54 protein-coding genes (1 of these 54 running past the window's edge) are annotated in these 57671 nt (G+C 54.9%); 32 read left to right on the top strand and 22 right to left on the bottom strand.

Annotated elements, in window-relative coordinates; genetic code table 11:
* From F3I20_RS14120 to proY, 4 genes are all read left to right on the top strand, one after another.
* Positions 1-390, top strand: partial view of a PstS family phosphate ABC transporter substrate-binding protein gene (locus F3I20_RS14120; protein WP_150037829.1) — the 3' end only. Its footprint begins 531 nt before the window's first position; 390 of the gene's 921 nt are visible here — the last part of the coding sequence; its start codon lies off the left edge, out of view; the stop codon is at positions 388-390.
* 164 nt (positions 391-554) lie between these two features.
* Positions 555-1661: a cobalamin-independent methionine synthase II family protein gene (locus F3I20_RS14115; RefSeq protein ID WP_150037828.1), complete on the top strand. Its 1107-nt coding sequence runs from the start codon at positions 555-557 to the stop codon at positions 1659-1661.
* Positions 1662-2052: 391 nt separating this feature from the next.
* The gene (gene brnQ, locus F3I20_RS14110; RefSeq protein WP_013356963.1) at positions 2053-3372 is read left to right on the top strand and encodes a branched-chain amino acid transporter carrier protein BrnQ; all 1320 of its coding nucleotides are present in this window, start codon (positions 2053-2055) and stop codon (positions 3370-3372) included.
* 70 nt (positions 3373-3442) lie between these two features.
* Positions 3443-4795: a proline-specific permease ProY gene (proY, locus tag F3I20_RS14105; protein ID WP_150013111.1), complete on the top strand. Its 1353-nt coding sequence runs from the start codon at positions 3443-3445 to the stop codon at positions 4793-4795.
* 521 nt (positions 4796-5316) lie between these two features.
* Here the strand turns inward: proY and F3I20_RS14100 are convergent.
* From F3I20_RS14100 to F3I20_RS14090, 3 genes are all read right to left on the bottom strand, one after another.
* Positions 5317-6573, bottom strand: a complete 1257-nt coding sequence (locus tag F3I20_RS14100) for a histidine-type phosphatase (RefSeq protein ID WP_150037827.1) — start codon at positions 6571-6573, stop codon at positions 5317-5319.
* Positions 6574-7386 carry an inositol monophosphatase family protein gene (locus tag F3I20_RS14095; RefSeq protein WP_150019477.1) on the bottom strand — a complete coding sequence of 271 codons (813 nt, stop codon included), beginning with the start codon at positions 7384-7386 and terminating at the stop codon, positions 6574-6576. It abuts the gene before it with no gap.
* Between the two features lie 208 nt (positions 7387-7594).
* Entirely contained in the window at positions 7595-8176 is a 582-nt protein-coding gene (locus tag F3I20_RS14090; protein ID WP_150037826.1) for an ACP phosphodiesterase, read from the bottom strand.
* Positions 8177-8279: 103 nt separating this feature from the next.
* On the opposite strand from F3I20_RS14090, the gene queA reads away from it, so the two are divergent.
* From queA to secF, 5 genes are all read left to right on the top strand, one after another.
* The gene (queA, locus tag F3I20_RS14085; protein ID WP_033731738.1) at positions 8280-9350 is read left to right on the top strand and encodes a tRNA preQ1(34) S-adenosylmethionine ribosyltransferase-isomerase QueA; all 1071 of its coding nucleotides are present in this window, start codon (positions 8280-8282) and stop codon (positions 9348-9350) included.
* A 79-nt stretch (positions 9351-9429) separates the two neighbouring features.
* A complete protein-coding gene (gene tgt, locus F3I20_RS14080) occupies positions 9430-10578 on the top strand; it encodes a tRNA guanosine(34) transglycosylase Tgt (RefSeq protein ID WP_033731739.1) in 1149 nt (382 codons plus the stop codon).
* Positions 10578-10910 (top strand): preprotein translocase subunit YajC, encoded by a 333-nt coding sequence (gene yajC / locus F3I20_RS14075; RefSeq protein WP_009091760.1) that lies wholly within the window; start codon positions 10578-10580, stop codon positions 10908-10910. The genes tgt and yajC overlap by 1 nt, the downstream gene beginning before the upstream one ends.
* Before the next feature lie 25 nt (positions 10911-10935).
* The gene (secD, locus tag F3I20_RS14070) at positions 10936-12783 is read left to right on the top strand and encodes a protein translocase subunit SecD (RefSeq protein ID WP_150053203.1); all 1848 of its coding nucleotides are present in this window, start codon (positions 10936-10938) and stop codon (positions 12781-12783) included.
* Positions 12784-12793: 10 nt separating this feature from the next.
* Positions 12794-13762, top strand: coding sequence for a protein translocase subunit SecF (gene secF / locus F3I20_RS14065; RefSeq protein WP_150037825.1), 969 nt, complete (start codon positions 12794-12796; stop codon positions 13760-13762).
* A 59-nt stretch (positions 13763-13821) separates the two neighbouring features.
* Here secF and F3I20_RS14060 read toward each other — a convergent pair whose 3' ends face one another.
* Positions 13822-14400: a SadB/YajI family lipoprotein gene (locus tag F3I20_RS14060; RefSeq protein WP_150037824.1), complete on the bottom strand. Its 579-nt coding sequence runs from the start codon at positions 14398-14400 to the stop codon at positions 13822-13824.
* A gap of 16 nt (positions 14401-14416) precedes the next feature.
* Positions 14417-14854 (bottom strand): peptidoglycan-binding protein LysM, encoded by a 438-nt coding sequence (gene lysM, locus F3I20_RS14055; protein WP_150013125.1) that lies wholly within the window; start codon positions 14852-14854, stop codon positions 14417-14419.
* Between the two features lie 185 nt (positions 14855-15039).
* Here lysM and nrdR point away from each other — a divergent pair, with 185 nt between their 5' ends.
* From nrdR to pgpA, 6 genes are all read left to right on the top strand, one after another.
* The gene (nrdR, locus tag F3I20_RS14050; RefSeq protein ID WP_009091750.1) at positions 15040-15489 is read left to right on the top strand and encodes a transcriptional regulator NrdR; all 450 of its coding nucleotides are present in this window, start codon (positions 15040-15042) and stop codon (positions 15487-15489) included.
* 3 nt (positions 15490-15492) lie between these two features.
* Positions 15493-16593, top strand: a complete 1101-nt coding sequence (gene ribD, locus F3I20_RS14045) for a bifunctional diaminohydroxyphosphoribosylaminopyrimidine deaminase/5-amino-6-(5-phosphoribosylamino)uracil reductase RibD (RefSeq protein ID WP_150037823.1) — start codon at positions 15493-15495, stop codon at positions 16591-16593.
* Between the two features lie 90 nt (positions 16594-16683).
* Positions 16684-17154 carry a 6,7-dimethyl-8-ribityllumazine synthase gene (gene ribH, locus F3I20_RS14040; RefSeq protein ID WP_013356975.1) on the top strand — a complete coding sequence of 157 codons (471 nt, stop codon included), beginning with the start codon at positions 16684-16686 and terminating at the stop codon, positions 17152-17154.
* A gap of 19 nt (positions 17155-17173) precedes the next feature.
* On the top strand, positions 17174-17593 hold the full coding sequence (gene nusB / locus F3I20_RS14035; RefSeq protein WP_009091744.1) for a transcription antitermination factor NusB: 420 nt from the start codon (positions 17174-17176) through the stop codon (positions 17591-17593).
* A gap of 55 nt (positions 17594-17648) precedes the next feature.
* Entirely contained in the window at positions 17649-18626 is a 978-nt protein-coding gene (gene thiL, locus F3I20_RS14030) for a thiamine-phosphate kinase (protein ID WP_150019476.1), read from the top strand.
* Positions 18571-19110: a phosphatidylglycerophosphatase A gene (pgpA, locus tag F3I20_RS14025; protein WP_013356978.1), complete on the top strand. Its 540-nt coding sequence runs from the start codon at positions 18571-18573 to the stop codon at positions 19108-19110. Before thiL ends, pgpA begins: the two co-directional genes overlap by 56 nt.
* 58 nt (positions 19111-19168) lie before the next feature.
* On the opposite strand, the gene F3I20_RS14020 is transcribed toward pgpA, so the two are convergent.
* The 4 genes from F3I20_RS14020 to xseB all read right to left on the bottom strand — a co-directional run bounded on the left by F3I20_RS14020 (position 19169) and on the right by xseB (position 23251).
* A complete protein-coding gene (locus F3I20_RS14020) occupies positions 19169-20143 on the bottom strand; it encodes an aldo/keto reductase (protein WP_150037822.1) in 975 nt (324 codons plus the stop codon).
* Positions 20144-20224: 81 nt separating this feature from the next.
* Positions 20225-22090 (bottom strand): 1-deoxy-D-xylulose-5-phosphate synthase, encoded by a 1866-nt coding sequence (gene dxs / locus F3I20_RS14015; RefSeq protein WP_150013133.1) that lies wholly within the window; start codon positions 22088-22090, stop codon positions 20225-20227.
* 19 nt (positions 22091-22109) lie between these two features.
* Positions 22110-23009: a (2E,6E)-farnesyl diphosphate synthase gene (gene ispA, locus F3I20_RS14010; RefSeq protein ID WP_150037821.1), complete on the bottom strand. Its 900-nt coding sequence runs from the start codon at positions 23007-23009 to the stop codon at positions 22110-22112.
* Complete coding sequence (xseB, locus tag F3I20_RS14005) at positions 23009-23251, bottom strand: exodeoxyribonuclease VII small subunit (RefSeq protein ID WP_013356982.1); 243 nt, start codon at positions 23249-23251, stop codon at positions 23009-23011. The genes ispA and xseB overlap by 1 nt, the downstream gene beginning before the upstream one ends.
* A 232-nt stretch (positions 23252-23483) precedes the next feature.
* Between xseB and thiI the strand changes: the two genes are divergently transcribed.
* Positions 23484-24932, top strand: a complete 1449-nt coding sequence (thiI, locus tag F3I20_RS14000) for a tRNA uracil 4-sulfurtransferase ThiI (RefSeq protein WP_150013137.1) — start codon at positions 23484-23486, stop codon at positions 24930-24932.
* Between the two features lie 51 nt (positions 24933-24983).
* Here the strand turns inward: thiI and yajL are convergent, their stop codons facing one another.
* The gene (gene yajL, locus F3I20_RS13995; protein WP_150013139.1) at positions 24984-25580 is read right to left on the bottom strand and encodes a protein deglycase YajL; all 597 of its coding nucleotides are present in this window, start codon (positions 25578-25580) and stop codon (positions 24984-24986) included.
* A complete protein-coding gene (panE, locus tag F3I20_RS13990) occupies positions 25534-26454 on the bottom strand; it encodes a 2-dehydropantoate 2-reductase (protein WP_150013141.1) in 921 nt (306 codons plus the stop codon). Before panE ends, yajL begins: the two co-directional genes overlap by 47 nt.
* Positions 26455-26589: 135 nt before the next feature.
* Here panE and F3I20_RS13985 point away from each other — a divergent pair, with 135 nt between their 5' ends.
* Positions 26590-27081, top strand: a complete 492-nt coding sequence (locus tag F3I20_RS13985) for a YajQ family cyclic di-GMP-binding protein (RefSeq protein WP_009091726.1) — start codon at positions 26590-26592, stop codon at positions 27079-27081.
* A gap of 370 nt (positions 27082-27451) precedes the next feature.
* On the opposite strand, the gene F3I20_RS13980 is transcribed toward F3I20_RS13985, so the two are convergent.
* From F3I20_RS13980 to F3I20_RS13945, 8 genes are all read right to left on the bottom strand, one after another.
* The gene (locus tag F3I20_RS13980) at positions 27452-28816 is read right to left on the bottom strand and encodes an MFS transporter (protein WP_150013143.1); all 1365 of its coding nucleotides are present in this window, start codon (positions 28814-28816) and stop codon (positions 27452-27454) included.
* Between the two features lie 132 nt (positions 28817-28948).
* A complete protein-coding gene (gene cyoE / locus F3I20_RS13975; RefSeq protein WP_061061826.1) occupies positions 28949-29836 on the bottom strand; it encodes a heme o synthase in 888 nt (295 codons plus the stop codon).
* A 13-nt stretch (positions 29837-29849) separates the two neighbouring features.
* Positions 29850-30179, bottom strand: coding sequence for a cytochrome o ubiquinol oxidase subunit IV (locus F3I20_RS13970; protein ID WP_008924889.1), 330 nt, complete (start codon positions 30177-30179; stop codon positions 29850-29852).
* Entirely contained in the window at positions 30179-30796 is a 618-nt protein-coding gene (locus F3I20_RS13965) for a cytochrome o ubiquinol oxidase subunit III (RefSeq protein ID WP_009091720.1), read from the bottom strand. Before F3I20_RS13965 ends, F3I20_RS13970 begins: the two co-directional genes overlap by 1 nt.
* Complete coding sequence (cyoB, locus tag F3I20_RS13960; protein WP_150013145.1) at positions 30796-32778, bottom strand: cytochrome o ubiquinol oxidase subunit I; 1983 nt, start codon at positions 32776-32778, stop codon at positions 30796-30798. The genes F3I20_RS13965 and cyoB overlap by 1 nt, the downstream gene beginning before the upstream one ends.
* A 4-nt stretch (positions 32779-32782) precedes the next feature.
* A complete protein-coding gene (gene cyoA / locus F3I20_RS13955; protein WP_150037820.1) occupies positions 32783-33709 on the bottom strand; it encodes a cytochrome o ubiquinol oxidase subunit II in 927 nt (308 codons plus the stop codon).
* Between the two features lie 444 nt (positions 33710-34153).
* Complete coding sequence (gene ampG / locus F3I20_RS13950; protein WP_150037819.1) at positions 34154-35644, bottom strand: muropeptide MFS transporter AmpG; 1491 nt, start codon at positions 35642-35644, stop codon at positions 34154-34156.
* Between the two features lie 57 nt (positions 35645-35701).
* Positions 35702-36280, bottom strand: coding sequence for a lipoprotein (locus F3I20_RS13945; protein WP_150013151.1), 579 nt, complete (start codon positions 36278-36280; stop codon positions 35702-35704).
* Positions 36281-36566: 286 nt separating this feature from the next.
* Between F3I20_RS13945 and bolA the strand changes: the two genes are divergently transcribed.
* From bolA to F3I20_RS13900, 9 genes are all read left to right on the top strand, one after another.
* Positions 36567-36881, top strand: coding sequence for a transcriptional regulator BolA (gene bolA / locus F3I20_RS13940; RefSeq protein ID WP_150037818.1), 315 nt, complete (start codon positions 36567-36569; stop codon positions 36879-36881).
* 293 nt (positions 36882-37174) lie between these two features.
* Positions 37175-38479 (top strand): trigger factor, encoded by a 1305-nt coding sequence (gene tig, locus F3I20_RS13935; RefSeq protein ID WP_150037817.1) that lies wholly within the window; start codon positions 37175-37177, stop codon positions 38477-38479.
* A gap of 335 nt (positions 38480-38814) precedes the next feature.
* Positions 38815-39438: an ATP-dependent Clp endopeptidase proteolytic subunit ClpP gene (gene clpP / locus F3I20_RS13930; RefSeq protein WP_010255410.1), complete on the top strand. Its 624-nt coding sequence runs from the start codon at positions 38815-38817 to the stop codon at positions 39436-39438.
* Positions 39439-39573: 135 nt separating this feature from the next.
* Positions 39574-40845 (top strand): ATP-dependent protease ATP-binding subunit ClpX, encoded by a 1272-nt coding sequence (gene clpX / locus F3I20_RS13925; RefSeq protein ID WP_003850494.1) that lies wholly within the window; start codon positions 39574-39576, stop codon positions 40843-40845.
* 186 nt (positions 40846-41031) lie between these two features.
* Positions 41032-43386: an endopeptidase La gene (lon, locus tag F3I20_RS13920; protein WP_150013155.1), complete on the top strand. Its 2355-nt coding sequence runs from the start codon at positions 41032-41034 to the stop codon at positions 43384-43386.
* 214 nt (positions 43387-43600) lie between these two features.
* Positions 43601-43873, top strand: a complete 273-nt coding sequence (gene hupB / locus F3I20_RS13915) for a nucleoid-associated protein HU-beta (protein WP_033731763.1) — start codon at positions 43601-43603, stop codon at positions 43871-43873.
* 247 nt (positions 43874-44120) lie between these two features.
* Entirely contained in the window at positions 44121-45989 is a 1869-nt protein-coding gene (gene ppiD, locus F3I20_RS13910) for a peptidylprolyl isomerase (RefSeq protein ID WP_150013157.1), read from the top strand.
* Between the two features lie 140 nt (positions 45990-46129).
* Positions 46130-46483, top strand: a complete 354-nt coding sequence (locus tag F3I20_RS13905; RefSeq protein ID WP_150013159.1) for a helix-hairpin-helix domain-containing protein — start codon at positions 46130-46132, stop codon at positions 46481-46483.
* Positions 46484-46583: 100 nt separating this feature from the next.
* Positions 46584-46982: a YbgC/FadM family acyl-CoA thioesterase gene (locus F3I20_RS13900; protein WP_150013161.1), complete on the top strand. Its 399-nt coding sequence runs from the start codon at positions 46584-46586 to the stop codon at positions 46980-46982.
* A gap of 51 nt (positions 46983-47033) precedes the next feature.
* Here the strand turns inward: F3I20_RS13900 and queC are convergent, their stop codons facing one another.
* Both queC and F3I20_RS13890 read right to left on the bottom strand, forming a co-directional pair.
* Positions 47034-47729, bottom strand: a complete 696-nt coding sequence (gene queC, locus F3I20_RS13895; RefSeq protein ID WP_150013163.1) for a 7-cyano-7-deazaguanine synthase QueC — start codon at positions 47727-47729, stop codon at positions 47034-47036.
* 41 nt (positions 47730-47770) lie between these two features.
* Entirely contained in the window at positions 47771-49489 is a 1719-nt protein-coding gene (locus F3I20_RS13890; RefSeq protein ID WP_150013165.1) for an SgrR family transcriptional regulator, read from the bottom strand.
* A gap of 92 nt (positions 49490-49581) precedes the next feature.
* Between F3I20_RS13890 and cof the strand changes: the two genes are divergently transcribed.
* The gene (gene cof, locus F3I20_RS13885; RefSeq protein WP_150013167.1) at positions 49582-50403 is read left to right on the top strand and encodes an HMP-PP phosphatase; all 822 of its coding nucleotides are present in this window, start codon (positions 49582-49584) and stop codon (positions 50401-50403) included.
* Positions 50404-50437: 34 nt separating this feature from the next.
* Here cof and F3I20_RS13880 read toward each other — a convergent pair whose 3' ends face one another.
* Positions 50438-51472: a PLP-dependent cysteine synthase family protein gene (locus F3I20_RS13880; RefSeq protein WP_150013169.1), complete on the bottom strand. Its 1035-nt coding sequence runs from the start codon at positions 51470-51472 to the stop codon at positions 50438-50440.
* A 117-nt stretch (positions 51473-51589) separates the two neighbouring features.
* On the opposite strand from F3I20_RS13880, the gene F3I20_RS13875 reads away from it, so the two are divergent.
* The 5 genes from F3I20_RS13875 to amtB all read left to right on the top strand — a co-directional run bounded on the left by F3I20_RS13875 (position 51590) and on the right by amtB (position 57529).
* The gene (locus F3I20_RS13875; RefSeq protein ID WP_150013171.1) at positions 51590-52051 is read left to right on the top strand and encodes an Lrp/AsnC family transcriptional regulator; all 462 of its coding nucleotides are present in this window, start codon (positions 51590-51592) and stop codon (positions 52049-52051) included.
* Between the two features lie 24 nt (positions 52052-52075).
* On the top strand, positions 52076-53845 hold the full coding sequence (locus F3I20_RS13870) for a SmdA family multidrug ABC transporter permease/ATP-binding protein (RefSeq protein WP_150037816.1): 1770 nt from the start codon (positions 52076-52078) through the stop codon (positions 53843-53845).
* Positions 53838-55613: a SmdB family multidrug efflux ABC transporter permease/ATP-binding protein gene (locus F3I20_RS13865; protein WP_150037815.1), complete on the top strand. Its 1776-nt coding sequence runs from the start codon at positions 53838-53840 to the stop codon at positions 55611-55613. Before F3I20_RS13870 ends, F3I20_RS13865 begins: the two co-directional genes overlap by 8 nt.
* 256 nt (positions 55614-55869) lie before the next feature.
* The gene (glnK, locus tag F3I20_RS13860; protein WP_003850469.1) at positions 55870-56208 is read left to right on the top strand and encodes a P-II family nitrogen regulator; all 339 of its coding nucleotides are present in this window, start codon (positions 55870-55872) and stop codon (positions 56206-56208) included.
* A gap of 34 nt (positions 56209-56242) precedes the next feature.
* Entirely contained in the window at positions 56243-57529 is a 1287-nt protein-coding gene (gene amtB / locus F3I20_RS13855) for an ammonium transporter AmtB (protein ID WP_150037814.1), read from the top strand.
* Positions 57530-57671: the final 142 nt, after the last annotated feature.

The raw sequence follows: 57671 nt of genomic DNA, 5'->3' as shown, positions 1-57671 counted from the left end.
CAGCAGGTGCTGTGCAAAGGCGATTTCCGCAGCGACGTAGCGGAGTTTCCCGGCTCGGCCGCGGTAGTGCAGGCGGTGGCCGGTAATGCGCGCAGCATCGGCTACGCGAGTTTTGGCTTTCACCTCAGTGGCGTAAAAATGCTGGCGGTGATGAATGACCAGGGGCAGGCGATTGTTCCGGATGCCGATGCTATCCGCAGTGGCCGCTATCCCTGGGCGCGTCCGCTCTATCTCTACGTCAACAAAGCGCCGGGTAAACCGCTGCCGCCGCTGGTGGCCGCGTTTCTGCAGCAGGTGCTTTCTCCTCAAGGCCAGCGACGGGTCAGCGAAGCGGGCTACCTGCCGCTGTCTGAAAGCCAGATGGCGCAGGCGCGCGCAGCGCTGCAATAATCTTCCAACCTGAATTTTTTTCACCATCGCTGAATTTTCTTCAGTTGCAGACAAAGGTGACTCGTGTCACTCTGCATTCAGACATATAGCCATCCAGATGGCTATTTATATCAGAATGTAATTATTTCCTGCCGTAATCATTTGCAGGAGAGACAGGAGTGATCATGCAAAGAGAAACCGCCCCGTTCCGCGCCGACACCGTTGGCAGCTTCCTGCGTCCCGCTGCGATTAAGCAGGCACGCGAACAGTTTGCAGCCGGAGAGATTGATGCCGCCGCCCTGCGTCAGGTTGAAGATGCGGCAATCCGCGACGTGGTCGCGAAACAGCGTGAAAATGGTCTGAAAGTGGTGACAGACGGCGAGTTCCGCCGTGGCTGGTGGCACTTCGACTTCTTCTATGGTCTTGACGGCGTTGAGAGCTATGAAGCAGAGCAGGGCATTCAGTTTAATGGCGTGCAGACCAAAGCGCATGGCGTGAAAGTGGTGAGCAAACTCGGTTTCCCGGCGGATCACCCGATGCTCGACCATTTCCGCTTCCTGCAGAGTATTGCCGGTGATGCGGTGCCGAAGATGACCATTCCCAGCCCCAGCGTGCTGCACTTCCGTGGTGGCCGCAAAGTGATTGATTCGGCGGTCTATCCGGATCTGGCGGACTACTTCGACGATCTGGCGCAGACTTACAAACAGGTGATCAAGGCGTTTTACGACGCGGGCTGCCGCTATCTGCAACTGGATGACACCGTCTGGGCGTATCTCTGTTCCGAAGATCAGAAGCGCGATATCCGCGCACGTGGCGACGATCCGGATCAGCTGGCCCAGACCTATGCGCAGGTGCTGAATAAAGCGCTGGAAGATAAACCTGCCGATCTGACCGTGGGTCTGCATGTCTGTCGCGGTAATTTCCGCTCAACCTGGATCTCAGAGGGCGGCTACGGACCTGTGGCAGAAATCCTGTTCGGCAGCGTCAACGTGGATGCATTCTTCCTGGAGTATGACAACGCCCGTTCCGGCGGCTTTGAGCCACTGCGTTACGTTAAGCCGGGCCATCAGCAGGTCGTTCTGGGCCTGATTACCACCAAAGTGGGTGAGCTGGAAGATCCGGCGCAGGTGAAAGCCCGGCTGGAAGAGGCGACGCAGTATGTCAGCCTGGACCAGATCTGCCTCAGCCCGCAGTGCGGCTTTGCCTCTACCGAAGAGGGCAATAGCCTGAGCGAAGCGGAGCAGTGGCAGAAGATTCGTTTAGTGGTCGATATCGCTAATCAGGTCTGGTAATGCTGTAACGTTGTGCAGACAGGCGCGTAAAACGCGCCTTTTGTGTATCTTCCGGGCCATTTATGCGGGGTTTTCTCACGCTCTGTCTGTTATTTAAGCACATCATCTTGTGTGCCTGCGGCAAAAATTAACGCTATCCACTGCCTTTTGAAAAAATGGCGGCATAACCTTCTGGTTTTCCGATCCTGTATTGCCTTTCACCGCTATAAACGTTTTACTTAGCGCCGTTGTCGATCCATCCCTCTGTGAACAGAATAAAAGCAGCTTAAATCACCTGCGCTTTACCCTGCGACGAGCATAATGCGCTGACATTGTCAGCCTGGTCGCGGTTTGCACGCAGCGAGGGGACAACACTAACCCAACTTCCACCGCAACATCAGTGACAGGCCGTATGACACATCGTTTAACTTCGAAGGACATTCTCGCGCTGGGCTTTATGACATTCGCCCTGTTTGTTGGCGCGGGCAACATCATTTTCCCGCCCATGGTCGGTATTCAGTCTGGCGAACACGTCTGGACAGCCGCGATTGGTTTTCTGATTACCGCAGTCGGTCTGCCTGTGATGACTGTGATCGCGCTGGCCCGCGTCGGCGGCGGCGTGGATGCGCTCAGCACCCCCATTGGCAAGGTCGCTGGCATCGTGCTGGCCACCGTGTGCTATCTGGCTGTCGGGCCGCTGTTTGCCACCCCGCGCACGGCAACCGTCTCGTTTGAGATGGGCATTGCACCGCTGACCGGCGATGGCGCGCTGCCGCTATTCATCTATAGCCTGATCTACTTCGCGCTGGTGATTGGCGTGTCGCTCTATCCGGGCAAGCTGCTCGACACGGTAGGGCACTTCCTGGCACCACTAAAAATTATCGCGCTGACCGTGCTGGGTGTGGCTGCACTGGTCTGGCCTGCGGGCGGTACCATTCCGGCGACCGCGGATTATCAGCGTGCGGCGTTCTCCAGCGGTTTTGTTAATGGCTATCTGACCATGGATACGCTGGGCGCGCTGGTGTTCGGCATCGTGATCGTTAATGCCGCCCGTTCACGCGGCGTTGATAATGCCGCACTGCTGACCCGTTATACCGTGCTGGCAGGACTGATTGCCGGTCTGGGGCTGACGCTGGTCTACCTCTGCCTGTTTAAACTGGGCGCGGGCAGCGGCGCGCTGGTGGATCAAAATGCCAATGGTGCCGCGATTCTGCACGCGTATGTTCAGCATACCTTTGGCAGCATGGGCAGCTTCTTCCTGGCCGCGCTGATCTTCGTCGCCTGTATGGTGACCGCCGTCGGCCTGACCTGTGCCTGTGCGGAATTTTTTGCGCAATACCTGCCGTTGTCGTATAAAACGCTGGTGTTTATTCTGGGTCTGTTCTCGATGGTGGTGTCGAATCTCGGCCTGAGCCACCTGATTCAGATCTCCATCCCGGTACTGACGGCGATCTATCCGCCCTGTATCGTGCTGGTCGTACTGAGTTTCACCCTTAACTGGTGGAATAAGAGCAGCCGGATTATCGCGCCAGCGATGCTGGTAAGCCTGCTGTTTGGCATTGTTGATGCGATTAAAACCACCGGGTTTAAAGATTTGCTACCGGCATTCAGTCAGCATCTGCCGCTGGCTGACCAGGGTCTCGCCTGGTTGCCACCGTCGCTGGTAATGCTGCTGATTGCCGCTGTTGTGGATCGGGTGAAAGGACCGGAACAGGTGACGGTTCACTCGTAACAGAGCGCACTGATTCTTCTTTAACCACGGGCTTGCCCGTGGTTTTTTCATTTCACAGGTACAGGTTGTTATGCAAGAAACCAACAAGCTCAAACGCGGACTGAGCACGCGCCACATCCGTTTTATGGCGCTGGGATCGGCGATTGGCACCGGGCTGTTTTACGGTTCCGCCGACGCGATAAAAATGGCCGGACCGAGCGTGCTGCTCGCCTATATCATCGGCGGAGCAGTAGCCTACATCATCATGCGCGCGCTGGGTGAGATGTCCGTTAACAATCCTCAGGCCAGCTCATTCTCACGCTACGCGCAGGACTATCTTGGGCCGATGGCGGGCTATATCACCGGCTGGACCTACTGTTTTGAAATCCTGATTGTGGCGATTGCGGACGTCACCGCATTCGGCATCTACATGGGCGTCTGGTTCCCCGAGGTGCCGCACTGGATTTGGGTGCTGAGCGTGGTGCTGATCATCGGTGCCGTCAACCTGATGAGCGTGAAGGTGTTCGGCGAAGTGGAGTTCTGGTTCTCCTTCTTCAAAGTCGCCACCATCATCGTAATGATTCTGGCCGGTTTCGGCATGATTATCTGGGGGATTGGCAATGGCGGTCAGCCGACCGGTATCCATAACCTGTGGACCAACGGCGGCTTCTTCGCCCACGGCGTCGTCGGCATGCTGCTGTCGCTGCAGATGGTGATGTTCGCCTATGGCGGCATCGAAATCATCGGTATCACCGCCGGTGAAGCGAAAGATCCGGAGAAGTCGATTCCGCGCGCGATTAACTCGGTACCGTGGCGCATTCTGGTCTTTTATGTCGGCACGCTGTTTGTGATTATGTCGATCTACCCGTGGAACCAGGTGGGGACGTCGGGCAGCCCGTTTGTGCTGACCTTCCAGCATCTGGGGATCGCCGCAGCCGCCTCGATTCTCAACTTCGTGGTGCTGACCGCGTCACTTTCGGCGATTAACAGCGATGTCTTTGGCGTGGGCCGCATGCTGCACGGGATGGCGCAGCAGGGTCATGCGCCGAAAGTCTTTATGAAGGTCTCGTCGCGCGGGATTCCGTGGGTGACGGTGGTGGTGATGATGTTCGCCATGCTGATTGCGGTCTATCTCAACTACCTGATGCCGGAAAAAGTCTTCCTGGTGATCGCCTCGCTGGCGACCTTTGCAACGGTGTGGGTCTGGATCATGATTCTGCTGTCGCAGATCGCCTTCCGTCGCAAAATTGGCAAAGAGGCGGCGAGTAAGCTGCAGTTTGCGCTGCCAGGTGGCAGCTGGACGGCGGGTGTTGGCGTGGCGTTCCTCTGCTTTATTATCGGTCTGATTGGTTATTTCCCCGATACCCGCATTTCACTCTATGTTGGCATGGTGTGGATTGTGCTGTTGCTGCTGGGCTATAAGCTGGTACGTAAACCACGCTAATCTCCTGCTCTGCTCTCCCTATTTTTGGGGGAGCAGAACCCGCCATTTTCCTCTTTTATTTTCTCATATCACTGCTTATTTTTGTGATCTGCGCCAAAACGCTGACTTCTTTTATTACGCGTTAAGCCACTGTCAGCGAAATAAGACTCTGCGCCCGTTTATTACGGCGCATCTATCCCGAAAACATTATTTAAACGGGCAGTGAATATCGCTGAAGGTTACAGGCGGGCAAAGGTGTTAATGGTGCTTCATGCGCAGGAACGTGCCGCTATACGGGCACAGCGTACTAAAGAAGCCGAGAGGCGAAAATAAAAAACGGCGAAACCAGTCGCCGAAATACGCAAGAATTACAGGAAAATAGATAATAAAGGGATGATTGACAGGACTATCGTAAATGAAAATGCGTGGCGCTGATAGTCAGGTTAATTAAATAAGAAAAGGTCGGAGTGACGTTAATTAACAGCGGTTAACATTATTAAGGCCGCATTGCGGCTGCGGCCTTAATTTGATTAGCGACAGACTCAGGGAAATATAACCGAAACCGGCAGTACAGCGCTGTTATCCAGGTTTTTCCGGAGCTGAGTCAGTGTGGATTGATAAGGGCAGAGCAGGCCGACATCGGTAACTCTGCAGTCAGGCTGATGCCATTCCTGGTGTAATAACGGATGTTTATCATCAATCGGTTGCAGGTGACGGAGTCCATCCAGACTCTGCGCCTGAAAATAGAGCCGTAAAAAACGCTCGCCGCTGCGCGTGTCGCGCCAGCGCTCCAGCACCAGACTGCTGCCCGGCGGAATGTTACCGCGCGAGTAGCCGGGTAACTGCCAGTTAAAGTCCATCAGGGTGCGCACCATCGCAATGTTGGTGTCATGCGCGACGAAAATCAGCCAGCGGCCCGGCGAGCTATCGGCAGCGATCGCCTCCAGCATCGTGTTGAGCAGTATCGAGCCACGGCGTTGCGCCAGGTAGAATAGGTCGTTGCTGAGATCGTAGTTGGCGGTCAGCAGCGGCAGCAGGGAGGTGATCTGCGCGGCCGAAGTGATGTGTCCCCAGGCGAGCTGATCGAAAGGCAGGTTTTCGCTGTAGCCCAGTCGCAGCGTCTCAACCATGCTCGCCATCACGCTCAGCCCGTAAACGTAACTATTCCCGTTGCGGGTTTGCCGGAACGTCCAGGGCGCATCAAACAGGGGACAAGCCGTTGCGGGGGGACAGACGGCGGCTTTCAGTTGCTGAATCGCCGGCTGCAGTTGCTGTTGCAGGAGTGCCAGATCGCCCGCTTTCTGCTGTTTAGCCGCCAGTTCCTGCGCGGGATCGGTCCGGGTGACCGTCAGCTTTTCACTCTGAAACAGGGGATCAACATCGCCCGCGACGTGATGCACGGTTACGCCGCAGCCGGGAAACGCGCCGTCCGTCAGCGCCGCAGCCGTGGCACGGGTGCGCTGCAACGGACTGGCGCGCACGTAGACCTGATCGGCGTCCGGACAGCCCGTACCCAGCAGGCCGAGCTGGCGATAGTGCTCGCCTTCCCAGCGTCCTTTATTCACCACGGCACTGTAGCCATGACCCGTCAGCTCGCCATCGGCAGTGGTCCACTGTGTCCAGGGTTGCTGGCTGGCGGCTTCAATCTCTTTACGATTGCCTGGCGTGGGCGGACGTACGCCGTGACGGCTCAGCTCAACCACTTTCTCCAGCTGGTAATCCGCCGCCTGTGTCGCCGGGCTTAACAGCCAGAGAGAACCGAGCATCAGCGCACAGCGGCAAAGGGTTGGCAGCGTCATTTACTCTTCCAGTGCGCCGTTGCCGGTCAGCGCTTTAATTTTTGGATACAGGGCCGCATTGGCCAGCAACACCGGGTTACCGTTTTTCAGGCCTTCATTACGCAAATAATCATTGGTGACGCCGCCTGCTTCGCGCATAAGAACGATGCCCGGCAGACTATCCCACGGATGCATATGCGCTTCGTAGTAACCAATCAGCCGACCGGCTGCCGCCCAGGCGCTGGTCAGCGCACCCGAACCGATGCGAATAAACATACCACCCTGTTCAATTAAGCCGCCGATCAGGCGTGAGACGCTTTCGCCCGGCGTCCGGCTGGAGTTACTGATGCCAAGTAATCCCTCATTGAGATGCGCTGCGTCATGAACCTGCAGGCGACTTTCATTCAGCCATGCTCCCTGGCCTGCCCGTGCGTGGAACAGCTCCTGATGATTGGGATCGCAGACTACACCGATCACCGGTTCGCCTTCGCAGAGCACCGCCAGCGAAACGCACCAGTTAGGCAGGCCGTTGACGAAACAGGCGGTGCCATCGATTGGATCGACAACCCAGATAAAGGGCGCGCCCTCAACCTCGCCGCCGCTTTCTTCGCCATAGACGCTATCCTCAGGAAAACGTTCAGCAATTAAGGTCTTAATTAATGCCTCAACGTTACGATCAGCCTCGCTGACCACGTCCTGCAAATCCCTTTTGTGTTCCACTACCAGTGTCTGACGCTGCTGATACCATGATAAGGCCCGGCTGCCCGCCGCACGGGCGATGTCGCAGGCGTAACGGTAACGCGCGTCTATTTCAGAATGCGAAGCGGATGACATCTTTTCCTCTTATGATTTTTTTGCCATAACGAACGGAAGGCGCGCCTGAACAGGCGGTCTGGCTGTGAAATTGACTTCACTATTGTTAAGAAAGGCTTCATTAAGCCGCAGATAAGCAGCAATGGCAAGATGGTGCTGAGCCGGGTGGCCGGCTTTTTTCATCAGGTAAAAGCGCGTGTCCGTCAGCCCGGCAGCAGAGGATCGGGTTTTAGAGGGTTCTGCTGGTCGCCAGCGCCATTAAACGCGGATAAAAAACAAAAAACAGCGCTTCCAGCTGATCATAATGTTGCGTGAAATCGTGGTAAGAGTCGCACAGTGCCGCCAGTCGTGGACGGCGGCTGGCCATGCCGTGCAGCACCCGCTCCAGCCGCGCAGGCTGGGCATAATGCTCAAACCACCGCTCGCGCCACATCACCGCGTTGAGTGCCTGAAATTCAGAAGGCGTGTCGGCCAGCTGCGGCAGGATTTCGCGCTCGGCGGTGGCAGAAAACTGCACCAGCGTCTGGTCGGGCGTAAATTGCTGCCAGTGGCGTGCCAGAAAATGGTCCCAGATGACGTCCAGCGTAATCGGGGCCACACGATAGGTTTCCGCACGAAACAGCTGACGGGCGCTGCGCACTTCCGGCAGCGCATCGGTCATCACATCCAGGCGACGATGCATCAGAATGCCGTCTGCGACAGGCGCGGACCAGTGCTGGTGCGGGTTGCCACGCACAAAATCGGCCATTAAATTGCCGAGTAAGGAGCTGTCGGCCAGCTTAGCCAGATGGAGATGAGCAAGGAAGTTCATGCCGCATTATAGGCAGAACTGCCTTTGCGCAGCCAGTTGTTCAGAATTGGTCGGTTTTCCGCTAAACTGTGCCGCCTGTTTTTGCCTGAGAAAGAACATTTCAATGCGTGTCGCCGATTTTGCTTTTGAACTGCCCGAATCCCTGATTGCTCACTATCCCCAGGCGCAGCGCAGCGGCTGTCGTCTGCTGTCGCTCGACGGTCCCAGTGGTGCGCTGTCGCACGGTGTTTTCACCGACGTGCTGGATAAGCTGAATCCAGGCGATCTGCTGGTGTTCAACAACACCCGTGTGATTCCGGCGCGCGTCTTTGGCCGTAAAGCCAGCGGCGGCAAAATCGAGATGCTGGTGGAGCGGATGCTCGACGACAAGCGCGTGCTGGCGCATGTGCGCGCTTCAAAAGCGCCGAAGCCGGGTGCAGAACTGCTGCTGGGCGAAGATGAGAGCGTGAAAGCGACCATGGTGGCACGCCACGATGCCCTGTTTGAGATCGCGTTTGATGATGAGCGTGCTGTGCTCGACATCCTCAACAGCGTCGGCCACATGCCTCTGCCGCCTTATATCGACCGTCCGGATGAAGAGGCGGATCGCGAGCTTTACCAGACGGTTTACAGTGCCCGTCCGGGTGCCGTCGCGGCCCCGACCGCCGGTCTGCACTTCGATGAACCGCTGCTGCAGGCGCTGAAAGAGAAGGGCATTGAGATGGCCTTTGTGACGCTGCATGTAGGTGCAGGCACCTTCCAGCCGGTACGTGTCGAAACCATCGAAGAGCATCACATGCACGCGGAGTATGCCGAAGTGCCGCAGGAGGTTGTCGACGCGGTACTGGCCTGTAAAGCGCGTGGCAACAAGGTGGTTGCTGTTGGCACCACTTCCGTTCGTTCACTGGAGAGCGCCGCCAAAGCGAGTCAGGATGCCCTGATTGCGCCGTTCTTCGACGATACCCAGATTTTCATCTATCCGGGCTATGAGTATCAGGTGATCGATGCACTGATTACCAATTTCCATCTGCCTGAATCAACACTGATTATGCTGGTCTCGGCGTTTGCCGGTTATCAGCACACCATGGCCGCGTATCGCGCAGCCGTGGCTGAGCAATATCGTTTCTTCAGTTATGGAGACGCGATGTTTATCAGCAAAAATCCGCAGGCGCCGCTGGAAAAAGTGGGCGACTGATTTATTAACCGATAGCCGGAATCGCCTGTCATGCGACTGAAGGTTATCTGCATCGGACTGTTTCTCCGATGGAGGCTTTGTGAAATTTGAACTTGATACCACAGACGGACGCGCACGCCGTGGCCGTCTGATTTTTGATCGCGGCGTGGTGGAAACCCCGGCGTTTATGCCCGTTGGCACCTACGGCACCGTGAAAGGCATGACGCCGGAAGAAGTGCAGGAAACCGGCGCGCAGATTATTCTGGGCAATACCTTCCACCTCTGGCTGCGTCCCGGCCAGGAGATCATGAAACTGCATGGCGATCTGCATGACTTTATGCAGTGGAAAGGGCCGATTCTGACCGATTCCGGCGGCTTCCAGGTCTTCAGCCTGGGTGACATCCGTAAAATCACCGAAGCGGGCGTCCATTTCCGTAACCCGATCAATGGCGACCCGATCTTCCTCGATCCGGAAAAATCGATGGAGATCCAGTATGACCTGGGTTCCGACATCGTGATGATTTTCGATGAATGCACACCCTATCCGGCGGACTGGGACTACGCTAAACGCTCTATGGAGATGTCGCTGCGCTGGGCGCGACGCAGTCGTGACCGTTTCGACAGCCTGGGTAATAAAAATGCCTTATTTGGCATTATTCAGGGCTCGGTTTACGAAGATTTACGAGATGTCTCGGTGAAAGGTCTGGTAGAGATTGGCTTTGATGGGTACGCTGTGGGCGGCCTGGCGGTGGGTGAGCCTAAGCAGGACATGCACCGTATTCTTGAGCATGTCTGTCCGCAGCTTCCGCAGGATAAACCGCGTTATCTGATGGGTGTCGGCAAGCCAGAAGATCTGGTTGAAGGCGTCCGTCGCGGCGTCGATATGTTTGACTGCGTGATGCCAACCCGTAATGCGCGAAATGGTCATCTGTTTGTAACCGAAGGTGTGGTGAAGATTCGCAACGCCCGCTACAAAGATGACACTGCACCGCTGGATGCGGAGTGTGATTGTTACACCTGTCGCAATTATAGCCGTGCCTACTTGTATCATCTCGACCGTTGTAACGAAATACTGGGCGCGCGTCTGAATACTATCCACAATTTGCGCTACTACCAGCGTCTGATGGCAGGTTTACGCCAGGCCATCGAAGAGGGTAAATTAGAGCGCTTTGTAACTGAGTTTTACCAACGGACGGGCAAAGAAGTTCCGCCATTAACGTCTGATAATTCATCAATGAGGGAAATTTAATGAGCTTATTCATTTCTGACGCCGTGGCCGCAGCAGGCGCTCCGTCTCAGGGAAGTCCGTATTCTCTGGTGATCATGCTGGTGGTGTTTGGTCTGATTTTCTATTTCATGATCCTGCGTCCGCAGCAGAAACGTGCGAAAGAGCACAAGAAGCTGATGGATTCCATCTCAAAGGGCGATGAAGTGTTGACCAGCGGTGGCCTGGTCGGTCGCGTCACAAAAGTCTCTGACACGGGCTACGTCGCTATCGCGCTGAATGACACCAATGAAGTCGTCATTAAACGTGATTTTGTCGCTGCCGTGCTGCCAAAAGGCACTATCAAGGCGCTGTAATTCTTTCTTCCCTAAGGGAACTGCCGTGTTAAACCGTTATCCTTTGTGGAAGTATGTGATGCTGGTCGTCGTGATTCTCGTCGGCCTGCTCTATGCGCTTCCCAACCTCTATGGTGAGGATCCGGCCGTTCAAATCACTGGTGCGCGCGGAAGCGCCGCCAGTGAGCAGACGCTGGATCAGATTCAGTCCGCATTAAAACAGGACAATATCCAGAGCAAATCTGTTGCGCTGGAAAATGGTGCGATTACCGCGCGCTTCGCCAATACGGATGTGCAGTTACGCGCCCGTGAAGCGATCATGAAAGCGCTGGGTGAAGACTACGTCGTGGCGCTCAACCTCGCGCCTGCCACGCCGCGCTGGCTGACCATGCTGTCAGCAGAACCGATGAAACTCGGTCTTGATCTGCGTGGTGGCGTGCACTTCCTGATGGAAGTGGACATGGACACCGCACTCAGCAAACTGCAGGAGCAGAATGCTGATACGCTGCGTAGCGACCTGCGCGCCAAAAATATCCCCTATACCAACGTCAATAAAATCGCGAACTACGGCGTGGAAATTCGTTTCCGTGACGCCGCCAGCCGCGATGCCGCGATCTCCTGGCTGAGTTCCCGTCATCAGGATCTGGTGATCAACAGCAGCGGCAGCGATGCAATGCGTGCCACCATGAGCGATGCCCGTCTCAGCGAAGCGCGTGAATATGCGGTTCAGCAGAACATCACGATTCTGCGTAACCGTGTGAACCAGCTGGGCGTGGCGGAACCGCTGGTTCAGCGTCAGGGGGCCGATCGTATTGTGGTTGAGCTGCCGGGTATTCAGGATACGGCGCGCGCCAAAGAGATTCTGGGTGCCACCGCAACGCTGGAATTCCGTCTGGTAAACACCACCGTGGATCCTACTGCTGCGGCCAGTGGCCGGGTGCCGGGTGACTCCGAAGTCAAAAAGATGCGTGACGGCCAGCCCGTCGTGCTCTACAAGCGGGTGATTCTGACCGGTGACCATATCACTGACTCGACCTCCAGCATGGATGAGTACAACCAGCCCCAGGTGAACATTTCACTGGATGGCGCAGGCGGTAACATCATGTCCAACTTCACCAAGGACAACATCGGCAAGCCGATGGCGACCCTGTTTGTGGAGTACAAGGACAGCGGTAAGAAAGATGCTAATGGCCGTTCCATTCTGGTGAAACAGGAAGAGGTGATTAACGTCGCTAATATCCAGTCTCGCCTGGGGAACAGCTTCCGCATCACCGGTATCAACAACCCGAACGAAGCGCGTCAGCTATCGCTGCTGCTGCGTGCCGGTGCGTTGATTGCGCCCATCCAGATTGTGGAAGAGCGTACTATCGGGCCGACCATGGGTCAGCAGAACATTACTCAGGGTCTGGAAGCCTGCCTGTGGGGTCTGCTCGCGTCGATCCTGTTTATGGTGGTGTTCTATAAGAAGTTTGGTCTGATTGCGACGAGTGCGCTGCTGGTTAACCTGGTGCTCATTGTCGGCATCATGTCCCTGCTGCCTGGCGCGACCCTGACCATGCCGGGTATTGCCGGTATCGTGTTAACCCTGGCGGTGGCAGTTGATGCCAACGTACTGATTAACGAACGTATTAAAGAAGAGCTGCGCAACGGGCGCTCGGTTCAGCAGGCAATACATGAGGGCTACAAAGGCGCCTTCTCCAGTATTGTCGATGCGAACGTGACCACCCTGATCAAAGTTATCATTCTTTACGCGGTCGGCACCGGTTCGATTAAAGGCTTTGCGATTACCACCGCAATTGGTATCGCGACCTCAATGTTCACCGCGATTATCGGTACCCGTGCCATTGTTAACCTGGTTTACGGTGGCAAACGCATCAACAAGCTGTCTATCTGAGGAGTGCGTTGTGGCACAGGAATATAACATTGAGCAGTTAAACCACGGGCGTAAAGTCGTCGACTTTATGCGCTGGGATAAGCTGGCCTTCATCATTTCGGGACTGCTGATTGTGGCCGCGATTGCGATCGTGGGCGTGCGTGGTTTTAACTGGGGCCTTGATTTCACCGGTGGTACGGTGATTGAGATCGCGCTGGAGAAACCGGCCGACCTCGACACGCTGCGCAGCGATCTGGTGAAAGCGGGCTTTGACGAGCCGCTGGTGCAGAACTTTGGCAGCAGCCGCGACGTGATGGTGCGTATGGCACCGGTTACCGGCCCGGCAGGTACCGAGTTAGGCAATAAAGTGGTGTCGGTGATCAACCAGACCACGCAGCAAAACGCGACCGTTAAACGCATTGAGTTCGTTGGCCCGAGTGTGGGTAGCGACCTGGCGCAGGCGGGTGCGATGGCGCTGTTGTCTGCACTGATTGCGATTCTGATCTATATCGGTTTCCGCTTTGAGTGGCGTCTGGCACTGGGTACCGTGCTGGCGCTGGCGCATGACGTGATCATCACCTGCGGCCTGCTGGCGCTGTTCCGCATTGAAATCGACCTGACGATTGTTGCCTCACTGATGTCGGTGATTGGCTACTCGCTTAACGATAAAATCGTGGTCTCTGACCGTATTCGTGAAAACTTCCGCAAGATCCGTCGCGGCAGCGCTTACGATATTACCAACGTATCACTGACCCAGACGTTAAGCCGTACCCTGATTACCTCGCTGACTACACTGGCGATGATCCTTATCCTGTTCATCTTTGGTGGTGCGCTGCTGAAAGGCTTCTCACTGACCATGTTGATTGGTGTGACGATTGGTACGATTTCATCCATTTATGTCTCTTCGGCGCTGGCGCTGAAGCTGGGCATGAAGCGTGAACATATGCTGGTGCAGAAGGTTGAGAAAGAGGGCGCCGATCAGCCTTCTATCCTGCCTTAATCACGCGTCAGAAATAAAAACGGGCAGCCTTTTGGCTGCCCGTTTTTTTTGCACCACGGCTAAGGGTTAGCGGATGCCGCAGGGGAGGTCTGGGACGGGGTGTCAGCGGACACGTTATGCACACGAACATAACCCAGTTGCTCCGGGGTCAGGCCGCTGAGTCGAAGCGGGATACTCGCCGAATGCTGCGGCAGCAGTGAGTCAGGCACCGCAACCGTCTGAGTCAGACTATCACTGCTCAGTGGTTTACCGGTCGCCGGATCGAGTTCACCCCAGATCACCGTCGCGTGCAGGGCGGGCAAAGGCCGATCGTCCATTGAACGCACCGTCAGGGTTGCCCGCGAGCCGCTGGCTTCTGCAGTGACAGGGGACAGCGTCAGTCGCAGCGTGCCGAGCTGAGTCTGCAACGCTACCGGCGTGTTCGCCTGTGGCACCAGCCAGGCACCTTGCTGCAACTGGCTGTTAAGCTGCCCCTGAATTTCCAGCGCGCTGGCCTGCATGGTCAGATGCTGCATCTGCTGATTAAGCTGACTCACTTCCTGATGCAACTCTCTGACCTGCGGATTGCTGGCCGTGCTGCTGCAGCCGCTCAGCGTCACCAAAGAGAGCGCAACCGGAACCCAAACCATCCTGCTCATAAGTTATCCTTGTCCGTTATTTTGGAATACGTAAAACCTGGCCAGGATAGATTTTATCAGGATGGGTGAGCATTGGCTTATTCGCTTCGAAAATCTTGTTATATTCGTTAGCGTTGCCGTAAACCTGTTTAGAAATAGCGCTCAGCGTGTCGCCTTTCTTCACGGTGTAAAGCTCTGACTCGGCCGCGCTGTCTGTCACGGTGACCTTGTCTTCCACTTTCGTGATGCCTGCCACGTTACCTGCCGCGATCAGAATCTTCTCTTTCAGCTCCTGAGAGAGGCCATCGCCGGTCACCGTGACGGTATCACCATTCACTTTGACATCAACTTTGTCGCTGTCGGGTAATCCGAGTTTGTTGATGTGCTCCTGCAGCTTTTTATTCTGGTCATCACCGCCATGCACGGCATCCCACAATTTTTCACCCGCTTCTTTCACAAAGTTAAACAGACCCATACAACCTCCAATGTGTTAGTGGAAAATTTCAATTGCAGCCCTTAAAGCGTAGTCCCTTTTGCTGCAGGCGAAATTTAGCATCGTTTATCCTGAGAGGTGAATCCTCTGAAAGGCACGAAGAGATTTTGTTGATTCGCAGTTCGCGCTACACTGTCTGACCCATCACTCTCGCGTCAGGAAACGTCATGCATTGCCCATTCTGCTCCGCTGTGGACACCAAAGTGATTGATTCTCGTCTGGTTAGTGAAGGCTCTTCGGTGCGCCGCCGCCGCCAGTGTCTGATGTGTCATGAACGCTTCACCACCTTTGAGGTGGCGGAACTGGTGATGCCCCGCGTGGTGAAAAGCAATGATGTGCGCGAGCCTTTCAATGAAGACAAAATGGCCAGCGGGATGATGAAAGCGCTTGAGAAGCGTCCGGTCAGCGCTGACGCGGTGGAAAGCGCCGTAAACCATATTAAAACGCAGCTGCGCGCCACGGGTGAACGTGAGATCCCCAGTAAGCTGATTGGCAATCTGGTGATGGATGAGCTGAAAAAACTCGATAAGGTGGCCTATATCCGCTTCGCCTCGGTTTACCGCAGCTTTGAAGATATCCGGGATTTTGGCGAAGAGATCGCCCGGTTACAGGATTAAAGTATGGATGAACGCTATATGGCGCGCGCGCTGGAGCTGGCGCGACGCGGCCGTTTTACGACCATGCCGAACCCGAATGTCGGCTGCGTGATTGTGCGCGATGGCGAAGTCGTGGGTGAGGGCTGGCACCAGCGCGCCGGTGAACCGCATGCTGAAGTCCACGCGCTGCGCATGGCTGATGAGAAAGCGCGTGGCGCAACTGCCTATGTCACGCTCGAACCGTGCAGTCATCATGGCCGCACACCCCCCTGCTGTGATGCGCTGATCGCCGCCGGTGTGAAGCGGGTCGTGGCCGCCATGCAGGACCCGAATCCGCAGGTCGCGGGTCGCGGGCTGCACCGTCTGCATCAGGCGGGCATTGACGTCAGCCATGGTTTGATGATGCAGGAAACCGAAGCCGTGAATCGCGGCTTCCTCAAGCGGATGCGCACTGGCTTTCCCTGGATTCAGCTCAAACTTGGCGCGTCGCTGGATGGCCGGACCGCCATGGCCAGCGGCGAGAGTCAGTGGATCACCTCTGAGGCTGCCCGCCGTGATGTGCAGCGTCTGCGGGCGCAAAGCGCCGCCATTCTCAGCAGCAGCGCCACGGTACTGGCGGACGATCCCTCGCTGACAGTGCGCTGGTCTGAACTTAATACTGACAGCCAGGCTCTGGTTGATGAGCAGCAACTGCGTCAGCCGGTACGTGTGATTATCGACAGCCAGAATCGCGTGACGCCGCAGCATCGGCTCATCTCACAGCCTGGCGAAACCTGGCTGATGCGCCATCAGCCGGATCAGCAGCCCTGGCCCGCCGACGTCACGCAAATCGCCGTTCCGCTGCGCGAACAGCACCTGGACCTGGTGGCGATGATGATGCTGCTGGGACAGCGACAGATTAACAGCGTCTGGGTTGAAGCCGGTGCCACGCTGGCTGGTGCCCTGTTACAGGCCGGGCTGGTGGATGAACTGATCGTTTATCTGGCACCTAAGCTGTTAGGCCATGAAGGACGCGGCCTGTGTCAGCTGCCGGGGCTCAGCCAGCTGGCTGACGCGCCTGCATTCCGTTTCAGCGATGTCCGGCAGGTCGGTGACGATTTACGTCTGACCCTGACACCGCAATAGCATGCCCGGAAAAGCGAGAGCACGCCGCCTAAGAGTATGATAGAATCCGCCCCCCTGCGCGGGGCCAACCAAACCCCTGAAAGGATAAGTATGAAAGTTATCGAAGCTGCTGTTGCAACGCCTGAGGCCAATGTTGCCATCGTCATCGCGCGTTTTAACAACTTCATTAATGACAGCCTGCTGGATGGCGCAGTTGATGCCCTGAAACGTATCGGCCAGGTCAAAGATGAAAATATCACCGTTGTCTGGGTGCCGGGTGCTTACGAACTGCCGCTGGCAGCACGTGCGCTGGCGAACTCTGGCAAACATGATGCGATTATCGCACTCGGCACCGTTATTCGTGGTGGCACTGCGCACTTCGAATATGTGGCGGGTGAAGCCAGCTCCGGTATCGCCAGCGTTGCCATGAACAGCGACATTCCTGTCGCGTTCGGCGTGCTGACCACTGAAAGCATCGAGCAGGCTATTGAGCGTGCCGGCACCAAAGCGGGTAACAAAGGTGCTGAAGCGGCGCTGACTGCGCTCGAAATGATTAACGTATTGAAAGCCATTAAAGCCTGATTTTTGTAAGGGGAATTTTGTGAAACCTGCTGCTCGTCGTCGCGCCCGTGAGTGCGCTGTTCAGGCGCTTTACTCCTGGCAGTTGTCGAATAATGACATTGCCGATGTGGAATACCAGTTTCTGGCGGAACAGGACGTCAAAGACGTCGACATTACCTATTTCCGCGAACTGCTGTCCGGTGTGGCGACCAACAGTGCGTATCTGGATGGACTGATGAAGCCCTACCTGTCGCGTCAGCTTGAAGAGCTGGGCCAGGTAGAAAAAGCGATCCTGCGCATCTCGCTGTATGAGCTGAGCAAACGTGATGATGTGCCCTATAAAGTGGCCATCAACGAAGGGATTGAGCTGGCGAAAGTCTTCGGTGCCGAAGACAGTCATAAATTTGTTAACGGCGTACTGGATAAAGCCGGGCCACAAATTCGACCCCATCGCAAATAAACAAAAAGGCCGGCTTGCCGGCCTTTTTTCATGAAGAGTCAAGCGGAACGCAATTATGTCTTGTGGTGAATTTGAACTCATCGCACGCTACTTCAACCGCAGAACACGCAGCCGCCGTGATGTCGAACTTGGCATCGGTGACGATTGTGCGTTACTTAGCGTGCCGGAAAAACAGACGCTGGCGATCAGCACCGATACCCTGGTCGCGGGTGTGCACTTCTTACGGGATATCCATCCTGCCGATCTGGGCTACAAAGCTCTGGCTGTGAATCTTAGCGATCTTGCTGCCATGGGTGCCGATCCCGCGTGGCTGACGCTGGCCTTAACGCTACCGCAGGTCGATGAGAGCTGGCTCTCCGCCTTTAGCGAAAGCCTGTTTGAACTGCTGGAATATTACGATATGCAGCTGGTGGGCGGTGACACGACCCGCGGCCCGCTGAGCCTGACGCTGGCGATTCACGGTCTGGTGCCGCAGGGCCGCGCCCTGAAACGCTCCGGTGCGAAGCCGGGCGACTGGATCTACGTGACCGGCACGCTGGGTGACAGCGCGGCGGGTCTGGCGCTGTTGCAGCATCACTGTCGCATCAGCGATCCGGCGGTGCATGAGGCGCTGATTAAACGGCATCTGCGCCCAATGCCGCGCATTCTGCAGGGCCAGGCACTGCGTTCGCTGGCCTCTTCAGCCGTGGACCTTTCCGATGGCTTGATTTCCGATCTCGGCCACGTGCTGAAAGTCAGCGGCTGTGGCGCACGGCTTAACCTGGATGCGTTGCCGCTGTCGGCGGCGCTGCGCGACCATTTCGACCCAGAGCAGGTGTTGCGCTGGGCGCTGAGTGGCGGAGAAGATTACGAACTCTGCTTTACCGTGCCGGAAGTGAATCGCGGCGCGCTGGATGTGGCGCTGGGGCATCTGGGCGTGCCTTATACCTGCATCGGACAGATAGCACCGGAATCAGAAGGCTTAACGCTGCTGGATAATGGCAAACCTGCCACATTCCATCATAAAGGGTTTGATCACTTTGATACTAAATAACGACGTGGCGAAGAGCCGTCTGCGGATGAGCAATCCCTGGCATCTGCTGGCCACCGGTTTCGGCAGCGGATTAAGCCCGGTCGTGCCTGGTACCATGGGATCGCTGGCGGCCATCCCGTTCTGGTGGCTGATGACCTTTCTGCCGCAGGATCTCTATTCGCTGGTTGTGCTGGTTGGTATCTGCGTCGGTGTCTATCTCTGCCATCGCACCGCCAAAGATATGGGGGTACACGATCACGGCAGTATTGTCTGGGATGAATTTATCGGCATGTGGATTACGCTGATGGCGATTCCGGTCAACAGCTGGCAATGGGTGCTGGGCGGCTTTGTGCTGTTTCGTATTCTGGATATGTGGAAACCCTGGCCGATTCGCTGGTTTGACCGCAACGTGCACGGTGGCATGGGTATTATGGTGGATGACATTATTGCTGGCGTGATTTCTGCGGCGATGCTCTATGGCTTTGGGGTCTGGCTGGCGGGTTAACCCTCGATGCTCAACGCATGATAAGAGGTGACGCCCGGCCAGGGCGTCACATTCTGATTTACTCAAATCCCACCGCCTGATGCGGCTGATAGATCTCTTCCAGCAGGGTAATCTCGTCGTCACTCAGCGTGACATCCACTGCCTTCACCAGATCCTCAAACTGCTCAGCGCGCGATGCACCGATGATCGGTGCCGTGACGGCAGGCTTGCTCAGCAACCAGGCCAGCGCCACCTGCGCCCGCGTTACACCTTTACTTTCCGCCACCTGTGCCAGCCGCTCGGCAATCACGGCATCGTTCTCTTCGGTGTTGTCATAGAGCTTCGCCATCACCTGGTCAGAGGCGGAACGCGCGGTGTTTTCCCCCCACGGGCGGGTCAGCTTACCGCGCGCCAGCGGACTCCAGGGCAGCACGGCGATCTGCTCTTTCAGACAGAGCGGATGCATTTCACGCTCCTCTTCACGCTGAATCAGGTTGTACTGATCCTGCATGCTGACAAAGCGGTGCCAGCCCTGTTCCGACTGCATCTGCAACGCCTGAGCAAACTGGCTGGCGTGCATTGACGAGGCACCGATATAGCGGGCTTTGCCAGACTGCACTACGTCATGCAGCGCTTCCAGCGTTTCTTCCAGCGGCGTGTCGTAATCCCAGCGGTGAATCTGCAGCAGGTCGACATACTCCATGCCAAGACGATGCAGGCTGTCATCAATCGATTGCAGGATATTTTTGCGCGACAGTCCCTGTGAGAGATTGGTCAGCGGAAAGTAGACTTTGGTGGCGACCACGATCTCTTCGCGCCGGGCAAACTCTTTCAGGGCCCGGCCCAGGATCTCTTCACTGCTGCCATCGGAGTAGCTGTTGGCGGTATCAAAGAAGTTGATGCCCGCGTTCAGTGCCTGCTGGATCAGCGGACGGCTGCTGGCTTCCGGCAGCGTCCAGGCGTGATTGCCGCGCGTTGGCTCGCCATAGGTCATACAGCCAAGACAGAGACGCGACACCTGCAGATCGGTAGTACCCAGTTGAATCATTTTCATGATGGAGGTTCCTGCGAAAGTGCAAAGGTTACAGCATAGCAGGATGTTGCGCTCCCCAGGGGGGAGCGCAAAGAGGAGAGGTTACTGCGCCAGCCAGCGGGCGATCTGTTGCTGAATGCCTTCGGCGTCCAGCAGATAGTCATGACGCACTTCATCCTGCGTGCCCTGCGGGATGAACTCATCGGGCAGGCCGATGTTCAGTACCGGAACGCCCAGGCGTTTCGCCATCACAAACTCATTGACGCCGCTGCCCGCACCGCCTTTGATTGCGCCTTCTTCCAGCGTAATCAATGAGTCGTGGGTGTTAGCGAGCCCGGCGATCAGCGCTTCATCCAGCGGCTTCACAAAGCGCATATCGACCAGTGTCGCGTTCAGCGCTTCTGCCGTGGCGGCGGCTTCTGGCAGCAGGGTACCGAAGTTCAGAATCGCCAGCTTTTCACCCTGACGTTTCACGACTGCTTTACCCAGCGGCAGACTCTGTAGTGGGGCCAGAGGGGTACCGACACCGGTGCCGCGTGGATAGCGCACCGCACTTGGGCCAGCCTGATGGTGGTAGCCGGTGTAAAGCATCTGCCGACACTCATTCTCATCGCTCGGCGTCATGATCACCATATCCGGCACGCAGCGCAGGTAGGCGAGATCAAACGCGCCCTGGTGAGTCTGACCATCCGCGCCAACAATACCACCGCGATCGATAGCAAACAGGACCGGCAATTTCTGGATAGCGACGTCGTGGATCAGCTGATCGTAGGCGCGTTGCAGGAAGGTAGAATAGATGGCCACAATGGGTTTATAGCCGCCAATCGCCATACCCGCCGCGAAGGTTACCGCATGCTGCTCGGCGATCGCCACGTCAAAATATTGCTTCGGGAATTCACGAGAGAAAGCCACCATGCCGGAGCCTTCACGCATCGCCGGCGTAATCGCCATCAGCTTCGGATCGTCGGCAGCCATTTCGCACAGCCAGTTGCCGAAGATTTTAGAGTAGCTCGGCAGACCTTCTGCGCTTTTCGGCAGTTCGCCAATCGCCGGGTCAAATTTAGGAACAGCGTGCCAGGCAATCGGATCTTCCTCTGCCGGAGCGTAGCCTTTACCTTTCTTCGTCATGATATGCAGGAACTGCGGCCCTTTCAGGCTGCGCATATTACTCAGCGTATTGACCAGCGTCAGCACATCGTGACCATCAACCGGGCCAATGTAGTTAAAGCCCAGCTCTTCAAACAGCGTGCCCGGCACGACCATGCCTTTGAGATGCTCTTCGGTGCGTTTGACCAGCTCTTTAATTGGCGGCAGATTTGTCAGCACGCGCTTACTGCCTTCGCGCAGTCGTGCGTAGGTTTTACCCGACAGGATCTGCGCCAGGCGATTATTCAGCGCGCCGACGTTTTCGGAAATCGACATCTCATTGTCATTGAGGATGACCAGCATGTCCGGCTTGATATCACCGGCATGGTTCATCGCTTCAAACGCCATACCAGCGGTAATCGCACCATCGCCAATAATACAGGCGGTGCGACGGCCCTGACCTTCACGTTCTGCCGCAGCGGCCATGCCCAGACCGGCACTGATAGAGGTTGATGAGTGACCGACGCTCAGGACGTCATATTCACTTTCACCGCGCCACGGAAACGGATGTACGCCGTTTTTCTGACGGATAGTGCCGATGCGATCGCGGCGACCCGTCAGAATTTTATGCGGATAAGCCTGATGACCTACATCCCAGACCAGATGGTCAAACGGGGTGTTATAGACATAATGCAGCGCGACCGTCAGTTCAACCACGCCCAGACCCGATGCAAAATGGCCGCTGGAGCGGCTTACACTGTCTAACAGATACTGACGCAGTTCATCACACAGCGCAGGCAGCTTCTCTTTCGGCAGGGCGCGCAGCGCCTGAACGGTGTCTGCCAGCGCCAGTGTCGGGTATTTAGCAATATCAAAACTCATCAGAGACTCATTATGGAAGTTATTTGTCGCGTTCAATTATGAAGCTCGCCAGCGCCTGCAGTGCTGTAGTGTTATAGGAGTGCGCAGCGAGCAATTCTAAAGCATCAAGAGCTTCCTGATACAAATCCCGCGCCTTGGCGCGGGCATTTTCAAGGCCTAACAGTGAAGGATAGGTGCTTTTCCCCAGATCCTGATCGGCACCCTGACGTTTTCCGATCACTGCTGTGTCACCGATCACATCCAGAATGTCGTCCTGCACCTGAAATGCGAGACCAATCGCCTCTGCATAGCGGTCGAGCAGCGGCAGCGCTTCGCGGCCCGCATCGCCTGCCGTTAATGCGCCTAAGCGTACCGCTGAGCGGATCAGCGCGCCGGTTTTATGGCGATGGATCTGCTCCAGCTTGTCGAGATCCACCGATTTACCCTCTGCCGCCAGATCAAGAGCCTGACCGCCGCACATGCCGGCCACGCCGCTGGCGTTTGCCAGTTCAGAGATCATCCGCAGCCGGTACTCCGCGCTGACACCCGGCATTGCTGCGTCAGTCAGAATGGAAAAGGCCAGCGTCTGCAGGGCGTCGCCCGCCAGAATCGCCGTATCTTCGCCATATTTAATGTGACAGGTTGGCTGCCCGCGACGCAGTGCATCGTCATCCATCGCAGGGAGATCGTCATGAATCAGAGAGTACGCATGAATGCATTCAACTGCGGCGGCAGGGGCATCCAGACTCGCCGGATTGGCGTGGAGCATTTCGCCGGTCGCGTAGACCAGAAAAGGACGCAGACGTTTACCGCCTAATAATGCCCCATAATGCATGGCATTCACCAGAGGAGAACTCTGAAAAGGAAGTGGCTCTATAAAACGCGTCAGCGCGGCGTTGACCTGCTGCTGACAGGCGTCGAGTAAGCGGGCAAAATCCATTAGTCGTTTTCCGGCGTGAAAGCAGTGAGGTCGGCATCTTTATCATCGTTCAGCAGAATGCGGACCCGCTGTTCAGCCTGCTGCAGCGTCTGCTGACCATTCCGCGCCAGCTGCACGCCACGTTCAAATTCGTTCAGGGCTTCTTCCAGCGGCAGTTCACCACTTTCAAGACGGCTGACAATCTGCTCCAGCTGCTGCAATGACGTTTCAAAGCTGGCTGGCTGTTCGGCTTTTTTCGGCATATTTCGTGTCGACTCACGGTTGGGACATTATCTCGCAATCGGTCATGGTAGCTGAGACCCTATGATTAGCAAAATAATCAATGCGGCGGCTGATGAAGAAGCAGTCACCTGACAATGGTGATATACTCCCGCGCCTCGGATGCGGTTGCGCCTTGCAGCCCGCAATTTTGTGATTTTACCAGCTAAGTGCCGCCTGTTTTAGCACTTATTTGCCCAACGAAGCTGTGTCGCCATGAAGTTTATCATCAAGTTATTTCCTGAAATCACCATCAAGAGTCCGTCGGTGCGTTTGCGCTTTATCAAGATTCTTGCCAGCAATATCCGCAACGTCCTGAAAACCGTCAGCGACGACATCGCCGTTGTGCGCTACTGGGATCACATTGAAGTGCGGTCAAAAAATGCGGCGCTGGCTGGCATTATTCCCGATGAGCTTTCCCGCATTCCCGGTATCCATCACGTTTTAGCGGTTGAAGATCGTGAGTACACCGATATTCATCACATCTTTGAACAGACGTTAGCGCAGTATCGTGACAGTCTTGAAGGCAAGAGCTTCTGCGTACGTGTTAAACGTCGCGGTAAGCATAGCTTCAGTTCGCAGGATGTAGAGCGCTATGTGGGCGGCGGCCTGAATCAGCATATTGAAAGCGCCCGCGTGCAGCTTAAAAACCCTGACGTGACGGTGAACCTTGAAGTTGAAGAGAACCGCCTGACACTGGTGACTGCACGTTACGAAGGTCTGGGGGGCTTCCCGATCGGCACGCAGGAAGATGTGCTGTCACTGATTTCCGGTGGTTTCGACTCCGGCGTCTCCAGCTATATGCTGCTGCGTCGCGGCAGTCGCGTACATTACTGCTTCTTTAACCTTGGCGGTGCCGCCCATGAGATTGGCGTTCGTCAGGTTGCGCACTATTTGTGGAATCGTTTTGGTCGTTCACACCGCGTGCGCTTCGTGGCGATCAATTTTGAGCCGGTTGTCGGCGAGATCCTGGAAAAAGTGGATGACGGTCAGATGGGCGTGGTGCTGAAGCGCATGATGGTGCGTGCCGCTTCCCGCGTGGCTGAGCGTTACGGCGTACAGGCGCTGGTCACGGGTGAAGCGGTCGGGCAGGTATCGAGCCAGACGCTGACCAACCTGCGTCTGATTGATAACGCTTCCGATACGCTGATACTGCGTCCGCTGATCTCTCACGACAAAGAGCACATCATCAAAGTCGCCCGGGAGATCGGCACCGAAGATTTCGCCAGCACCATGCCGGAATATTGTGGTGTGATCTCAAAAAGCCCAACGGTGAAGGCGGTGAAGGCGAAGATCGAGGCAGAAGAGCAGAATTTCGACTTCACGATCCTGGATCGCGTGGTGGAAGAGGCGACCAACGTCGATATCCGCACTATCGCTGAACAGACAGAAGAGGAGGTGGTGGAAGTTGAGACCGTCGCGCTGCTGAGTGAAAACGACGTGGTGCTGGATATCCGCGCCATCGACGAGCAGGAAGAGAATCCGCTTGAGCTGAAGGCCACGGAGGTGAAATCACTGCCGTTTTACAAACTCAGCACGCAGTTTGGCGATCTCGATCAGAACCGCACCTGGCTGCTTTACTGCGATCGCGGCGTGATGAGCCGTCTGCAGGCGCTCTATCTGCATGAGCAGGGCTTTAAGAACGTGAAGGTTTACCGCCCGTAGTCCTGGCTGACTGTCAGTCAGACCCTGTCGGGGTCTGGCTGATGAGCCTGTTCAGGCCTGATAGTCATAAATGCCGGGAGCCAGCACCAGCTGTGCAGCGACCTCACGCGCCATCTCTTTTCCCACCAGCAGATCGATTAACTTCAGCGCAAAATCCATTGCCGTACCAGGCCCCTGGCTGGTCAGCAGATTGACGCGCGGATCCCAGACGACACGCCGCTCCATCCATTTGTCCTCCGGAATCGTCTCTTTCAGGCCAGGAAAGCCGGTCATATTGCCGACCGGAAAGAGATCGTGAGGGATCAGTACCGTGCCTGCGGCTGCGCATATTGCCGCGACAATCTTCTCATTGAGGTGAAACTGACGCACCGTTTCGACCAGTAGCGGGCTGTCACGGAAGGTCTCCGCGCCTTTCAGGCCACCGGGCAGGACAATGGCGGCGAAATCGTTGTCGGCGACTTCAACCAGCGTGACGTCAGCCAGCAGGCGGACACCACGCGAGCAGACAATCTCACGGCTGCCATCGCTTTCGACGCTGGCGGTGACAACCTTCAGGCCGGCCCGAACCAGCAGATCGATAGAGGTGACGGCTTCGGTTTCTTCACTGCCATGTGCCAGGCAAACCAGCACCGATGCGTTCGCGGTCATAATGGGACTCCTTGCGTTTTACAATGTCATACAGACGAGTGTTCTCCGTGAGCACCAGGCCGTGCGTCCGGGCGCGGCGTAGCAGAAAGCCGCTGATATAGTCGATTTCGGTGAGCCGCTGGGCGCGAACGTCCTGCAGCATTGAGGAGGTGTTGGCCGCGGTGCTTTCGATCACGTCAAAGATGATGTCCTGTAAACTGTCACTGGCGACGTTCTGGCCTTCACGCTCCATGACCCAGCTGATCTCTTCGCACAGTTGCGCAATCTGCTCCGGATACGCGCGCAGTGCGCCGTTCTGGCACTCATACTCCACGCTGAGCGGGTTGATGACGCAGTTGACAGCCAGTTTGCGCCAGCAGGCCGCCCGTATATTGTCATGCCAGGCAACATCGGGCAGGGCAGGGTGCAGGATGTCGGCGAGGTCGCTGTAAGCGGCGCTTTTGCGGTTACCTGGACCAATGTGAGTGATGCCACTGGCGATGTGCTTGATGACGGTGCCATCACGCATCGCCGCATGCGTGGTGACGCCACGCAGGAGTGGCTGAGTCATCCCTTTGAGTTCTTCCAGCGTGCCCATACCGTTATGCAGTAGCAGCACCGGGCAGTTTTCTGGCAGCACACTTTCCAGATTCTTCACGGCGGGTGAGACCTGCGGCGCTTTAAGCGTGACCAGTAGCAGCTGGCTTTCCGCCAGAAACAGCGGATCGTTAGCGATGAAGGTGCGGTTGGCTATGTTGCCTTCCGGGTCGACGACATTGGCCGAGCAATAGGGCTGCGGCACCCGCAACCATCCCTGCACCTCGTGTCCCTGACGGGCGAGCGCTGTCAGCCAGACCTGACCCAGAGCACCGCACCCTAACACGGTAATTTTCATACTGCCTCCCGCTGGCGGGCTATCCATTTATTATTTACTGTCACACCATGAGTATAGCGTCGTGCACAGCCTGATTTTATTTAGCACCGTAAGACGCGTATTATGCATGTCACTTTAGCGTCAGGAGAAGAAGAGATGCCATCTTTCGATATCGTTTCAGAAGTCGATCTGCAGGAAATTCGCAATGCGGTGGAGAATGCCAACCGTGAGGTGTCTACCCGCTTCGATTTCCGCAACGTGAGCGCCGAGTTTGAGCTCAACGAAAAGAATGAAACCATTAAAATCACCAGCGAGTCTGATTTCCAGGTTAAACAGCTGGTCGATATTTTGCGTGAGAAGTTACTGAAGCGCGGCATTGAAGGCGGAGCCTTAGAGGTGCCGGAAGAGATTGAGCACAGCGGTAAAAGCTGGGCGGTCGATGCCAAACTGAAGAAGGGCATTGAGAGCGACGTAGCGAAGAAGCTGGTGAAGCTGATCAAAGACAGTAAGCTGAAAGTACAGACCCAGATTCAGGGTGAAGCGTTACGAGTGACCGGCAAAGCGCGCGATGATCTGCAGAGCGCAATGGCGATTGTGCGCGGCAGCAATCTGGGGCAGCCTTTCCAGTTTAAAAACTTCCGCGATTAAGTGGGGGCAGGCTGTTTTTTGGGCCTGAAGGCAGTGATGAAAAACCCGGCTCAGGCCGGGTTTTTTGTTACCTGGCAGGAGCAGCGCTGCATCTATCCAAATTTGTGAGCCGTCTGAATGAAGACGTAGTCTGTGACGTCAGTGGCATCGTGCGCTGGCTTGCATCTCTTTGAACAAGTAAAGCGTCTGGAGCGGGGTGTTGTAGGGCGTCTGTGCGATTGCGCGCTTGCTCAGGGAGCCTGTGCCTTTCGCAAAGACGCAAAAGCGCCATCCATGGCGGCTTTTGCGACTTTCCGATCTGACCCTGTTCCCTGAGCCAGCTCGATCCTGAAGCGAAACGAGCGGAAGTTGTCGTGAAAATTTTCTTAAACTAGCAACTCCCCAGCAACGCTTCCAGCTCAGGGCGGCTGGTAACTTTACTGTCGATTTTGATATAAGCGCTTTTCTCTTCCGGCACGATAAACACGGAGTTCACTCCTTTCTGCGCTTTCAGGCGCTGCTCCAGATTCGGCAAAGCCAGTGCGGCATCGCTCAGCACAATGCGCAGGCTGCTCACATAAGGCGGCTCCTGCATCGTCATACTGACAAACAGCCAGGCTGCTGCCACCATCGCGCCGACCATGAACACGGTCTGTGCATCGAAATGACCAAACACCCAGCCACCCATGCTGCCGCCAACGGCTACGCCAAGGAACTGGCTGGTGGAGTAAATGCCCATCGCCGTGCCTTTATAACCGGCAGGCGACTCTTTACTGATCAGCGAAGGGAGAATGGCTTCCATCAGATTGAAAGCGAAGAAGAAGAGCTGAACCCCAACGACCAGCGTCCAGAAATGGCCTTCCGCACCCCACAGCACGATCTCGGCAATCACAATCATCCCGACGCAGCCCACAAAGACGCGCTTCATGCGACGCTTCACTTCGGCATAAATGATGAACGGCACCACGCCCGCAAAGGCAATCAGCATGGTAGAGAGATAGACTTTCCAGTGTTCAGGTGCCGGGAAACCCGCCTGTTCAAACTGTCCAGGTAAGGCAACAAAGCTCGACATCAGCAGAATATGCAGACAGAAAATACCGATATTCAGCTTCACCAGGCGGGGATTAGCCAGCACCTTGCGAAAGCTGCCTTTGACAATGCCCGATTCACGGTTCAGGACATGATGGGAGGCGGACGGCACTACGAGAAGTGTGATCACGATTCCCAGCGAGGCCAGAATCGCGATCATCCAGAACAGCGCATGCAGGCCCAGTGCGTGAGTGACAATCGGGCCGACCACCATTGCAATCGCGAAGGTCACACCAAAACTGATGCCGATAAACGCCATCGCTTTGGTGCGGTTCTGCTCACGGGTTAAATCGGATAACAGTGCCATCACGGCAGCGGCAATTGCGCCGGAGCCCTGCAGCGCACGGCCCAGAATAATGCCCCAGATGGAGTCGGTACAGGCTGCAATAACGCTGCCCAGAACAAACAGCAGCAGTCCGCCGACGATCAACGGCTTGCGGCCGATGCGATCAGAGAGCAGACCAAAAGGAATCTGAAATATTGCCTGGGCAAGGCCATAGATACCGATCGCCAGACCAATCAGCGTTTCACTCGCGCCCTGTAATGCCATGCCATAAGTGGTCAGTACCGGCAGGACCATAAACATCCCAAGCATACGCAGGGAAAAGACCGTACCGAGGCCCCATGTGGCACGCAGCTCCACCGGAGTCATTTTATTATCGTTCATTCCAACCTCTGTTAATGTGCTGCATTTATTCTAGGGGGCGGGGCAGGGCGGGTAAAACAATAGTTTTTAAGCAGTGGTAACAAAAAGAAAGGGCGCGAAAATCGCGCCCTTTTCATGCCGTATCGGTGCCGGTTACCAGACGTATGTCAGCAGGTCCTTCGAAGCCGGAGCCATCGAATCTACCGACATCATCACGCTCAGCGCGGTGATGGTCACGATAGAGAAGACAAACAGCTTACGCGCCCAGACACGGTCATCTGCGGTTTTGTAACCCGATAACGCCATGCCCAGCCACCAGACGCTGACCGCAGCGGCCACCACCAGATATTTGTAGCCTGCGTAACCGCCCAGCGTCAGCATCAGCGTGGCAATCATAAACGCCAGGATATAGAGCGTAATATGATTCTTCGCGACGGAAATGCCTTTCACCACCGGCAGAACCGGGATGTTCGCTGCCTGGTAATCTTTAAAGCGGAAGATGGCAATCGCGTACGAATGCGGCATCTGCCACAGGCTAAAGATTGCCAGCAGGATCAATGCGCCAGCATCAAACTGGTTAGAGACCGCGCAGTAGCCGATAACCGGCGGCGCAGCACCCGACAGACTGCCAATCAGCGTGCCGTAAACGGAATGACGCTTCATGTACAGGCTGTAGATGCCCACGTATACCACGAAGCCCATCACCGCCAGCCACATGGCCAGCGGATTAGCACCGAAGTAGAGCAACGCAAAGCCAGCAATACCCAGCACAGTGGCATAAACCAGGCTTACTTTCGCGGAGATAAGGCCTTTTACCAGCACCCGATTCCTGGTTCTCTCCATCTTGATGTCGATGTCGCGGTCAATCACGTTGTTGAAAACACAACCCGATGCAACCACCAGTGACACGCCCACCAGAGTGATGAGAAACAGGGCGTAATCCGTGTTGCCTTTGGAGGCCAACAGGAATCCGCCGATCACAGAAATTAAATTCCCGAAAATAATTCCTGGTTTTGTAACTTGCAGGTATTGCTTAAACATTACGCGTGACTCTTTAGTGAGGCATCATGTTGTAGTTGAGGTTCCACATGATCCACAGTGAGCCTACTACGACAATCAGGATGATGATGGCCGAGAAAACAATGGCTACCATGTTCCAGCCACCCTCAGATTTGCTATCTAAGTGCAGGAAGTACACCAGGTGAACCAGCACCTGAATGACCGCACACACCAGAACAACACCGAGGATAGTACCGTGAGATGCACTGCCATCCATCACCATCCAGAACGGGATCGCCGTCAGGATGATAGAGAGGATGAAGCCGATCATGTAGGACTTCACGCTACCGTGTGAAGCGCCATGTTCGTTAACAGAATGACTCATTACATGGCTCCCATCAGGTAAACAACGGTGAAGACGCAAATCCAGACCACGTCCAGGAAGTGCCAGAACAGGCTCAGACACATGATACGGGTACGGTTAGTCGCGTTCAGGCCACGTTTGGAAATCTGGAACATCAGAACCAGCATCCAGATCAGACCGGAGGTCACGTGCAGACCGTGGGTACCGACCAGCGTAAAGAAGCCAGACAGGAAGCCACTGCGATCCGGACCAAAGCCTTCAGCAATCAGGTGATGGAATTCATAGATTTCCATGCCGATGAAGCCCAGACCGAACAGGAAGGTCAGCGCGAGCCAGCCGATAACGGCACCTTTTTGCTCCTTATTCATGGAGATAACAGCCATGCCGTAAGTGATCGAACTCAACAGCAGCAGGGCGGTTTCTACCAGAACAAACGGCAGCTCAAAGATATCTTTACCTGCCGGGCCACCGGCAGTGTTGTTGACCATGACGGCATAGGTCGCAAACAGGGTTGCGAAGATAATGCAGTCACTCATCAGGTAGATCCAGAAGCCAAAGACTTTGTTGGCTCCTGCATCGTGATGCCCATGCTCCGCATGGGCGTCGTGGTGATGTTTAATCAGAGTTTCAGTTGACATTATTTCAGACCTGCTTTGCTGATTTCGTCAAAGTGCTGGTTCTCAATCTTCTGAACTTCGGCAACCGGAACGTAGTAATCCACGTCTTCGTCGAAGCTCTTCACGATCCAGGTAACGATCATGCCGAGGAATGAAAGACCCGCCATCCACCAGATATGCCAGATCAGCGCGAAGCCCATCACAGTAGCGAATGCGCAGATGACGATTGCCGCACCACTGTTTTTCGGCATATGAATTTCTTCATAGGATGCCGGCTGTTTGTACGCTTCGCCTTTCTCTTTCATTTCCCAGAACGCATCACGCTCATGGACATGTGGGATGACAGCAAAGTTATAGAACGGTGGTGGTGAAGAGGTTGCCCACTCCAGCGTACGACCGCCCCACGGGTCACCGGTCAGATCACGGTTCTGGTCGCGGTCACGGACCGAAACATAGAACATGGTCAGCTGGCACAGGATACCCAGCGCAATCAGACCTGCACCGACCGCAGCGACTACCAGCAGAGGGTGGAACTGTGGATCGATATCCTGGCTCAGACGACGGGTCATACCCATGAAGCCCAGTGCGTACAGCGGCATAAAGGCAACGAAGAAGCCAATGATCCAGAACCAGAATGCGCGCTTACCCCAGGTTTCGTTCAGGGTGAAGCCAAATGCTTTCGGGAACCAGTAGGTCACGCCCGCCATACAACCGAAGACAACACCACCGATGATAACGTTATGGAAGTGTGCAATCAGGAACAGGCTGTTGTGCAGAATGAAGTCAGCACCTGGAACGGCCAGCAGTACGCCAGTCATACCCCCTACAGAGAAGGTTACCAGGAAGCCAACGGTCCACAGCATGGCAGAGTGCATCTGAATGCGGCCCTGATACATGGTGAACAGCCAGTTAAAGATTTTAACCCCGGTCGGAATCGCGATGATCATCGTCATGATACCGAAGAAGGCGTTAACGTTGGCACCCGCACCCATGGTGAAGAAGTGGTGCAACCAGACGATGAACGACAGCACGGTAATGGCGATGGTCGCCCACACCAGTGAGGTATAACCAAACAGACGTTTCTTGGAGAAGGTCGCGGTAATTTCTGCGAACACACCAAACACCGGCAGAACCAGGATGTACACTTCCGGATGGCCCCAGACCCAGATCAGGTTGACGTACATCATCATGTTCCCGCCCATTTCATTGGTGAAGAAATGGAAGCCGAGATAACGATCAAGGGTCAACAGCGCCAGGGTCACGGTCAGAACCGGGAACGCAGCGATGATCAGGACGTTGGTGCACAGCGCAGTCCAGGTAAAGACCGGCATTTTGAACAGGCTCATGCCCGGTGCACGCATCTTCAGGATGGTCACGAAGAAGTTGATACCGGTTAAGGTCGTACCGATACCCGAGAGCTGAAGGCTCCAGATCCAGTAATCGACCCCGACGCCGGGACTGTACTCCGCGCCGGACAGTGGCGGATAAGCCAGCCAGCCGGTCTGCGCGAACTCGCCCACACCCAGCGACAGGTTAACCAGGATCACACCGACCGCGGTAAACCAGAAGCTCAGGTTGTTCAGGAACGGGAACGCAACGTCACGTGCACCAATCTGCAGCGGAACGGCGATGTTCATCAGGCCAACCACGAAAGGCATCGCCACGAAGAAGATCATAATGACGCCGTGCGCCGTAAAGATCTGGTCGTAGTGATGCGGTGGCAGAATGCCCGCTTCACCGGCCGACGCCATCACCTGTTGAGTACGCATCATGATGGCATCAGCAAAACCACGCAGCAGCATGACGAATGCCATGATGACGTACATGATACCCAGTTTTTTATGGTCGACAGACGTCAGCCATTCAGACCACAGATATTGCCATTTACCAAAATAGGTGATGGCGGCAATCAGTGCCAGACCACCTAGAATGATACCGGCGACCGTGACCATGATAATCGGCTCATGGTACGGCACTGCATCCAGTGTTAATTTTCCGAACATCGTATTATTCCTCGGCTCCCGCGGAAGCGGCGTGACTCATGTCCATACCTTCATGCTGTGGCATGTCCATTTTCCCGTGGCTCATCTTGAACTTGTCGATGACTTGCATGAACAGTTTCGGATCAGCTGAAGAGAAATATTCCACCGGATGATTTTCGCTTGGCACAGCTACTTTCTCGAAATCTTCCATGGTGGTCAGCGTGTTAGGGGCTGCTTTGACTTTAGCCACCCACTGCTGGAATTCCGCATCGTCTTTGGTTGCAATGGCTTTAAACTTCATGCCAGAGAAACCACGACCACTGAAGTTCGCAGAGATACCGTCGAACGTGCCTGGCTCATTCGCAATCAGATGCAGTTTGGTCTGCATACCCGCCATCGCATAAATCTGGCTGCCGAGTGTTGGAATGAAGAAAGAGTTCATCACGGAGTTAGAGGTGATTTTGAAGTTCACTGGCGTGTTTGCCGGGAAGGCAATCTGGTTCACGGTCGCAATACCCTGTTCCGGGTAAATGAACAACCATTTCCAGTCCAGTGCAACCACATCGATCTCAACCGGTTTCACATCAGATTGCAGCGGTTTGCTGGGCTCCAGTGCGTGGGTTGATTTCCAGGTCAGTACGCTAAGGAAGAGAATGATCAGGATCGGAATGGTCCAGACCACGGCTTCAACCTTGTTAGAGTGTGACCAGTTAGGGCTGTACTTCGCATTCGTGTTGGACGCCCGATACTTCCAGGCAAACACCACGGCCATCAGGACTGCGGGAATCACGACGATCAACATCAGGCCAAAGGCAGTCAGTATCAGCGAACGTTGCTCCAGTGCAATCTGTCCTTTGGGATTTAACAATGCACTATCGCAGCCACTCATTAATAAAGTGCCTGCAATTAATGACAAAATCCCCAAACTTTTATTGTATTTACTGAGTCTCATTTAACGACCTCAATGACAAAGGGCTCTATTGTCGTTTAAGTGTGCGCGCATTTTACGGGAAGGTTTATGCAGTGTAAACCAGCTTAAGGATGTGTCAGATACGTGTTGACACCTTTTGCTAAGGGTGTCACAGATGTTGCGCCAGGTGACAAATAATTAACGCAGACAAGCAGTTGGCATCAATATAACAAAAACCGATGGAAGTAACCGTAAAAAAATCAGGGAAAGGAATAACCCTTACTTTTAATTCCCAAATATTTAACAAGTCTGCATCATTTGCGCGATAAAATTTAACTAAAGTAATTGCTAACCGGTTTTTAGTATTTCCGCTACGCCTCCTCAGGATCTATTCTTATTTTTTAAAAAGAACATGCGATGATAAATGACGGCGACTTATCCGGACGTTACAAAATAAGCCGCAACCCGTTAACCTATCGATTTCACTTAAGCATCTGACGCGGGCAAAACCGGCGTTCTCTTCAGCGCCCGATAGTCCAGCAACACCCCGGCAAGCACCGCCAGCAGGGAGAGGCTCATGCCTAGCTCAAACAGGCGGGTCAGCAGCGGTGCCAGCGCAGTCATCCCCATTGCATTCAGTGCCAGCGCGATCAGCCAGAGAGCCAGTACGCCGCAGCCGGCTGCAAACAGACGATTAGTCCAGCGATAGCCATGAGGATAGTAGCTTCGTGTGAGGAAATTGCCACTCTGCTCGACCTGATTAAGTGTTTGTCGGCAAAAAGCGAGCAGCATCAGGCCCGGCAAACCCGCGATCACCGTGAAAGCATAAAAGGTCGGCCAGCCCCAGAGTTCCACCAGCCAGCCTGCCGCCGGGCCGACATAGACCCGACCTACGGCAGAGAGCGCCGATAACAGGGCAAACTGAGTGGCTGAGAACGATTTATTGCACAGCGTCATTAACAACGCGACAAAGGCCGCGGTGCCCATGCCGCCGCAGAGGTTTTCGACAAAGACTGCGCTGGCCATGCTCCACAACTGTTTGTCGGTCACCGCCAGCAGCCAGTAACCAAAATTTGAAACTGCCTGCAGCACGCCGAAAATCAGCAGTGCCCGGAACAGACTCAGGCGCTGCATCAGTACGCCGCCATAAAGCGCTCCGATAATGGTCGCCAGCAGGCCCAGCGTCTTGTTGACCAGGCCGACGTCACCGGGATTGAAACCGACGCCGCGGATCAGAAAAGTAGTGGTCAGCGAGGCGGCAAAGGCATCGCCCAGCTTGTAGAGAATAATCAGTGTAATCAGCAGCCAGGCATTGTTGCGCTGAAAGAAATCGTTAAGCGGGTCGACAACCGCCTGTCGCAGTGAATGCGGGGTGGAAATGCGCGTGTCCGGCTCGCTCGCCATCAGCGTGGCGATAATGCCCGGCACCATCATGAGCGCCATCAGCCAGTAGGTCGCCTGCCAGCCCAGATAACGGTCAGCCAGCCACAAGGCCAGCCCGCCTGAAATCAGCATCGCCAGCCGATAGCCCAGCACGGTAATGGCTGCGCCACTGCCGCGCTCTTCAGGTGGCAGAATATCGGTTTTCCAGGCGTCAAAAACGATGTCCTGCGAGGCGGAGCAGAAAGCGATCAGCACTGCCAGCGCCGCCATCAGGGTCAGATCGCGTCCTGGTTGCAGACATCCCATCGCGACAATCCCGCCCACCAGCGCCAGCTGACTCAGCAGTAACCAGCCGCGACGCCGGCCCAGAAACGGCGGCGTATAGCGGTCCATCATCGGCGACCAGAGAAATTTAAAGACATAGGCCTGGCCGACCAGTGAAAAGAAGCCGATGGTTTTCAGATCGACATTTTCCACCGTCATCCACGCCTGCAACGTGCCCGAAGTCAGTGCCAGCGGCAGTCCGGAAGCAAAACCAAGGAGCAGCAATACGGCGGCGTTTTTCTGGCTGAAGAGGCGAAGATAGTGGTTCATGCGGATCCTGCAGATAACAAAAAGCCCTGCACGAGGCAGGGCAGAGGTGAGACGGTATTAACGGGCGTTCTGCTTGATGAAGTCGTTAACGCTGGTGTCCTGTGCCATATCCGCAATCACATCGCTCATGGTGGCGTTCACTGCGTCAGTAATCTTCTGGTTACTGGCGTTGAACGCGCCTTCTACACTGTAAGTCTGGCGGTAGTTTTTAACCTGCTTGTTGCCGTTTTTCGCGGTCGCGATAATCGAGATGTCCGCTTTAGTGGTGATGCTGTAGCGCACATTACCCTGCGTCACGTCAGCGTAGAGGTTGTTAACCACAATCTGCAGATCAACCGCGCCATCAGGACCAATCATATAACCACGTGCGGTCATCTGCTTCTCCAGCACTTCCTGCAGCAGGAAACGGAGATCGCGCGAAGGCGTCAGGGTCACTAACTGACCATCACGGTTAACTTTTGCCAGCGCCTGATCTTTACGCTGGTCGGCACCATTGATGCTCACGGTCACGCCCATCAGGCCCGGATCCTGCTGTGGCAACTGAATTTTAGGCTGGATAGTCAGGGTATTATTGCTGGTTGCACAGCCGGCTAAAATAAACGCAGCCAACAGTGGGAATAACAGTTTTTTCAACATACTTTTTCTCGTTGGTGTCAGGGGGTTGGTTTGCAAAAACTGGAGGCATCATAGCATTGCCCGTCAGTGAAAAAAGCCCTGTTGCGGGTGAAATTATCTTTGAAACTGTTTTAAGCACCTTCTCTGACAGGCTGGTTTGATGATGGTTTCGACTGCGTTATGATGCCTGCCGGAAGCATGCTGACATAAAATGCAATATTTAGCGTCCGCCGACGGGTAAGCGCACTAAAAGCGACTAAGATTGAATGAGATGGGGCACCGCGCTCGCCATTGAGGAGTAATAGCCATGATCCGCGAACAAATAGAAGAAAAGCTGCGTGTGGCATTTCAGCCAGCTCATCTGGAAGTACATGACGAAAGTTACCGGCACAACGTGCCTGCCGGATCGGAGAGTCACTTCAAAGTGGTTATTGTCAGCGACTGCTTTGCAGGCCAACGTTTCCTGGCGCGTCATCGCCTGATTTATAGCGAACTGGCAGCTGAATTAGCGGGCGGTGTTCACGCCTTAGCCCTGCATACTTACACCCTGAAAGAGTGGGAAGGGCTGCAGGATACCGTTCTGGCTTCGCCTAACTGTCGTGGTGCCGGAAGTCTCGCCTGAGCTCCCTTCTCTGAAACGGCCTGCTGGCCGTTTTTTCTGTGATTTAACGAAAAACGCGATCTCTGGCTCAAAAAAGCAGCAAACCTGCTGAAAAGTGGTGAGTTAGCGTCCTCGACTCATTCCAGCGATGCCGCTATAATGCTGCGTCTATTTTTCCGGAATGTCTTCGGGACGCTTCTGGTAACAGGGATCAGGTTCTCTTCACGGAAGCCGTCCCGGTTGTTAGATACGGCGCATTTCACGATGTGTGGTGTCTGAAGTTGACCGAGCACGTGATTTTTTGAGGTAACAAGATGCAAGTTTCTGTAGAGACCACTCAGGGCCTGGGCCGTCGCATTACGATTACTGTTGCAGCTGACAGCATCGAAAGCGCAGTAAAAAAAGAACTGGTTGATGTTGCCAGGAAAGTTCGCATCGATGGTTTCCGTAAAGGCAAAGTGCCGATGAACATCGTAGCGCAGCGTTACGGCGCATCTGTCCGTCAGGACGTGCTGGGCGAGCTGATGACGCGCAACTTTGTTGACGCCATCATCAAAGAAAAAATTAATCCGGCTGGCGCACCAAATTATGTGCCAGGCGAATACAAAGAAGGCCAGGATTTCACCTACGCGGTTGAATTCGAAGTTTATCCGGAAGTTGAGCTGAAAGGCCTGGAAAACATCGAAGTCGAAAAACCTGTTGTTGAAGTGACTGATGCTGATGTTGATGCCATGCTGGATACCCTGCGCAAGCAGCAGGCCAACTGGATCGAAAGCGACGCAGCTGCAGGCCCGGAAGATCGTGCAACTATCGATTTCAACGGTTCTGTTGACGGTGAAGAGTTTGAAGGTGGCAAAGCCACTGATTTCGTTCTGGCCATGGGCCAGGGCCGCATGATCCCAGGCTTTGAAGAAGGCGTTGTGGGTCATAAAGCGGGCGAAACGTTCACTATCGACGTGAAATTCCCGGACGACTACCACGCAGAAACCCTGAAAGGGAAAGATGCGAAGTTCGAGATCGTGCTGAAGAAAGTTGAAACGCGCGAGCTGCCAGAGCTGACTGAAGAGTTCATCAAACGTTTCGGCGTTGAAGATGGTTCAGTAGCCGGTCTGCGTACTGAAGTGCGTAAGAACATGGATCGCGAGCTGAAAGGCGCTATCCGTAACCGCATCAAAACCCAGGCGATCGACGGCCTGGTTGAAGCGAACGAAATCGACGTGCCGGCGGCGCTGGTTGACAGCGAAATCGACGTTCTGCGTCGTCAGGCTGCACAGCGTTTCGGTGGCAACGAACAGCAGGCGCTGGAACTGCCACGCGAACTGTTTGAAGAGCAGGCTAAACGTCGTGTTGTTGTCGGTCTGCTGCTGGGCGAAGTCATTCGTACCCATGAGCTGAAAGCTGACGAAGCGCGCGTGAACACCATGATTGAAGAGATGGCTTCTGCGTATGAAGATCCGAAAGAAGTTATCGAGTTCTACAGCAAGAATAAGGAGCTGATGAACAACATGCGCAACGTCGCGCTGGAAGAGCAAGCGGTTGAAGCGGTCCTGGCGAAAGCGAAAGTGACCGAGAAAGAGACCAACTTCCAGGAACTGATGAATCAGACCGCTCAGGCCTGATCACGCAGTTAACCGTCTGTGCTAAGCCCGTGACTGAAAAGTCGCGGGCTTTTTTGTGTTTTACGTACAGAACGCGACTCTTCGCCGCTATTTGCTTAATTAATCGGCAAATTATTCACCCATCGCTTTTTCCGGGTTAGCGAACAGGGAAAAGATTGTTATGCTTGAAACATGCGTGCAGCATCCCCAGATAGTGGGAGTATGCAGAAATGAGAGTGAGGCTGGCTGATTAACCGTCCTGAAGGTGTCGGAAAAGGTGCGACGTGGAGTTTCCCGCGCGTCTTACGTAGAATCGGTACAGAATGTTGCCAATGAAATTTATCCAGGAGACGGTAATGTCATACAGTGGCGATCGTGAATATACTGCACCGCACAATGCGCTGGTGCCAATGGTGGTTGAACAAACTTCGCGTGGTGAGCGTTCTTACGACATCTACTCCCGTCTGCTGAAAGAGCGCGTCATTTTTCTGACCGGCCAGGTTGAAGACCACATGGCGAATCTGATTGTGGCCCAGATGCTGTTTCTGGAAGCTGAGAACCCGGAAAAAGATATCTATCTCTACATCAACTCGCCAGGCGGTGTGATCACGGCCGGTATGTCGATTTACGACACCATGAAATTTATCAAACCGGATGTCAGCACTATCTGTATGGGACAGGCCTGTTCAATGGGTGCGTTTCTGCTGACAGCGGGCACTAAAGGCAAGCGTTTCTGTCTGCCAAACTCGCGCGTGATGATCCACCAGCCTCTGGGCGGCTATCAGGGCCAGGCGTCAGACATTGAAATCCATGCGCGTGAAATCCTCAAAGTTAAACAGCGTATGAATGAGCTGATGGCTGAGCACACCGGTAAAACGCTGGAAGAAATTGAGCGTGATACCGAGCGTGACCGTTTCCTCTCTGCAAATGAAGCGGTAGAGTATGGATTAGTCGATTCAATTCTGACGCATCGCCAATAAGACCCCGACTTACCGTTGTCCCTGGTCTATAGTTAACAGGATAACGGTACTATTATGGGTTGAATGAATTTCGGCCGTCCCTGTACGGCCTGAGCCGTAAGCGGGTATGGCCTGAGAACAAGAAGAGGTTAACTGATGACAGATAAGCGCAAAGACGGTTCAGGGAAGTTGCTGTACTGCTCTTTTTGCGGCAAAAGCCAGCATGAAGTGCGTAAGCTGATTGCCGGGCCGTCAGTGTATATCTGCGATGAGTGTGTTGACCTGTGCAACGACATCATTCGCGAAGAGATTAAAGAAGTTGCCCCGCATCGTGAACGCAGTGCGTTGCCAACCCCACATGAAATTCGCCATCACCTCGATGATTATGTTATCGGTCAGGAAAGAGCGAAGAAAGTGCTGGCGGTTGCGGTTTACAACCACTACAAGCGTTTGCGTAACGGCGATACCAGTAATGGCATCGAACTGGGCAAAAGTAATATTCTGCTGATTGGCCCGACCGGTAGTGGTAAAACGCTGCTGGCGGAAACGCTGGCGCGCCTGCTGGATGTGCCATTCACTATGGCTGACGCCACCACGCTGACTGAAGCCGGTTACGTGGGTGAAGACGTTGAAAACATCATCCAGAAACTGCTGCAGAAATGTGACTACGACGTACAGAAAGCACAGCGCGGCATCGTTTATATTGATGAAATCGACAAAATCTCACGCAAGTCAGATAACCCGTCGATTACCCGTGACGTATCAGGCGAAGGCGTACAGCAGGCTCTGCTTAAACTGATTGAAGGTACTGTGGCTGCTGTTCCGCCGCAGGGTGGACGTAAGCATCCGCAGCAGGAATTTTTGCAGGTTGATACCTCGAAAATTCTGTTTATCTGCGGCGGCGCATTCGCCGGCCTGGACAAAGTGATCTCCCAGCGTGTGGAAACCGGATCCGGTATCGGCTTCGGCGCAACCGTGAAAGGGAAATCGCAGAAAGCCAGCGAAGGCGAACTGCTTTCACAGTGTGAACCTGAAGATTTAATCAAATTTGGTCTGATCCCTGAGTTCATCGGCCGTCTGCCTGTTGTGGCGACGCTGAGCGAGTTGAGTGAAGAAGCCCTGATTCAGATTCTGCGTGAGCCGAAGAACGCCCTGACCAAACAGTACCAGGCGCTGTTTAACCTGGAAGGCGTTGAGCTGGAGTTCCGTGACGAGGCGTTAACCGCTATTGCGAAGAAAGCGATGTCACGTAAAACCGGTGCTCGTGGGCTGCGTTCCATTGTTGAAGGCGCGCTGCTGGAAACCATGTATGACCTGCCTTCCATGGATGACGTGGAAAAAGTAGTGATTGATGAATCAGTTATTGAAGGTCAGTCTGAGCCCATGCTGATTTACGGCAAGCATGAAGCGCAGGCATCTGGCGAATAATTAAACAGATCGTCCATGTTGTTCTATTAAAAAAGGGGAAAATGTTTCCCCTTTTGCTTTTCTCGCCTCTGTGACGTTGAATGTCGGACAATCATCCCCATATACTCAGATACCTGTGGGTTTAACTGCATACCTGCCTGATGCGGTTCCCATCACCTGGCGGACATTAAACAAAGAGAGAGCTCTATGAATCCTGAGCGTTCTGAACGCATTGAAATCCCCGTGTTGCCGCTGCGCGACGTGGTGGTTTATCCGCACATGGTAATTCCGTTGTTTGTTGGCCGGGAAAAATCAATTCGGTGCCTTGAAGCCGCAATGGATCATGATAAAAAAATCATGCTGGTCGCACAGAAAGAGGCTTCAACGGATGAACCTGGCATTAACGATCTCTTTTCAGTAGGGACCGTTGCATCAGTATTGCAAATGCTGAAACTGCCGGATGGCACTGTCAAAGTTCTTGTGGAAGGTTTACAGCGCGCCCATATTACGACGCTGGCCGACAACGGTGACCATTTTGTGGCACAAGCTGAATATCTGGTTTCGCCAGAGATTGAAGAGCGCGAGCAGGAAGTGCTGGTGCGTACGGCGATCAATCAGTTTGAAGGCTATATCAAACTCAACAAAAAGATCCCACCCGAGGTTTTAACCTCACTGAATAACATTGACGATGCGGCCCGCCTTGCCGATACCGTTGCAGCACATATGCCACTGAAACTGGCAGACAAACAGTCTGTGCTGGAGATGTCCGACGTCAATGAGCGTCTGGAATATCTGATGGCGATGATGGAATCTGAAATCGATCTGCTGCAGGTTGAGAAGCGCATTCGCAACCGCGTTAAGAAGCAGATGGAGAAGAGCCAGCGCGAGTACTATCTGAATGAGCAGATGAAGGCGATTCAGAAAGAGCTGGGCGAGATGGATGATGCGCCTGACGAGTACGAAGCGTTAAAACGTAAAATCGACGCGGCAAAAATGCCGGAAGAAGCGCGTGAAAAAGCAGAAGCTGAGCTGCAGAAACTGAAAATGATGTCCCCGATGTCCGCTGAAGCGACTGTGGTTCGCGGCTACATCGACTGGATGGTGCAGGTTCCGTGGAACGCGCGCAGCAAAGTGAAGAAAGATCTGCGTAAAGCGCAGGAGACGCTGGATACTGACCATTACGGCCTGGAGCGCGTGAAGGATCGTATTCTTGAGTATCTTGCCGTTCAGAGTCGCGTCAGCAAAATTAAAGGGCCGATTCTGTGCCTGGTCGGACCGCCAGGGGTAGGTAAAACGTCCCTCGGTCAGTCGATCGCCAAGGCGACCGGCCGTAAATATGTCCGCATGGCGCTGGGCGGCGTGCGTGATGAAGCGGAAATCCGTGGTCACCGTCGTACCTACATCGGCTCCATGCCGGGTAAACTCATTCAGAAAATGGCGAAAGTCGGGGTTAAAAACCCACTGTTCCTGCTGGATGAGATCGACAAAATGTCTTCGGACATGCGCGGCGACCCTGCTTCAGCACTGCTGGAAGTGCTTGATCCTGAGCAGAACATTGCGTTCAACGACCACTATCTGGAAGTCGACTACGATCTCTCTGATGTGATGTTCGTGGCAACCTCGAACTCAATGAACATTCCGGCACCGTTGCTGGATCGTATGGAAGTGATTCGTCTGTCGGGTTACACCGAAGATGAGAAACTGAACATCGCTAAACAGCATCTGCTGACCAAGCAGATTGAGCGAAACGCCCTGAAAGCCAGTGAAATTACGGTTGAAGATAGCGCGATTATTGGCATTATCCGTTACTACACCCGTGAAGCCGGCGTGCGTAGCCTTGAGCGTGAGCTGTCGAAATTGTGCCGTAAAGCGGTGAAATCACTGCTGATGGACAAGACGAAAAAGCACATCACCATCAATGGTGAAAACCTCAAAGACTTCCTGGGCGTACAGCGCTTTGATTACGGCCGTGCTGACAGTGAAAACCGTGTCGGTCAGGTTACTGGCCTGGCGTGGACGGAAGTGGGCGGCGATCTGCTGACCATCGAAACCGCCTGCGTACCGGGTAAAGGCAAGCTCACTTACACCGGTTCTCTGGGTGAAGTGATGCAGGAGTCGATTCAGGCTGCGCTGACCGTGGTGCGGGCCCGTGCCGAGAAGCTGGGCATTAATGGGGACTTCTACGAAAAACGTGATATTCACGTTCACGTGCCAGAAGGCGCTACGCCGAAAGATGGTCCGAGTGCCGGTATCGCAATGTGTACTGCGCTGGTCTCCTGTCTGACCGGTAACCCGGTGCGTGCGGATGTCGCTATGACTGGTGAGATCACCCTGCGTGGTCAGGTGCTGCCGATTGGCGGGCTGAAAGAGAAACTGCTGGCAGCGCACCGTGGTGGCATTAAAACCGTGCTGATCCCGGACGACAACAAGCGTGATCTGGAAGAGATTCCACAGAACGTGATTGCCGATCTGGAGATTCATCCGGTGAAGCGTATTGAAGAGGTGCTGAATCTGGCACTGGAAAATGCGCCTTACGGCATGCAGGTCGCAACAGCAAAATAGTGATTAACGGCATAAACCGTTAAAAAGCGGAGCTGGCAAGGCAATTGGCGCTTGCCAGCTTTTTTTTGTGCCGCTAATTTAGGTGGCTGTCGGGGCGACGTTCTCAGAGAAATTCCGTTGTTTCGGCTCCACAGGCTTGATATAACTTGCTGCGCGTTCGTACCCGGCCGGAAGCCCGGTACGAGGTGAAATAATAAAAGAGGGGATGAAGAGAGTGAATAAGTCACAATTGATCGACAAAATTGCTGCCGATGCTGATATTTCTAAAGCTGCAGCAGGACGTGTTTTAGATGCATTTATGGGCTCAGTTTCAGATGCGCTGAAAGAGGGTGATGAAGTGGCTCTGGTGGGTTTCGGCACATTCTCTGTGCGTGACCGCGCTGCACGTACCGGCCGCAATCCGCAAACCGGTAAAGAGATCACCATCCCGGCTGGTAAAGTACCGGGTTTCCGTGCAGGTAAAGCATTGAAAGACGCTGTCAATTAATAACAACGAATAGATTCATTGACGCATTTTCTTCAGTGGATTAGAGGACGATTAACCCGTTCTCATGTAACATACAGGCACATCAATGAGATGTGCCTTTTTTGTTTTAACCGGTGAGAATCGGGTCGTAAGATGGACCTGGACCGGATTGAGACTGCCAGCGAAGCCAGCAGTTACGCGAATCGCCAGCCAGTGGCGAATTGCGACCGAGCTTTACATACACACTACAGCGGAGCGTTGCCTTACCATGATGGACAATTTACGCGCGGCGTCGAACCATGTCGTGCTCAAGATTATTCTGGGACTGATTATCGTCTCTTTTGTGCTGACAGGCGTTGGCAACTATCTGATTGGCGGCAATAACGACTATGCGGCCAAAGTTAACGGTCAGGAGATTAGCCGGGGACAGCTGGAGCAGGCGTTCAATAGTGAACGCAGTCGTCAGCAGCAGATGCTGGGTGACCAGTTCTCGCAGCTGGCCAGCAACGATGGCTTCATGCAGCAGATGCGTCAGCAGGCGCTGTCTCAGTTAATCGACCAGGCCCTGCTCGACAGCTACATCAAAGATCTCCACCTCAGCATCAGTGACGATCAGGTCAAGCAGGCCATCTTCAATCAGCAGGCTTTCCAGACCAACGGCAAATTCGACAATGCTAAATATCTGGCGCTAATCGGCAACATGGGTTTCAGCGCCGACCGGTATGCTGAAGCGCTGCGTAAGCAACTCTCTAATCAGCAGCTGATCAATGCTGTGGCCAACACAGACTTCACGCTGAAAGGCGAAGCCAGCAAACTGGTTGACCTGGTTTCACAGCAACGTGATATTCGTCAGGCGACGCTGGACGTCAATGCCCTGATGGCGAAACAAACTGTCACTGACGACGAAGTCAGTCAGTATTATCAGCAGCATAAAACCAGCTTTATGTCACCTGAACAGTTCCGCGTCAGCTACATCCTGATGGATGCCGCCAGCATGCAGCAGGATGCCAGCGACGCAGATATTCAGGCCTGGTACGACCAGCATAAAGCAGACTATTCGCAACCACAGCGTAGTCGCTACAGCGTCATTCAGACTAAAACTGAGGCTGATGCTAATGCGGTACTGGCTCAGCTGAAGAGTGGTGCCAGCTTCGCGGATGTGGCGAAAGCCAAATCAATTGACCCAATCTCTGCGCGTAAGGGCGGTGATATGGGCTGGCTCGAACCTTCAACCACCCCGGATGAGCTGAAAAATGCGGGTCTGACTGAGAAAGGCCAGATGTCAGGCGTGATCAAATCGTCAGTGGGCTTCCTGGTGGTTCGTCTCGACGACATTCAGCCGGAACAGGTTAAGCCGCTGGCTGACGTTCGCAGTGCCGTTGCAGCGAAAGTGAAGCAGGAGAAGGGCGTTGATGCCTTCTACAAACTGCAGCAGAAAGTCAGTGAAGCGGCCAGTAATGACAATGAGTCACTGGCGGGTGCCGAGCAGGCTTCGGGTCTGAAAGCGAAAGAGACCGGCTGGTTCAGTCAGGACACGCTGCCAGACGCGCTTAACTTCGATGCTGTGAAGCAGGCAATCTTTAACGGTGGTCTGGTCGGTCAAAACGGTGCACCGGGTAACAACTCCGACATTATCACCGTCGATGGCGACCGTGCCTTTGTACTGCGTATCAGCGAGCACAAACCGGAAGCGGTAAAACCGCTGGAGCAGGTGAAGGCGCAGATTACGGATACGCTTAAGCATGATAAAGCGACACAGCAGGCTAAAGCACAGGCCGATAAACTGCTGGCCGACCTCAAAGCGGGCAAGCTGGAAGCCCTGACTGCAGCAGGCCTGACACTGAGCGCCAGCAAAACCGTTGATCGCAATGCGCAGGATCCGGTGGCACAGGCGGCCTTTAATCTGCCTCAGCCTGCTGATAATAAGCCTTCATGGGGTGTCAGCGAAGATATGCAGGGCAATGTGGTGCTGGTGGCGGTAGATAAAGTTAAAACGGGCAGCATGCCACAGGCGCAGATTGACGAAATGGTCAAAGGCGTTACGCAGAATAATGCGCAGCTGACGTTTGAAGCCTTACTGCAAAACCTTCGTAAAGAGGCCAAAATTAAGTACGGCGCTGCGGCACAAATGCAGTAAGCCTCGCAGAAACTGCGCAACGACTGTAATAATCAAAGGCCGCATTCGCGGCCTTTTCCATTTCTGAAATCCCGCTTTTGAGCCTTGTGCGGCGTAGTGCCACTCTGTCGCTGCTGTTTACACACAAGGAGAAACACAGCATGGCTAAACCTAAACTCGTTGCCTTTTATCTCTCACTCGCACTGGGTGGCGCACTCTGTCACGGCAGCGTCTCTGCGGCACCTGAACCTGCCAGTCCAGCAGTGTCGCAGAACGTACATCCTGCACCGAAGCCGGAGGCCGCCGCGCCGTCACTGCAGGAGCAGGTCAGCATCAATGAAGCGACAGCGGAACAGCTCTCTGCCGCTATGAATGGTGTGGGGCTGAAGAAGGCGCAGGCGATTGTGAACTATCGCGAACAGTACGGACCCTTTAGCGCGATTCAGCAACTCAATGAAGTACCGGGTATCGGTAACGCGCTGATAGAGCGAAATGCGTCCCGGCTGAAATTGTGAGGCAGTACACATCTGTGATGCTTAACCCACGCTAACCAGACGACTCTGCTAAAGTGAACAGGTCCAACCAGTTAACTCACAGTAGCAGGAGAGCATGATCATGCAGACCACCATAAAAGTGCGTGGCTATCATCTGGATGTCTATCAGCACGTCAACAATGCGCGCTATCTTGAGTTTCTTGAAGAGGCGCGCTGGCAATGGCTGGAAGAGGTTGAAGCGTTCCACTGGTTGCTGGAACAGAAACTGGCTTTTGTGGTGGTCAATATCAACATCAACTACCGTCGCCCGGCCGTGCTGGGCGACGTACTGGCTATCGACAGTGAGATTACGCAATTAAATGGCAAAAGCGGCATTATTGCCCAGCGGGTGCTGCTGGCAGGTCAGGAGACCGTGGTGGCGGATGCTGCACTTACTTTTGTCTGTATTGATTTGCGGACCCAGAAGGCGGTTGCGCTGGAAGGGGAGTTACGTGAGCGGCTGATGCGTCTGATGGCATGAGCCGATAACGAGGCGGCAAATCAAGGTTCTCTGCCGCCATGCCAGACAGCCTTAGCTAAGACCGCTTTTAGCTTTCATGGCAGACATTACGCCCGCCCGATCGCTGAGATAACCCTGCAGGCCATTAGCCCGTAAATGACAGGCAGCACACTCACCACATCCGTCGCCTTTTACGCCGTTATAGCAGGTCAGCGTCTGCTCGCGTACCAGCGAGAGTTGCTGCCAGTAATCTGCCAGCGCCCAGGTTTCCGCTTTATTGAGCCACATCAGCGGCGTCTCAAAACGCACCTCGCGCGCCATGCCAAGTGACACCGCATGGTTCAGCGCTTTGACAAACTCATCGCGGCAGTCGGGATAGCCGGAAAAATCGGTTTCGCAGACGCCGGTGATGACCGCTTCCGCTTCGACCTGATATGCGTAAACTGAGGCCAGCGTCAGAAAGAGAATATTGCGTCCTGGTACAAACGTACTGGGTAATCCACTGGCTTCAGGATTATAAGCAGGCACCGGAATGTTATCTCGCGTCAGGCTGCTGACGGCGAGTTCGTTCAGCATGGTCACGTCCAGCACTTTATGCGCGCGCGCACCCAGTGTCATCGCCAGATCGCGGGCGACATCAATCTCTTCCCGGTGGCGTTGTCCATAGTCGAAAGTGACACAGTGAACTTCATCATAAAGCTGTATAGCCTGAATCAGGCAGGTAGTGGAGTCTTGTCCACCGCTGAAAACTACAACCGCGCGTTTCATGGTGTTTCCCTGATAATTAATTTTGCGCTTATGGTAATGCCTCAGTCCGCTGCTGAACAGCTGCAAGGCGGATCAATGGGCGGCGGAATCCATGCGCGGCTGAAATCAAACCAGCCCAGCGTATTCAGCTCAATCCCTTCAACGGCAGGGGGAGCATAAATCTGGTAACGATAATTGAACAGGGGCAGCAGGATGCCGTCCGTCATCAGTTGATGATAAAGCTGCTGCAGCGCACGGGTGCGACTGCCGCTATCTGCTATCTGCTGGATATCCAGCAGTTGCGCCTGGACTTCTTCGCCCTGCGGTGCAGGCCACAGCCGACGCCATAGCGGGTCAATTTGTAACCAGCTGGCCAGAGTGAAGACCGGCGCATCGCCAATCAGCCGATCGCCCATCACAATATCCGCCTCATCAGGCGGGTCGATGTGATGCCAGCTTTTCACCGGGTGAAAAACGACGTTCAGAGTACAGCCCTGCTGTTTTAACAGAGTGACCAGTGCCTGGGACATCTGATGCAGCTCAACCGGCAGCTGATAATGCAGTGTCAGAGTGGGGGGCAAGGGGACCGGAACATTATCAATCAGCGGTACTTCCCAGCCGGGTAACAGCTCTTTGCTGGGGGTAATTAATCCCTCATCCAGTGGTAACCGGCTGACGATGCCGCTTTGCTGGATCAGCTGGAACAGCGTGCGCGCCTGATCGGGTGTAAAACCGGCTCGCGGGCGGCAGACCAGATAACAGAAGCCGAGACTGATGCTACTGCTGACCGGCTTCAATGTCCCGAGTTCAGTGGCATCACCAATGGCAATCTGCACCGGATGGCGACAGCTGCTGCCGAGTGCGGCATCAAACAGCTGAGGGGTAATCCAGTACTCTACCGCCTGTAATAGCGGACGCTGCAGATGCCAGCGCGCGTGACTTTCAATCCTGACCAGTTCGCCACTGAAGTGCGCAAGTTTCCACGGACCGCTGCCGACAGCGGGATCATCGGGGTGGGACAGCAGGCACAATAAGTGTGCGAGGCGATGCGGCAGCCAGAAATCAGAGCGTCGCAATACAAAACGTAGTGCAAGTGGATGGGGAGCATCCACGCTGATCACATCAGCAAGCAATAGACCAACACGTGTGTCCCGCAACAGCTGGCGGAACTGCGCCACCAGTTGCACGGCCTGCACCGGCTCGTCGGTGTGCCACATCAGCTGAGGCCGTAACCAGAATAACCAGCTACAGGACGCCTCATCATGCTGCCAGTGATGCGCCAGATCGCCGACCGGCTCATCCTGCTCAAAACGGGTCAGACCGGAATAGATCTGCCGAACCAGATGCTGTTCAGCCCGCCCGGTAATCTGGCGCGGCTCAGTGCTCTCCATCGGACGATAGTAGGGGATGCGCAGAACCGGCGTGTCGTTCTGCCACTGTCCACCCATTAACGGCCGCAGCATATTAATCAGCCTTTCCGGCGGCAGATCCAGCAGCTGTAAGGCATCCGCCGTATCTCCGGCATCAAGCTGTTGTTGCAACAACTGCTGCCGTAACTGTTCAGGCGTGCGCAGAAACACTAACTGACCCTGTTTGCCACGGCCCGGCTCGCCGTGCCAGCTAAGCCAGCCAGCGTGCTGCCACTGTGACAGCAGCGTACGGAGATGACGCTCGCTGCAGATGCAGTGGCGCGCCATCTCTGCCACGCAGGTCTGCTGAGGGGCACCCTGGCTCTGCTGCCACAGGCGCTGAAACTGATTAAGGCGGTTAAGCTGACGCATCGTAAACCCGGAACAGTTTTTTAAAAGTATTCACTATTAGTTCCGTAATTAACAGGCAATAGTAAGCTCATCTTTTCAGCAGGAGGGTAACGATAATGCGTTTAGCCGCATTCGATATGGATGGCACATTATTGCTGCCGGATCATCAGCTGGGTCAGCAGACGCTGGATAGCCTGCAGGCGCTGCACCTGCGTGGCGTAAATCTGGCGCTGGCGACGGGCCGTCATCTGCTGGAGATGCAGATTTTACGGGAGAAATTAACGCTCCCCGCGTGGCTGATTACCGGGAATGGCACCCGCGTACACGATCGGTCTGGCAATCTGATCTTTGCCCGTGATCTGCCCTCTGCGGTAGCCGAAGAGGTCATCCATCGCCACTGGGAAACACCCGCGTCGATCCATATTTTCAACGATCAGGGATGGTTTACCGATCGCCCCCAGCCTGAGCTGCTGGTAGCCCATCAGATGAGCGGATTTGGCTATCAGTTGTGCGATTTGAAAAGGCTGCCCGCGCATCAGGTAACAAAAATCTGCTTTATCGCTCAGCATCAGCGGCTGTGCCAGCTGAAAACAGAACTGGATGCGGCGCTGGGTGAGCAGGCGAATATCTGCTTCTCTGCGGTGGACTGTCTGGAAGTGTTGCCCGCCAGCTGCAACAAAGGCAGCGCGCTGGCGCTGTTGTGCGACCATCTGTCACTGACGCTGGCGGAGTGCATGGCGTTCGGGGATGCAATGAATGACAGAGAGATGCTGTCGCAGGCTGGACGGGGCTTCATCATGGGCAATGCGATGGCGCAACTGAAAGCCGCGCTACCGCATCTGCCGGTATTAGGGCATTGCGAGACACAGGCGGTGTCTCACTATTTAAATCACTGGCTGGCAACACCCGACCTCGCGTATTCCCCCGAATGCTGAGGATTGCCGTGAACCGGACAGGACGTCCGGTTTTTTACTCGAGTTCGCGCTGCCACGGCGTGATATCGCCAATATGTTTTGCTACCCATTCCGGCCGATAGTAGCTATCGGGATAACGTTCTCCACTGTCGCACAGCAGTGTCACCAGGGAGCCCTGCTGATTTGCTGCCCTTAAGCGTTTCGCCACCTGTATCATGCCCCAGAAATTGGTGCCGGTAGAGGCACCCGGTTTGCGTCCCAGGATTTTTTCCAGCTTCAGCATCGCGGCCAGCGTCGCCCCATCCGGTACTTTGATCATTTCATCAATCACGTCAGGCATAAACGACGGCTCCACGCGCGGACGGCCAATTCCCTCGATCATGCTGCCTCGCGTGCTGGTCAGCGTTGCATCACGCTGTTGCCAGTAATCGAAAAACACCGAATGCTGCGGATCCACCACCAGCAGTTTCGTTTCCAGGCCCTGATAACGAATATAGCGGCCCAGCGTCGCCGAGGTGCCGCCAGTGCCCGCGCTCATAATCACCGTATGGGGAATCGGATAGGGTTCATGCTGCATCTGACGGAATATGCTCTCAGCAATATTATTATTACCGCGCCAGTCGGTGGCGCGTTCAGCGTAAGTAAACTGATCCATAAAATGGCCATTCAGCTCACGTGCCAGCCGTTCAGATTCTGCGTAAAGCTGGCAGGGATCCTCGACAAAATGGCACTGTCCACCATAAAAGGTGATCTGCTCAATTTTACGTTTCGCCGTGCTGGCGGGCATCACTGCAATAAAGGGCAGGCCAAGCAGCCTTGCGAAGTACGCCTCAGAAACGGCCGTGCTGCCTGACGAGGCTTCGATAATCGGCGTATTCTCTTTAATCCAGCCGTTGGAGAGACCGTAGAGAAACAGAGATCGTGCCAGCCGATGTTTAAGACTGCCACTGGGATGGGTGCTCTCATCTTTCAGGTAGAACCAGATACCGGGAAAATCCGCCAGATCGAAACGGATCAGATGGGTTTCAGCCGATCGTTGAAAATCAGCGTTAATTTCGTTGATAGCGTGGCGAATCCAGCAGGTCTGCATCTCAGGCATCCGGTAAAGAAATGATGCGGCTATTTTATGGCACGTGCAGGAAAAAGAGATTGCAAAAATACCGCTAAAATTGCGGTAATGGAGAAAATGATTCTCCCGGAGTCCCGTATGTTAGACAAAACCGACCTTAAACTGCTCTCACTGCTGCAACAGGATTGTACGCTGTCGCTGCAGGCGCTGGCGGATGCCGTCAACCTCACCACCACACCCTGCTGGAAGCGCCTGAAAAAGCTGGAAGATGATGGCATTATCCGCGCTCGGGTGGCGCTGCTGGATGGGGATAAAATCGGACTGTCACTGACAGCGTTTATGTTTGTGAAAACCCAGCAGCACAGCCGCGACTGGTATCTGGCTTTTGTGTCGGTGGTCAGCAGCATGCCCGAGGTGATGGCCTTTTACCGGATGGCAGGCGAGTATGATTACCTGCTGCGCATTCAGGTGGCCGACATGAAGAGCTATGATGCGTTCTACAAGCGATTAGTGAACGGTGTGCCTGGCCTGATTGATGTGACATCCAGCTTCGCCATGGAAGAGATTAAATACACCACGGCTTTACCTGTCGCCCCCTGAGGGCCTGAGATTGAGAGCAGCGTTGTGCGATTATTCAGTCAATTAAGTTGGTATTTTCTGCGGGAGTGGCGGCGCTATCTGGGCGCGGTCATCCTGCTGATTGTTATTGCTGTTCTGCAGTTGCTGCCGCCGCATGTCGTCGGTGTCATTGTTGATGGTGTCACACGTGACAACATGAGTACCCGTCACATCATGATGTGGATTGGCATCATGCTGGCAACCGCAGTGGTGGTCTATCTGCTGCGCTACGTCTGGCGCGTACTGCTGTTTGGGGCCTCCTACCAGCTGGCGGTTGAGCTGCGCGAAGATTTTTATCGCCAGCTGAGTCGGCAGCAACCGGCTTTTTATCTGCGTCACCGGACCGGTGACCTGATTGCGCGCGCCACTAACGATGTGGATCGGGTCGTGTTTGCAGCCGGGGAAGGGGTGCTGACGCTGGTCGACTCGCTGGTGATGGGCTGCGTGGTGCTGCTGGTGATGAGTACGCAGATCAGCTGGCAGCTGACGCTGCTGGCACTGGTGCCGATGCCCATTATGGCGATCGTCATCCATCGCTATGGTAATCAGCTGCATCATCGCTTCAAACTGGCCCAGGCGGCCTTCTCCAGCCTTAACGATCAGACGCAGGAGAGCCTGACCAGCATCCGGATGATTAAATCCTTCGGTCTTGAACAGCATCAGTCGCAGCAATTCTCAGATATCGCCCGCGATACCGGTGAAAAGAACCTGCGCGTGGCGCGGGTCGATGCCCGTTTCGATCCCACAATCTACATTGCTATTGGTTTCTCAAACCTGCTGGCAATTGGCGGTGGCAGCTGGCTGGTGTGGCATGACCAGATGACGCTGGGGCAGCTTACCAGCTTTGTGATGTATCTCGGCCTGATGATCTGGCCGATGCTGGCGCTGGCGTGGATGTTCAATATCGTGGAACGCGGCAGTGCCGCCTGGAGCCGCATCGGTGCATTGCTGGCGGAAGCGCCAGCGGTGGAAGATGGCGATAAGTCTCTGCCACCTGAGCCGGGCACGCTGCAGGTCGCAATTCGCGCCTTTCACTATCCGGTCAGTGCGGCTCCGGTGTTAAGCGATGTCAGCTTCCAGTTGAAGCCCGGCGAAATGCTGGGACTGTGCGGGCCAACCGGCAGTGGCAAAAGTACCTTACTGAGCCTGATCCAGCGCCATTTTGATATTCAGCAGGGCGATATCCGTTATCACCAGATCCCGCTGCCGCAGTTACGGCTGGACAGCTGGCGCAGTCGTCTCGCTGTGGTTAGCCAGACACCCTTCCTGTTCTCTGACAGCGTAGCGAACAATATTGCGCTGGGGAAACCGGGCGCAACCCAGCAGGAGATTGAACAGGCCGCCACGCTGGCCTGCGTGCATGACGATATTCTGCGGCTGCCGCAGGGTTATGAAACCGAAGTCGGGGAGCGAGGTGTGATGCTGTCGGGTGGGCAGAAGCAGCGTCTTTCGATTGCCCGGGCACTGCTGCTGAACGCAGAAATCCTGATTCTGGACGACGCGCTCTCTGCGGTGGATGGTCGTACCGAGCACGAAATTCTGCATAACCTGCGCATCTGGGGGCAGGGAAAAACACTGATTATCAGCGCACATCGCCTGTCGGCGCTAACGGAAGCCAGTGAAATTCTGGTATTGCAACAGGGCTGCGTGGCACAGCGTGGCGATCATGACGCGCTCACCGCCAGCGCTGGCTGGTATCGTAACATGTACCGTTACCAGCAACTGGAAGCAGCGCTGGATGATGATGAAAATGAGAAAGGAGTGCCGCATGGCTAAGTCTGCCCGCTTGTGGCCAACCCTGAAGCGCCTGCTGAGCTACGGTAAGCCCTGGCGTAAATCCCTGTCGCTGGCGGTAGGCATGTTGTGGATCGCTGCCGCGGCGGAAGTGACCGGTCCGGTACTGGTCAGCTACTTTATCGATAACCTGGTGGCGAAGCATCAGATGCCCTGGGGTCTGGTGGCCGGTCTGGTCATCAGCTTTATCCTGCTTCAGCTACTGGCCGCCGGACTGCACTACTGGCAGGCGCTGCTGTTTAATCGCGCCGCCATTGGTGTGGTACAGCGATTACGCAGTGACGTGATGAATGCCGCGCTCTGTCAGCCGCTGAGCGCCTTTGATACTCAGCCGGTCGGGCAGATTATTTCGCGCGTTACGAATGACACCGAAGTGATCCGCGATCTTTATGTCACGGTGGTTTCAACCGTACTGCGCAGCGCTGCCCTGGTCGGTGCCATGATGGTGGCGATGTTCAGTCTTGACTGGCGCATGGCGCTGGTAGCAATGATGATTTTCCCGCTGGTACTGATAGTGATGTTCATCTATCAGCGTTATAGCACGCCGATTGCGCGCCGGGTTCGCAGCTATCTGGCTGACATCAACAACGGCTTCAACGAAGTGATCAGCGGCATGAGTGTGATTCAGCAGTTTCGTCAGCAGGCGCGATTTGGTGAACGGATGGGCGAAGCGAGCCGCTCTCACTATCTGGCGCGCATGGAGACGCTGCGTCTCGATGGCTTTCTGCTGCGTCCGCTGTTGAGCCTGTTTTCAGCGATGGTATTGTGCGGGCTGCTGATTCTGTTCAGTTTTTCCGTGCCTGGGGTGTTTGAAGTGGGGGTACTGTATGCCTTTATTACTTACCTGGGTCGCCTGAATGAGCCGCTGATTGAACTGACTACGCAGCAGTCGATGTTGCAGCAGGCGGTGGTTTCCGGTGAGCGTATCTTTGAGCTGATGGATGCCGCCCAGCAGCAGTATGGTGCCGATCAGCAGCCACTGGCTTCAGGTCGTATTGCCCTGAATAACCTCAGTTTTGCCTACCGTGAAAACCGCGATGTGCTGAGTGATATCAATCTTGAAGTTGCACCACGTGAGTTTGTGGCGCTGGTGGGTCATACCGGCAGCGGCAAAAGCACGCTGGCTAACCTGCTCATGGGCTACTACCCGGTGACGCGCGGCGAAATCCGTATTGATGACCGCCCGATTAGCGAGCTGAGTCATGCTGTGCTGCGCCGTGGTATTGCGATGGTGCAGCAGGATCCGGTGGTGCTGGCCGATACACTGCTGGCGAATGTGCGGCTGGGCCGCGACATCAGCGAAGAGGCCGTCTGGACAGTGCTTGAACAGGTGCAACTGGCACCGCTGGCGCATGCCCTGCCGGAAGGGATTCATACCCGGCTGGGCGAGCAGGGCAATAATCTGTCGGTCGGTCAGAAGCAGCTGCTGGCGCTGGCCCGGGTACTGGTTGATCTGCCGCAGATCCTGATCCTTGACGAGGCTACAGCTAACATCGACTCCGGCACCGAGCAGGCGATTCAGCAGACGCTTGCGACACTACGGCAACACAGCACGCTGGTGGTGATCGCTCACCGCCTTTCAACGATTATCGATGCGGATAAGATTCTGGTGCTGCATCGCGGTCGTGTGGTTGAGCAGGGCACCCATCAGCAACTGCTGTCGCTGCAGGGACGCTACTGGCAGATGTATCAGCTGCAGCAGGCAGGGGATGATCTGGCGTCGGGCGTACCTGTAACATCTGAAAGCTGACTTGCACCTTTTTTGCGCAGATTTATCGGAGTAATCTGTATAAATGCACTCCTTTGACGCCATAAGCACCAAAGGAGTGCAGCCTCACGCTGCAATCCCTGTTACATACCCTTTCTGTTTTGAATCTTCTTTAAAGCATCCCTTGCTCCATCTCGTCTGACTCACTGATTAAGGTCAGATTTACACTCTGGCACAGGCTTTGCTTATATCCCTGCGTGTTCGTAAACATTACCTATTACTCGCTGGAGGGGATCCAATGAAGCTGGTCACCGTCGTAATTAAGCCATTCAAACTGGAGGATGTTCGTGAAGCTTTATCCTCTATCGGCATTCAGGGACTGACCGTCTCCGAAGTGAAAGGTTTTGGTCGTCAGAAAGGCCATGCGGAGCTCTATCGTGGCGCAGAGTACAGCGTGAACTTCCTGCCGAAGGTCAAAATTGATATCGCGATTGCCGACGATCAGTTAGACGAAGTGGTGGATGTTATCAGTAAAGCGGCCTACACCGGCAAAATTGGCGACGGTAAAATTTTCGTGGCGGAACTGCAGCGCGTCATCCGTATTCGTACCGGCGAGACCGACGAAGCCGCTCTGTAATTAAGACTCAGTACTGTGATGGGATGGAATAAAAATGAATAAAATTTTCACTAAGCTGGGCCTCACCAGCCTGGCACTGTTACCCTCACTCGCAATGGCTGCGCCTGCCGTTGCGGACAAGGCTGATAACGCATTTATGATGATTTGCACCGCGCTGGTGCTGTTTATGTCAATTCCAGGTATTGCGCTGTTTTATGGTGGCCTGATTCGTGGCAAAAACGTTCTGTCGATGCTGACGCAGGTTGCTGTCACCTTCTCGCTGGTCTGCGTGCTGTGGGTGGTCTACGGCTACTCCCTGGCCTTCAGTGAAGGTAACGCCTTCTTTGGCGGCTTTGGCTGGGCCATGCTGAAAAACATTCAGCTCACCGCCGTTATGGGCAGTTTCTATCAGTATATCCACGTAGCATTCCAGGCCTCGTTTGCCTGCATTACTGTGGGCCTGATTGTCGGTGCCATTGCAGAGCGTATCCGTTTCTCTGCTGTACTGATCTTCGTCGGTGTCTGGCTGACGCTGGCTTACCTGCCTATCGCGCATATGGTCTGGGCGGGCGGTTTCCTGGCGCAGGATGGCGCGCTGGACTTCGCTGGCGGCACCGTGGTGCATATCAACGCCGCGGTAGCGGGTCTGGTGGGGGCATATCTGGTCGGCAAACGTGCGGGCTTTGGTAAAGAGGCCTTCAAGCCACATAACCTGCCGATGGTCTTTACCGGCACTGCTATTCTGTACGTTGGCTGGTTTGGCTTTAATGCCGGTTCAGCTTCAGCAGCAAACGAAATCGCCGCGCTGGCTTTCCTGAACACCGTGGTTGCAACAGCGGGTGCGGTACTGGCATGGACCTTTGGTGAGTGGGCGGTACGTGGTAAGCCTTCACTGCTGGGTGCCTGCTCAGGCTTTATTGCCGGTCTGGTCGCGATTACTCCAGCCTGTGGTTATGTCGGTGTGGGCGGTGCGTTAATCATCGGCCTGGTCGGCGGACTGGCGGGACTGTGGGGCGTCACCACCCTGAAAAAATGGCTGCGCGTTGATGATCCGTGCGATGTATTCGGCGTGCATGGCGTGTGCGGTATCGTGGGCTGTATCCTGACCGGCGTGTTTGCTTCCTCTTCACTGGGCGGCGTCGGTTATGCTCAGGACGTCACCATGGGCCATCAGGTCTGGGTGCAGCTCTTCAGCGTGGGTCTGACGATTGTCTGGTCGGGCGTGGTTGCCTTCATTGGCTTCAAGCTGGCCGATCTGATTGTCGGACTGCGCGTACCGGAAGAGCATGAACGTGAAGGTCTGGATGTAAACAGCCACGGCGAGAATGCTTACAACCAGTAATGGACAGGCACTGAATGACTAGTCCTGGCATAGGTTGACACGTTATGCCGTTAAAACGCCTGATGCACTGCATCAGGCGTTTTGTATTTCAGCGACAGATGTGGCCGCTGACTGTTATAGATTTCTACTGACTCTGCCACCA

The organism is Candidatus Pantoea gossypiicola, from assembly GCF_008632075.1.
In the GTDB taxonomy this organism is placed as follows: Bacteria; Pseudomonadota; Gammaproteobacteria; order Enterobacterales; family Enterobacteriaceae; genus Pantoea; species Pantoea gossypiicola.
Note: the sequence above shows the minus strand (reverse complement) of the source record. Positions and strands in the feature narration are given on the sequence as shown.

What these genes read in the sequence shown, in the direction of transcription:
- ribH (WP_013356975.1), top strand. Translation starts at nt 16,684, where the DNA reads ATGAAAGTTATCGAAGCTGCTGTTGCAACGCCTGAGGCCAATGTTGCC.
- amtB (WP_150037814.1), top strand. Translation starts at nt 56,243, where the DNA reads ATGAATAAAATTTTCACTAAGCTGGGCCTCACCAGCCTGGCACTGTTA.
- glnK (WP_003850469.1), top strand. Translation starts at nt 55,870, where the DNA reads ATGAAGCTGGTCACCGTCGTAATTAAGCCATTCAAACTGGAGGATGTT.
- thiI (WP_150013137.1), top strand. Translation starts at nt 23,484, where the DNA reads ATGAAGTTTATCATCAAGTTATTTCCTGAAATCACCATCAAGAGTCCG.
- F3I20_RS13865 (WP_150037815.1), top strand. Translation starts at nt 53,838, where the DNA reads ATGGCTAAGTCTGCCCGCTTGTGGCCAACCCTGAAGCGCCTGCTGAGC.
- clpX (WP_003850494.1), top strand. Translation starts at nt 39,574, where the DNA reads ATGACAGATAAGCGCAAAGACGGTTCAGGGAAGTTGCTGTACTGCTCT.
- cyoA (WP_150037820.1), bottom strand. Translation starts at nt 33,709, where the DNA reads ATGAGACTCAGTAAATACAATAAAAGTTTGGGGATTTTGTCATTAATT.
- ispA (WP_150037821.1), bottom strand. Translation starts at nt 23,009, where the DNA reads ATGGATTTTGCCCGCTTACTCGACGCCTGTCAGCAGCAGGTCAACGCC.
- F3I20_RS14115 (WP_150037828.1), top strand. Translation starts at nt 555, where the DNA reads ATGCAAAGAGAAACCGCCCCGTTCCGCGCCGACACCGTTGGCAGCTTC.
- F3I20_RS13875 (WP_150013171.1), top strand. Translation starts at nt 51,590, where the DNA reads ATGTTAGACAAAACCGACCTTAAACTGCTCTCACTGCTGCAACAGGAT.
- F3I20_RS13900 (WP_150013161.1), top strand. Translation starts at nt 46,584, where the DNA reads ATGCAGACCACCATAAAAGTGCGTGGCTATCATCTGGATGTCTATCAG.
- proY (WP_150013111.1), top strand. Translation starts at nt 3,443, where the DNA reads ATGCAAGAAACCAACAAGCTCAAACGCGGACTGAGCACGCGCCACATC.
- cyoB (WP_150013145.1), bottom strand. Translation starts at nt 32,778, where the DNA reads ATGTTCGGAAAATTAACACTGGATGCAGTGCCGTACCATGAGCCGATT.
- F3I20_RS14090 (WP_150037826.1), bottom strand. Translation starts at nt 8,176, where the DNA reads ATGAACTTCCTTGCTCATCTCCATCTGGCTAAGCTGGCCGACAGCTCC.
- lon (WP_150013155.1), top strand. Translation starts at nt 41,032, where the DNA reads ATGAATCCTGAGCGTTCTGAACGCATTGAAATCCCCGTGTTGCCGCTG.
- F3I20_RS14095 (WP_150019477.1), bottom strand. Translation starts at nt 7,386, where the DNA reads ATGTCATCCGCTTCGCATTCTGAAATAGACGCGCGTTACCGTTACGCC.
- ribD (WP_150037823.1), top strand. Translation starts at nt 15,493, where the DNA reads ATGGATGAACGCTATATGGCGCGCGCGCTGGAGCTGGCGCGACGCGGC.
- thiL (WP_150019476.1), top strand. Translation starts at nt 17,649, where the DNA reads ATGTCTTGTGGTGAATTTGAACTCATCGCACGCTACTTCAACCGCAGA.
- F3I20_RS14020 (WP_150037822.1), bottom strand. Translation starts at nt 20,143, where the DNA reads ATGAAAATGATTCAACTGGGTACTACCGATCTGCAGGTGTCGCGTCTC.
- ampG (WP_150037819.1), bottom strand. Translation starts at nt 35,644, where the DNA reads ATGAACCACTATCTTCGCCTCTTCAGCCAGAAAAACGCCGCCGTATTG.
- ppiD (WP_150013157.1), top strand. Translation starts at nt 44,121, where the DNA reads ATGATGGACAATTTACGCGCGGCGTCGAACCATGTCGTGCTCAAGATT.
- brnQ (WP_013356963.1), top strand. Translation starts at nt 2,053, where the DNA reads ATGACACATCGTTTAACTTCGAAGGACATTCTCGCGCTGGGCTTTATG.
- nrdR (WP_009091750.1), top strand. Translation starts at nt 15,040, where the DNA reads ATGCATTGCCCATTCTGCTCCGCTGTGGACACCAAAGTGATTGATTCT.
- F3I20_RS13970 (WP_008924889.1), bottom strand. Translation starts at nt 30,179, where the DNA reads ATGAGTCATTCTGTTAACGAACATGGCGCTTCACACGGTAGCGTGAAG.
- tig (WP_150037817.1), top strand. Translation starts at nt 37,175, where the DNA reads ATGCAAGTTTCTGTAGAGACCACTCAGGGCCTGGGCCGTCGCATTACG.
- F3I20_RS13980 (WP_150013143.1), bottom strand. Translation starts at nt 28,816, where the DNA reads ATGAACGATAATAAAATGACTCCGGTGGAGCTGCGTGCCACATGGGGC.
- cyoE (WP_061061826.1), bottom strand. Translation starts at nt 29,836, where the DNA reads ATGTTTAAGCAATACCTGCAAGTTACAAAACCAGGAATTATTTTCGGG.
- F3I20_RS13965 (WP_009091720.1), bottom strand. Translation starts at nt 30,796, where the DNA reads ATGTCAACTGAAACTCTGATTAAACATCACCACGACGCCCATGCGGAG.
- queC (WP_150013163.1), bottom strand. Translation starts at nt 47,729, where the DNA reads ATGAAACGCGCGGTTGTAGTTTTCAGCGGTGGACAAGACTCCACTACC.
- F3I20_RS13945 (WP_150013151.1), bottom strand. Translation starts at nt 36,280, where the DNA reads ATGTTGAAAAAACTGTTATTCCCACTGTTGGCTGCGTTTATTTTAGCC.
- clpP (WP_010255410.1), top strand. Translation starts at nt 38,815, where the DNA reads ATGTCATACAGTGGCGATCGTGAATATACTGCACCGCACAATGCGCTG.
- yajC (WP_009091760.1), top strand. Translation starts at nt 10,578, where the DNA reads ATGAGCTTATTCATTTCTGACGCCGTGGCCGCAGCAGGCGCTCCGTCT.
- xseB (WP_013356982.1), bottom strand. Translation starts at nt 23,251, where the DNA reads ATGCCGAAAAAAGCCGAACAGCCAGCCAGCTTTGAAACGTCATTGCAG.
- panE (WP_150013141.1), bottom strand. Translation starts at nt 26,454, where the DNA reads ATGAAAATTACCGTGTTAGGGTGCGGTGCTCTGGGTCAGGTCTGGCTG.
- F3I20_RS13890 (WP_150013165.1), bottom strand. Translation starts at nt 49,489, where the DNA reads ATGCGTCAGCTTAACCGCCTTAATCAGTTTCAGCGCCTGTGGCAGCAG.
- F3I20_RS13905 (WP_150013159.1), top strand. Translation starts at nt 46,130, where the DNA reads ATGGCTAAACCTAAACTCGTTGCCTTTTATCTCTCACTCGCACTGGGT.
- F3I20_RS13880 (WP_150013169.1), bottom strand. Translation starts at nt 51,472, where the DNA reads ATGCAGACCTGCTGGATTCGCCACGCTATCAACGAAATTAACGCTGAT.
- F3I20_RS14100 (WP_150037827.1), bottom strand. Translation starts at nt 6,573, where the DNA reads ATGACGCTGCCAACCCTTTGCCGCTGTGCGCTGATGCTCGGTTCTCTC.
- F3I20_RS14060 (WP_150037824.1), bottom strand. Translation starts at nt 14,400, where the DNA reads ATGAGCAGGATGGTTTGGGTTCCGGTTGCGCTCTCTTTGGTGACGCTG.
- yajL (WP_150013139.1), bottom strand. Translation starts at nt 25,580, where the DNA reads ATGACCGCGAACGCATCGGTGCTGGTTTGCCTGGCACATGGCAGTGAA.
- pgpA (WP_013356978.1), top strand. Translation starts at nt 18,571, where the DNA reads ATGGCAAACCTGCCACATTCCATCATAAAGGGTTTGATCACTTTGATA.
- dxs (WP_150013133.1), bottom strand. Translation starts at nt 22,090, where the DNA reads ATGAGTTTTGATATTGCTAAATACCCGACACTGGCGCTGGCAGACACC.
- F3I20_RS13985 (WP_009091726.1), top strand. Translation starts at nt 26,590, where the DNA reads ATGCCATCTTTCGATATCGTTTCAGAAGTCGATCTGCAGGAAATTCGC.
- queA (WP_033731738.1), top strand. Translation starts at nt 8,280, where the DNA reads ATGCGTGTCGCCGATTTTGCTTTTGAACTGCCCGAATCCCTGATTGCT.
- lysM (WP_150013125.1), bottom strand. Translation starts at nt 14,854, where the DNA reads ATGGGTCTGTTTAACTTTGTGAAAGAAGCGGGTGAAAAATTGTGGGAT.
- bolA (WP_150037818.1), top strand. Translation starts at nt 36,567, where the DNA reads ATGATCCGCGAACAAATAGAAGAAAAGCTGCGTGTGGCATTTCAGCCA.